Below are 55,613 nucleotides of genomic sequence, written 5' to 3' on the forward strand. Positions count from 1 at the left end.
GCCGTTGGAAGGAGAAGGATGCCAGACCAGCCAATGAATACGAAGCGGTCGCGCTTGAGCCAGTCATCGAGGACGTCGAACCATCCCCGCTGTGGCGCGCGTCCTACAGCGATCGTCATGAGAGGTGAACGGTGCGGAAAGCCGCAGGCTGTGGGATACGCCGCGACCTTAACAATCTTCAAGCGTCCTGCGGGGCTGAATTTACTGAGCTGAAACCCCTCGTATCGCTTTGTTTCTTAGGGATTTTTTCCTATTTCGACGCATGGGCCTTTCTGCGGTCACAATGGCGCTTCGTTCTGGCTGGGTCATGTCCGCAGCAGTGCTCGAGCAAACCGTGCTCGGCTCCCGTCGTCTCTCGAATTATCTGGTGGCATCTGCCGTCACCATTGGCGGAGTGGGCTTCCTTCTGGCTTCGCTGTCGAGTTATCTCGGTCGTGATCTCCTGCCTCTGGGCCATCCGGCTGCTTTGGTGTTCGTGCCGCAGGGGCTGGTCATGGGGTTGTACAGCCTCGCTGCGGCGTTGCTGGCCACCTATCTCTGGTACGTCATCGGTGTGAATGTCGGCGGCGGCAGTAACCGGTTCGACAAGGACGCCGGTGTGGTGACTATTAGCCGTCGCGGTTTCCGCAAGCCCGTTCTGGTGGAGATCCCTCTTAAGGACGTGAAGGCCGTGAAAGTCGAGGTGCGTGATGGCTTTAATGCTCGACGTCGTGTTGCCCTGAGAATTCAGGGAAGACGTGACATGCCACTTACCCGTGTCGGCGAACCGCTGCCTCTGGCGCAGTTGGAGCAGGACGGTGCTGAGCTGGCCCGCTTCCTTGGCGTCAATCTCGAGGGGCTCTGATCCGATGCGTCGTTTTCGTTTGTGGACGCTGCTGTTTCTCATCCCTCTGCTGGTGAGTTGCAGTCCCTCTCCGCGTGCCTCCGTCGTGACGGGCTGCGCTGATGCTCAGGCGGCCTGCCTGCAGGGGCTGGCCACCATCACCATGCAGACGAGCCAGGGCGAGTTCACGATTGAAGTGAACGGAGATGCTGCACCGCTCACCTCCGGAAATTTTGTTGATCTGGTGAGGCGCGGCACCTACGACGGAACGATGTTTCATCGTGTTGTGCGCGAGCCTGTTCCCTTTGTTGTGCAAGGGGGGGATCCGCAATCCAGCGATCGATCCGTTCCCTTGGGGCAGCTCGGAACGGGCAGCTTTGTTGACCCCGCCAATGGTCAAGCTCGGATGATCCCCCTCGAAATCAAGTTTCGATCGGAGACGCAGCCCCGATACAGCAGGGTCAGCACCAATCCCGCTGACCTGGATGGTCTGGAGCTGAACCATGAACGGGGGGCCGTGGCCATGGCCCGTTCCCAGGCGCCGGATTCCGCTAGTGCACAGTTTTATGTGGCTTTGCGCCCCTTGCCGGAACTGGATGGTCGTTACGCCGTCTTCGGCCGTGTCGTGGACGGCATGGATGTGGTGGATGCGATTCAGCAGGGAGATCGCATTACCAAGGCAGCGCTAAAGGAGTGAACTCAGGCCGGGACCCGGCTCTGGCTTGGGGACACCTTCAGCATTTCTGTGTTCACCCCTGAAGCCCGCTCGAGCGCCACCTTGCCGGTGCGGGCAATTTCGAGAATTCCGAAGGGAGCCATTAACCGTTCCAGGGCTACCAGTTTCCCGGGATCTCCCACCACTTCCAAGGTCATGGCTTCATCGGCCACATCCACGACCTTGGCCCTGAAGACCTGAACGAGTTCGAAAACAGCGCTCCGGGATACTGCCGGTGCTGAGACTTTCAGCAGCATCAACTCCCGTTCCACAGCGGGTCGCTGGGTGAGGTCCAACACCTGAAGCACATTCACCAGTTTGTCCAGCTGTTTGGTCATCTGCTGGAGCGTCTGGTCATCGCCTTCAACAACCATGGTCAGTCGAGACTGCCCTTCCGCCTCCGCCGGACCGACTGCCAGGCTGTCGATATTGAAACCGCGTCGGGCGAAGAGTCCTGCGATCCGGCTGAGTGCTCCGGATTCGTCCTCAACCACCACCGAGAGGGTGTGTTTCATCGCCGCTGGTCGTCCCCTGCCGGTCTGGTCCTCCCAAGTTACGGTCCAGCCAGGGCAACAACACAGAAAGGAAGCGATCGGGCGCTTCGTCATGGGGGCAGTGACCGCAGCGATCCAGCACGCGCAGTACGAGTTGTGGATGCGTGGCTGCCAGGGATTCCCCGATAGCCAGGGGCACAAATCGATCCTGACGTCCCCAGATCAGAAGCATGGGGGATTGGAGCTGCTCGAGCAGTGCGGGGGCAGTGGCTCCTCTGGGGCGCTTCGACATGCCCAGGCTCATGCCCCGCAGGGCCTGAGCGGCCGTGGGCCTTCGGGCAGGACGGGCAACCAGCTGAAGCAGTTCTTGATCGGATTGGATCGAACTCCAGTAGGCCCCCTGTAGCCCGGCTTTGAGCAAACCTGTGCGCGCGATCAAGGGCACCACAAGCTCAAGAGGCAGAAGGTGCAGAACCAGCCAAAGCAGGCGCCGCTGCCAGCGCCGTCGCCAGGGCGAGCGACGTTTCGGTAGCGGTTGGATCAGGGCGGGGTCCGGTAGCGGAGCTGCAACTACCGCCTGCACCCTGTCGGGCCGCAGCACCGCTGCGGTGAGCGCAGTCAGGCCCCCCAAGGAGTTGCCGATCACCACCGCTGGTCCTTGAACCACTTGATCGAGGAACGCGCAGACCTGCTGCGCCCAGAGCCGGTTGTCCATTGGCCGCGCCGGCTGGGCGGATTGGCCGAAACCCAGCAGATCCAGGCTGTAGACCCGCCAGCCATGTTCAGCCAATCGCGGCGCAAAGTGGCGCCAGTGTCCGCTGGCGGCGCCGAAGCCGTGCAACAGCAGCAGAGCGGGTCCTGCTTCAGGGCCGCTGACGCGCCAGTGGCAGGGCCAGCCTCTCCAGCACCAGGTGCTTGGAACGCCCCACTCGGCAGTCTGGATGGCAGCAGACGGCACCCTTCTGACCTCAACCGATCATCACTATCGCGAAGGTCTGGCTGAGTTCAGCCTTGGCCCAGGGTTTTTCAGGCCTGAGTCACGCCCGGCCCGCGATCTGTCGGTGTTGCTGGCCCGCCACCAGAAGGCAAGCGCAACGCAACCACTCCGTTGGCTTGATCTGATGGCCGGTTGCGGGATCAGGGCGCTGCGCTGGGGCCTGGAGGCGTTGGGCAGCGATCCCGCTGAGACAGAGCTCTGGATCAACGATGGTGATCCGGATCGGCTGCCGCTGATCCAGTCCAATGTGCAGGCATTGGGGTGTTCAACGCGGCTCAGCGCGGAGGCGGCAGATTTGTTGCTTTATCGGTCGATCCTTCAGCGTCAGCGGTTCGATTTCATCGACCTCGATGCCTTTGGGGCTTCGGGGAGCTTGATTCAGCCGGTCCTTCAGGCTTTGCGCTTCGACGGCCTGTTGTTTCTGGCATCGACGGATGGCCGTTCCCCCACCGGTCATGACCGTGTTGGTGCGATTCGAAGCCTTGGTGCCGCAGCCCGCGTGCATCCCGCTAGCTGGGAAATGGCCCTGCGGCAGCAGATCGGCCTGGTGGCCCGGCAGGCCTGGCTTCTGGGCCGTGGTGTGCAGCCCCTGTTCAGCTTTAGTGAAGGGCGCACCTTTCGCCTCGCCCTCCGCTTGCTGCGTCAGATCCCAGCGGGCGATGAGAAGAAGCTTGGGCTGGTGGCGCGTTGTGAACGATGCGGTGCTCAACGGGTGCAGCCTCTGCTGAAGCTCAGCGGCTGGCCTGCTTGTCATTGCGTGGACGGTCAGGGGAGGTGGAGCATCAGTGGCCCTTTGTGGATTGGTCCTCTGCAGGAAGAGCCTCTTTTGCAGCAGCTCATTGCCGATGCCCAAGACCTTGGCCTTCAGCAGATCAGCCCTGTCACCCTGCGCTTGTTACGGCGCCTGCAGGCGGATCCGGGGGATTGCCCCACGGTCTGGCCTACAGATGAGCTGGCCTCGCGATTGGGAGGTGGTGGGCCGCCAGCCCTCGCTCGACTGGTGCAGGCGCTCCATGCCGAGGGCTACCGCGCAAGTGCCAGTGGAGTCATGCCAGCACAGGTCCGAACCGATGCGGAATTGCCGCAGCTGTTACAGATCTGCACCAGCCTGCGGGGGGAAGGGATTTAAATGGGCGTGCGATCGCTTTGCCCAGACCATGGCTGCTGAGATTTTTGGAACTGCTGCGATCTTCTGGGTGTTGATTCCCATCGGCCTCGCTGGTGGTGCTCTGCTGCTGAAACTGCAGGGCGACGACTGAAGCAGTCGCTTTGAAGCGGGGGCCATTAGGCTCCCCTCTTCGCGAGGAAGGCGCCGATGCAAGTGCTTGTGGTGGGTGGCACGGGCACCCTGGGACGACAGATCGCCCGTCGTGCCATCGATGCCGGCCACCAGGTGCGTTGCATGGTGCGGGCGCCCCGCAAGGCTGCTTTTCTTCAGGAATGGGGTTGTGAGTTGACCCGTGGCGACCTGCTCGAACCAGACAGCCTGGATTACGCACTTGAAGGCGTCGATGCCGTTATCGATGCGTCCACAAGCCGGCCCAACGATCCACGCAGCATCTACGAGACGGATTGGGACGGAAAGCTCAATCTGCTTCGTGCTTGCGAAAGGGCTGATGTCAAGCGTTTTGTCTTTCTCTCCTTGCTGGGAGCCCATCAGCATCGCGATGTTCCATTGATGGACATCAAGGCCTGCACGGAGAAGCTGCTGGAGTCATCGGATCTGGATTACACGATCCTGCAGGGTGCTGCGTTCATGCAGGGGGTGATCAGCCAGTTCGCCATCCCTGTTTTGGAGAGCCAAACCGTTTGGGTCAGTGGCAGCCCTACGGCCATTGCCTACATGAACACCCAGGACATGGCTCGATTCGCTGTTGCGGCTCTCGAGCGGCCGGAGACCGTTCGCAGTACGTACCCGGTCGTCGGGCCTAAGCCCTGGAACACCGGTGAACTGGTGCAGCTGTGCGAACGCTGCAGTGGCAAGACGGCCAGGGTGTTTCGGGTTCAGCCCTTCTTGATCAACCTGATGCAGGGTGTGGCCTCCTTCTTTGAGCCTGCCGTCAACGTGGCGGAGCGGCTTGCATTTGCAGAGGTCACCGGTAGCGGTCAGACCCTCGACGCTCCGATGCAAACCAGCTACGCAGCGTTTGGTCTCGACGAATCCGAAACCACCGAGATGGAGAGTTACATCAGTGAGTACTACGACACGATCTTGAAGCGTTTGCGTGAGATGGAAGCGGATCTCGACAAGGACGCGAAGAAAAAGCTCCCCTTCTGAACCTTGATGCCCCTTGGTTCTTTTGTACTATCGCCTTAATTGATCCTTTTCTAATGGCTGTCGCTCAGCTCAAAAATCTGCAGCGGCGTCTGCAGTTGTTGTCGGATGAAGCAGAACAGGGCCTCAACCGTGTTTGCGGTCATGAGTTGTGGAAGTCGGTGGGGCCCGATGCGGTTGATGGTGTGGCGGATCCGGACCGTCGTGCCGAGGCCAACTACTGGTACGGCCAGTGGAATGTGGTGCGTGAGCTGCAGGAGGCCATCGGCTGATGGCTGAGTCGTGTTGCCCTCCCTCTCAGCCCCAGTCTCTGGATCAAACACAGGCTGTTGAAGCCCGTTACGGAGCTGCTGCACACGAGCAGGAAGCCTGCTTGTGCACCCCGGTTGGCTTCGACCCTTCCCTGCTGCGAGTGATCCCCGATGCTGTTGTCGAGCGTGATTACGGCTGCGGTGATCCCACCCGATGGGTGAAGCAGGGTGATCGTGTGCTCGACCTTGGCAGCGGCAGCGGTAAAAACGCCTTCATCTGCAGCCAAATTGTCGGAAAGTCCGGCAGCGTCACCGGTGTGGATCGCAACGACGACATGCTTGTCCTGTCGCGGTCGGCGATCCCGGTCGTGGCGTCAGCAGTGGGGTTCGACAACGTCCGTTTTGTTGATGGAGCCATCGAAGCCCTTGATGCGCCTGCTGCCGGGGGAGAGCCCCTGATTGCCGATGCCTCGATGGATGTTGTGCTGAGCAACTGTGTGCTCAATCTGGTGAATCCATCCTCCCGCGACAGGCTTCTGGCCAACATTCGCCGGGTTCTTGCTCCCGGCGGACGGGTTGCCATTAGCGACATCGTCTGCGATCAGGTTGTGCCCCTGCGTTTGCAGCAGGACCCTGATCTTTGGAGTGGCTGTATCAGTGGCGCCTGGCAGGAGCAGGATTTTTTGGAAGCCTTCGAGGCCCTTGGCTTTGAGCAGGTTCGCTATGCAGAGCGCAGCGAAAAGCCCTGGCGCGAGGTGGAGGGCATTGCGTTTCGCGCGGTCACCCTCGTCGGTTCCCTCCCCGACGAGGGCCAGAAGAGATCGGCTTGCTGCTGATGAGCTTGTTTAGCCGCTCCTGTTCAGCACCTGTCACTGCACGCCAGTCTCCGGCTTGAAGTTCTTTCAGGTCCAGCGGTGGTCCATTGTCCATCAAGTCAATGCAGCAGCGCACCAAACGCAATGTCGGTAGTCCGACGGCCGCAGTCATGCGTCGCACTTGCCGGTTGCGTCCTTCGGTAAGTGACAGCTGAAGCCAGCTGGTGGGGATTGCGGCGCGGTAACGAATGGGAGGCCTTCTATCGGGGAGTTGCGGTTGGTCGTGCCCTTGAAGCCACTGTGCTTTGGCCGGCAGGGTGCGACGGCCTTGAATGACAACACCATCCCGAAGCTGTTGCAGCTGTTCGATGGTGGGCGTGCCTTCGACTTGCGCCCAGTAGCTGCGCCAATGGCCAAAGCGTGGGTTGGTGAGGCGCTGTTGCAGGCGACCGTTGCTGGTGAGGATCAGCAGCCCCTCGCTGTCGGCGTCAAGACGCCCAGCGGCGTAGACCTGGGGCACGTCAACAAAGTCGCTCAAGCACCCCCAACGGCTCCCTTCCTCCGGCGTGAATTGACTCAAGACCCCAAAGGGTTTGTTCAGCAGCAGCGTCGTCAAGTCAGCTCGCGTTCTCTCGCATCCTCCACAGGTTGACCACGCCGACGGAGATCAGCAGCAGACCGAGATCCATGCTCAACGGGGGAAGAATCACGGCAGGGGGAGAGGGGTCGGCGTTGGAGCCTAAGGGCTCTGTTCTCTCGGCGGGGCGCAAGTGGCCTTCTAAACTGATACCAGCAAGACAGAATTGGCTACCGACGCATGATCGAAACCTCGGGCGTGATCGAGAAGGAACAGGGCAACGGGTTCTATCTGGTCACCCTCGAGCAGCCTGCAGGTCACCAATGCCTTTGCAGAGCGGCTGGAAAGCTCACCAAGTTTCGAATCAAATTGCTCGCCGGTGACAAGGTTCTGGTGGAAATCAGCCCCTATGACCTCACCCGTGGCCGCATCACTTATCGGGAACGCAATGCGGGTGCTCCTGGTGGTCGTCCCGGTGGAAACCGCCCCGGTGGACCTCGCCGTCGTTGATGTCCGCTGCCCTCAGGCGGCAGCCTGAAGGCAGGATTCAATCGCAGCCTTGAATTCGCTGCGCTGCTTGACGCCGCGCCATTGCTTCACCATCGCTTTCTGGTGGAACAGCTGAACTGTGGGTGTGCCATTGACCCCTGCCTGTTCAGCGATCTGCTGATCAGCTTCGATGTCGATGACAACAGCCTGGGCAGATCCATTCAGCTCTTCAATCACCCGTCGCAGCTGAGGCTTCAGCACGTGGCAAGGGCCGCAGCTTGGTGAGGTATAGATCACAAGCAGAGGCTTCGTGCTGTCGTGATAAAGCTTGCGCAGGGCAAAGCTTCCCTTCTGCCATAGACCTTGAGGGTCGTAGGTCGCTTCTGTGGTGACCTCCACGTTGACCGGACGTTCCGCCACCGCTGGCTCCACGTCTTGGCGTTGCACCCGGGTTGCCAGGTTGTGATGGCTTAGCCAGCGCTCTGCTGCCAAGGCTGCTTTGCAGCCACTTCCGGCTGCGGTGATGCCCTGACGCCATTCAGCATCAGCCACATCGCCGGCAGCGAAGACGCCCTCCAAGGACGTTTCCGGACGCCCCACTTCCGTTTTCAGATAACCCTTCTCATCGAGATCAAGTTGCCCCTGAAGCAGATCAGTGTTGGGGGTGTGGCCAATGGCATAGAAGAGCCCTTTGACAGCAAGGCTCTGAGAACTGCCTTCATTGCGATCCCGCAGGGTCATCGACTGCATCCAGTCATCTCCGCTGATGTCAACGATCTCGCTGTTCCAGTGCACGGTGATGGCGTCATTGGCCAAGACCCGATCAGCCATGGCTGCGCTGGCACGGAGTTTGTCCGAGCGCACCACCAAATGGACGTGGCTTCCGTATTTGGTGAGGTACACCGCTTCCTCGCAGGCGGAATCTCCGCCGCCGACCACGGCAAGCTCCTCGTTGCGGAACTGCGGCGTGGCCCCGTCACAGATCGCGCAGGCGCTGATGCCCTTGCTCCAAAAGGCACTCTCTGACGGAAGTTTGAGACGGTTTGCACTGGCTCCGGTGGCGATCACCAGGGCATGGGTGTGGATGGTCTGACCGTCGACTTCAATGCGATAGGGCTTCGACGTCAGATCAATGCTGTCGGCATCGGCTTCCAGCAGGTGGGTGCCCCAACGAACAGCCTGGGACTTCATCAGATCCATCAGGTCAGGACCGAGAACACCATCCGGAAAACCGGGAAAATTCTCGACATGAGTCGTGGTCATCAACTGTCCGCCGGGGATACCCCCGCGTTGAAAGCCGGTGATCAGCAGCGGTTGCAGGTTGGCGCGTGCTGCATAGATGGCCGCCGTGTAACCGGCTGGGCCTGAACCGACGACAACCAGATTTTCGATGTGATCCGAACCGCCTTGAACCACCGCTAAAGCGAACTGACTATGAGTTAAATCTAAAGCCCTGCTTGAGCCAGTGGTGGGTTGTAACCCGAAAAAAGATGTATCAGGCTTGGGGGAATTTAAGGTTGTTTTTAGATTTCAACCTGGGAATCGTTGGACGTTGGGTCGTGAATCGGCCGACGCTTGCTTGGATTGCGCGGAACGGCCAAAACATTGGCCTCAAGCATCTCTATGTTTTCTCCTATGCAAGTGATCCACTCGCAGAATTCTTGGGTGATGGCATAACTGTCTTCATAGCGCTCTTCCTTGTCCAGGACAGCGATGCGCGTGGATGCCCAGCCGCTTGCAACGATGACCCGGCGTTCCATTGCGGCATCCATAACTGACTCCTCGATGTTGATCAGGTTGACGGATCGGGGGTCCCATTCGGCCCATCCATTCGCACAAGTTCGCATTTTTCTCTGACCAAAGCTGTGTTCAGCGCTGCAAAAAAGTGGGCAATTCGGGTGTTTTCAGGCGGATCACCGCACCGGCTCCATCTTCAACCGCTTCGAGGGGAAGGCTGGGGCCGCGCCATGGCCCAACACCCTGCAGGTCATCCTGGGAGTCCTGGCCCTGAGGGCGCAGAACGTAAGGCTCTGCCACCGACCATGACCGTGCGTAGTCCATGAGCAGTGGGTCTGCCGGAGCGAAGATGAAGGAGGCTTCTCGGGGGATGGCTTCGCAGGCGGCTAGCTCTGGTGTCATCCGCACGGCCCGGGTGATGCCCTGCACAAAACGGCTGCGGGTCACAACGGTGGTCAGATAGGCAACCACCCTTAGGCGTGGTGCATCAAAGCCTTCCGCGCACATGTCAATGCTCACAAGCCAATCGGCACTCCCGCTTTGGAAGGCGTTCAAGCGTTCCGTCGCTTGGGGGCTCTGGGAATGAATCAGCTCCACCCGGTTGCCGTCTTCAATCAACACCCGGCTGATGGCCTCGGCGTGATTGATGTCGCGGGCGATGACAAGGCCAGCTGACTGTGGCTGACGCTCCTGAAGTTGATTCAGTTTCTGCTGCGCTCTCAGCAGCACCTGCTGGCCAATGCTGCTGCTGTCGGCTAGGCGTATGGCGCGACGCAGGTTGCGAGCACGCCAGCTTTCCCGCTGTTCGGACGAAAGGGGGGAAACGTCGCGATCGGGTAGTCCCTCGCGGCTGTGTTCTACCCAGCCGTCTTGAAAGCGGAACTCCAGGGGGCGGACATCCCCTGCCGCGATCAGGTCCCTTGGTTCCACGCAGAGATCCGGACGGATCTGCTCGACCCAGCCACCGTCGTCCAGTTGAACCCGGATTCGACGGGCGGCGCAGAACCCCAGGTTGTCGGCACGAAAGGGGGTTCCTGTGAGTCCCAGACGCAGGCTGACGGTGTTGGTCAGCTCCAGAAAGGTCTGCCCCCAGGCTGTTGCGTCCGGTTCGTCGGGATTGACGCCGAGATGGTGTGCCTCATCGGCGATCGCCATGCAGGCGCTTGTGCCCCATTCCTCAAGACGTGCTCGCAGCGCGTCGCGTTGACGACCCGCACCCTGATACGTCACCAAAAGACCGTCTGCTCTAAGGCTCTGTTCCGGCGTGCAGGGCCACTCCTCCAGCCGCAAGCCGAGACGAGCAGCGGCTGATTTCCATTGATTCAGGATTGAGGTGCGGTGGCAGAAGACCACGAAATGGTTCAGCCGGCCTAGATCCCGCATCGCGCGGAATCCCAGCAGGGCACCCAGTGTTTTCCCCGCTCCTGGGCCTGCAAACACAAGAAGGTCGCGGCTGCTGCCCTGAAGCTCAAGCCTGCGTCGCAGGAGTTGGATCAGCTGTTGCTGCCATTGTCTTGGTTGGACAGGTACTGGGTCCTGATCGGTGTTGACCTTGGACGGGAGGTTGAAGCTGACGGCTGAGATATCGCCCACCCGGGAAGATGAGTCTTTTTAACCATTCTTTTGCGCCGTGGCATCTCTACCGTCCGGCCATCAGCTCCATCGGGATCGGGTCCCGCCCATCGCCATGGCCCAACGCTCCTTCTTCAGCAGCCCTCTCGATCAGCATCGCGATCAACTGGATGGCTGTTGGGAACTCGATTGCGACATCGACCCATTGATTCTTCGAGCGCGCGTTCTGCATCGCCGCGGAGAGCTGAGCTGGGCCCTTGGACTTGAACAGGAAGTGCTGCCGATCGTTTGATTCGGCAGCACGTTTTGGCGCCAGAGCCTTGCTTCAGAGCGCTTCAGCGTGGTTAACCACCAAGTGTTCCACTTCCATTAAGGCCTCTTCTGAGGCGGAGCGAGCGGCCTTGAAATCCCCCTTCGCTGAGTTCAGCATCTGCTCAGCAAGCCGATCCAGCAGCTCTTCCCGGCGTTCCTCAAGCATCGCCACGATTTCGGTTTCCACAAGCGTGCGGACCGCCTGGATGCGCAGGTCATCGTTCTCCGCTTCTGCAAATGTGCCCTGCACGAGTTCCTGGATGAACAGGCGGTGCACTTCGCTGCTGCGCAGAAAGCTTTCCGTGGCGTTGATCATCCCGTCAACCAGGGTTCGATCGGGCTCGCATTCGCCGTCATTCAACTTGAATTCCCAGTCGAGGTGCCGCCGCTGCCAGCCGGCCGTGTGCAGGCTGGGCATCACGCTTTGGGAGAAGGTGTCGACGGAGATTTCATAGATCCGCTCCGCCAGCCGTTCACACCAGTCCTTGCCGTGCAACTGGAGGGTGGACTGCATGGTTTCCCGTTCAACGGCGTGGCCGCCGTGGTGGCTGTGACAGAGGCCGTCGGGACACTCGATTGCGCTGAGACCCATGAGGAGCACAGAGGATGCACTTCACGTAGCAAGAGCAACAGAAGAGGGGGGCTTTCTTCAGGAAGCTTCCTGATGGCGAGAGGGTGACCCCGTAAGTAACCTCACTTGGGTCGGTGGTTGTGTTCCCCTTGCCCAGACTTCTGATACCGGTGGAGTCGACACCGGAAGAAACCCGGGTTGCGGCAACGCCCGACACGGTCAAAAAATTCATTTCGTTGGGCTGCAATGTGGCAGTCGAACGCGGAGCCGGTACAGCCTCCGGCTACCTCGATGAGGCTTATGCCCAGCAGGGTGCGGATTTGATCCATGCCGGAGATGCATCGGCCTGGAGTCAGGCGGATGTTCTGCTCTGTGTTCAATCGCCGAGCGAAGCCGGCCTAGCCCGCCTTCGCCAGGGAGCGTTGGTGGTTGGTCTGCTCTCCCCCTACGCCAACGAAGACCTAACGGCAGGCCTTCAGCGCGGCGGTCTCTCTGCCATGGCGCTCGAACTGCTGCCGCGGATCAGCCGGGCTCAGTCTGCGGATGCTTTGTCCTCCCAGGCCAACATCGCTGGCTACAAGTCGGTGTTGCTGGCTTCCGCTGCTCTGGATCGTTACTTCCCGATGCTGATGACGGCAGCGGGCACCGTTCAACCTGCAAAGGTTGTGATTCTTGGAGCTGGTGTGGCGGGCCTTCAAGCGGTCGCCACAGCCCGCCGCCTCGGTGCAGTCGTTTACGTCAGTGACATCAGGCCGGCGGTCAAAGAGCAGGTTGAATCGCTCGGCGCCCGTTTCATTGAGCCACCTGAGTTGGAAGACAAGCCGTCTGAATCCGGCGGTTATGCCAAACAGGCCTCCGATGCATTCCTGGCTGCTCAGCGACAGCAGCTGTCTGATCAACTGGCTGAGGCCGATGTGGCCATCTGTACCGCCCAGGTGCCCGGTCGCCGTGCTCCGCGCCTGATCAGTGAAGACATGCTCGATCGGATGCGTCCAGGCGCTGTGGTGGTTGACCTGGCGGTGGCCCAGGGCGGTAACTGCGCCGACACCGTGCCTGGTCAGACCGTGGACCGTAAGGGTGTGAAGCTGATTGGCGGCAATGATCTGCCCTGCAGCGTTCCCAATCACGCCAGTGCGCTCTACGCCCGGAATCTCGTGGCTCTGTTGGAGCCCACCATGAAGGACGGTGTCCTCAACCTCGATCCCGAGGATGAACTGATCGCCGGCTGTTTGATCGCCCAGGACGGCACCATCCGTCGTGGCGACGTCCTTACCCCAGGTGCCAACTGATGTTTGTTGAATTCCTTTGGGTTCTCCTGCTTGGCAGCCTGCTTGGGCTGGAGCTGATCGGCAAGGTCCCCCCCACCCTTCACACTCCGTTGATGAGTGGTGCTAATGCCATCTCGGGCATCACCGTTCTGGCAGCGCTCACCGCGATCATCAAGGCGGGCGATAACACCGTGGTGTTGCTGCTCGGCTCCGTCTCGCTGGGCTTTGCCCTGTTCAACGTGATCGGGGGCTTCCTCGTGACCGACCGCATGCTGGCCATGTTCAGCCGCAAGCCTGCTCGCAAGGAGAACCGCTGATGTCTGACCTTCTGAAATACGCGATTGAGCTGGTTGCGGTTCTTTTGCTGGCCCTCGGCATCAAGGGGCTCTCTAAGGTGCGTTCAGCCCGGGGTGCCAATCAGCTGGCGGCTGTGGCCATGGGCCTAGCGGTGCTTGGTCTGCTGATCAACTATCTCGGCACCACCGGCATCAGCAGCGCGGCCTGGGTCTGGATCATTGCCGGCACTCTGGTGGGTGGTGTGCTCGGAGCCATCACCGCCCAGCGGGTGCCGATGACCTCGATGCCAGAGACGGTCGCCCTCTTCAACGGCTGCGGAGGCATGTCCTCGTTGCTGGTGGCATTGGCTGCTGCGCTCTATCCGGTGGCCCTTGATGCGGCGGGCCCTGTGGCCGTGGTGTCCATCGTTGTGTCTGTCTTCGTGGGTGCGATCACCTTCACAGGCTCCATCGTGGCCATGGCCAAGCTGCAGGGCTGGCTTTCCACGCCTGCTTGGATGCAAAGCAAGGGCCGTCATGTCGTCAACATCGCGCTGGCGGTGGCATCCCTCGTGGGTGCCATTGAGATGCTGCGCAACGCTGATTCAGGTACGGGCCTCTGGCTTCTGATGGCGGCCTCCGGCCTGCTGGGGATCGGAGTGACGCTGCCCATCGGCGGGGCTGATATGCCCGTGGTGATTTCGCTGCTGAACAGCTATTCGGGTGTGGCTGCGGCCGCCGCCGGTTTCGTGGTGGGAAGCCAGTTGCTGATCGTGGCGGGTGCCATGGTCGGCGCCGCCGGCCTGATCCTCACCCAGGTCATGTGCAACGGCATGAACCGTTCTCTGGTGTCTGTTCTGTTTGGTGGAGCTCTTGGTGCGACCACTGCCACAGGTGGTGGTGGCGAATACACCAACATCACCAGCTGCAGCGTTGAGGAATGCGCCCTCACCCTGGAGGCTGCTGAACGGGTGGTGATAGTTCCTGGTTATGGCTTGGCTGTGGCCCAGGCGCAGCACACGCTGCGGGAAGTGACCCGCGTGCTGGAGAGCGCCGGCATTGATGTGGCCTATGCCATCCACCCTGTGGCTGGTCGCATGCCCGGCCACATGAACGTGCTCCTGGCTGAGGCGGATGTGCCTTACGAGCAGCTCCAGGAGATGGACCAGATCAATCCCGAGTTCCCTGCTACTGATGTGGTGCTCGTGCTGGGGGCGAATGACGTGGTCAATCCCCAGGCCAAGAGTGATCCCAATTCGCCGCTATATGGCATGCCCGTGCTGGATGTGCAGGATGCACGCACGGTGTTCGTGGTGAAACGGGGCATGAGTGCCGGCTACTCCGGCATCAAGAACGATCTGTTCGAGCTCGCTAACACCTCGATGTTGTTTGGGGATGCGAAAAAGGTTCTTGGCGACCTCTTGGTGGAACTCAAAGATCTGGGTCTGGGCAAGAAGTGATGGGCCGCGGCGTGGATAACCCCCAGCTGCGTGAGCGGCTGGGGGTTGCCTCGTTTCAACAGCGCTGGCCTTGGATTGGTGGCGATCTGCAAACCCTGCGAGACACCCTGCGCGAGGTGGATCTTCCCCACGATCAAGGGGTTCCGATTCCAATCCCTGTGCCTGCCTTGCCCAGTGGAGCTGCCGCTGCTGGGGCCTTGTTGGCGCTGCTTGATCAGCCTGAAGGGGAAGCCAGAGGCCTGGTGTTGCTTCTGCACGGGCTGGGGGGATCCAGCTCTCGTGAAGGCCTAAGGCGGATGGGTGTGGCTTTGCAGGCTGCAGGTTTTGCAGTGCTGCGGCTGAATCTGCGCGGTGCTGATCCCGGCCGGCATCTGGCGGGTGGTACCTACGCAGCGCGCTGCAACAGTGATCTGCTGCCGGTGATTGCGCGGGCACGAGCGTTGGCGGCGGGACGCCCGCTGCTGGGGGCAGGCATCTCCTTGGGCGGCACGATGCTTCTCAATGCCTGTCTGGCATCGCCCGGTGTGCTCGATGGCCTTTTTTGTGCAAGCAGTCCGCTTGATCTGGCGGCCTGCAGTGCCTCGATCGAACGGCCGCGCAATCGGATCTATCAACGCTGGCTGCTCAAGCGGTTGGTGCGACAAACCTTGGCAGATCCCTTTGGGGTGAGCAGCCAGGAGGAGTCCACGCTGCTGACGACGCCACCACGTTCAATCCGTGCCTTCGACAGCGCCGTGACAGCTCCACGTTGGGGATTCTCGGATGTGGAGGCGTACTACCGCGAGGCCTCACCCCTTCAGCATCTGCTGTCGCACTGTGATGTGATGCCGCCCACGCTGCTGCTGCAGGCACTCGACGACCCCTGGGTTCCCGCTTCAGCTGCCATGGATCTGGCTGAGGGTTTGCCTCCCGAGGCTGGTATGAGGACATTGTTCACCCGAAAGGGGGGGCACAACGGATTTCACGGGCATGGCGGCTGCTGGGGGGATCAGTTGGCGGCAGCCTGGCTTGGCATGGTTGCTCGAGGTATTTGACCATCTGTTTTGTGGCTTGGTCCTGCGTCGAAATCGCTAAGGAGATGTCGGCTTAGATGCTATTAATCCTGAGCGACATATCGGTTATATCTGCAAAACTTACTTGCTTTTGAGTGCTTTGATGTATAAGGATAAGGGTGGAAATTAAAAATATATGTGTTCTTGCTTCCGCTTCAGAACCCAGCCTCGAATTAAATGAAATGGATCTAGATTTTCTGGTTTTCTGTGGGTTTGCGAGAATATTTCTAAATTAAGGTAAACCCACCTAGAAGTAAAACGCTTTGTCAGAGGGGTTTTGATAGACAGCTCCACCGCATCTTGTCGCAATCCTCCAAAGAGCTTTATGGATTGGGGTGGGGTCGTATCGCACCAGCTCGGGAAATCTTTGCCTCAACAGATTTGTTCCGTGCCAAGCGTTGTAGTGGGGAATCGATGAGTTGACGTGATGACAAACGTGAGTGGATCCGATCCCGTGGTGCAGAAGATTCAGGATGGGTCCGTAAGGGCGGTCAACCGTCTGAAGGGCTCCCTTCGGCCAAGACCATGTTTCATTTGAAAAATGAGGAATATCGCTATTCGTGTGTTGTAGCCAGGTGTATGTTGTCAGCCACATGTTGATTACCATGTATGGCAATCCATACAGACAGAGCACTCGAAGTGGGGAATATTGTATCGACGCTGCAATCAAGAAAGAAACCATGGCCAGCAAGCCAAGATTGGAACGGATCATCCATTTTTTGAATGTTTCAGGAAACAAGCGGCGCTTTCCGTTGGTGATTCGCTTGCCATTCCAAAAATGAGATGTAGGTGAGTCGTAGTCTTCCCCGCCAGTTGCTCCAAAAAATAGATAGAGCTGCCAGCCGATAACGAGATGGTTGAAGAGAGAGATAATCCCGAAGATGACTGGATGCAGGTTTTGCTTCAGCTGTTCTGTGGTTTTTCCTAATGGTGACGTTGCCCTTGGCGGTACGTGGGTTTCTCCTTTCTCAAGGTGATTGCAGTGGGCGTGATGTACGGCATGGCTATGGGCCCAGCTGTAGTAAGGCACAAGGAGAATGCTATGGAGAGCAAACCCCACGCCCCCTTCGATCCGACGATTGGGGTGAAAGGCGTGATGGCCGCACTCATGGGCAATGACCCAGCAGCCCATCGCAATGGTGCCGGTAACAGCTCCATAGAGAAGCCACAAAGGTGTGGCTGCGGCAGAAAGTGGGATGAGCGTTCCAACGCCAACTGCCAAGGACGAAAGTCCGACTGACATCACCAAACTCATCCACGCCTTGAAAGGGCTCAACTTGGAGAGCTCTGGTGGCAAGGTTTTCAGCAACTCCGCTTTTGTCGGATAGGCGGCTGATTTGTGAGTGCATTCAGAGGCCGTTTTTGTTGGTCTGATCGTTGCTGCAAATGCCAATCGAGAGCCTCAGGACAAGCGAGAAGTGATCAACGCTTAAGGTTTTCATCATAGTTGTTCGTCTCGCCAGCTGTGGGTGCTGTCGAGTGATAGGTGCTGGTTACTGCTCTGGAGGTCCCCTCACTCAGTTGCCAGGCAAAAACTGGAGTATTTGATCAATTCTTCTTGCGCTTTCTTGTTTCTGGCAGGAGCTATGGTGACACTTGTTAGCGTATAGAATTATATGTGCTAAGTTGATATTTGCTCTGCGAAGGAAGAATGTGTAGGGCCTAATGGTGTTTTTTTTAGGATCCATTCTTCGACGGGTTGTTGGTCGATAATGTGTTTTTGAATAATTTTTTTTATCCTGCTGGGCGACACTTCTGCGTACCAAATTCCGTCTGGCCAAACAACAAGAATGGGTCCACGCTCACACACCCTGAGGCAATCAACTTTGCTCCTTAGGACAATCCCTTCAGGGCGTTGCGTGTTTTCTAAGTCCAGCTCACGAACAACGCTTTTCAGTTCATTCCAGGTTTGTGAACCCAGGGCAGGATCGCAGCATTTGGCCTTGTTGGCGGTAGCGCAGAGCAGAAGGTGGTGACTGACCCGTTGCATGCTTAAGCGGCGAGAGCTCCCACGGGCAAGCGGGTCACACCCCGATCCACCTGTTCACGCACCGCGGTTCGGGCCCACTGATCCACCCGCAGCACATCGTCCAGTTGCGGCTGGGTCATCAAGTCGGCTTTATGCCGCTCACAGGCTGCCTCGATCACCGTTGGGATATCCAAGAAGTGAATTCTCTCCTCAAGGAACTGCGCCACGGCTTCTTCGTTGGCGGCATTCATCACCGCAGGCATCGTGCCACCGGCGCGACCGGCGGCATAGGCCAGTTCCATGCAGGGGTACTTGGCGGGGTCAGGTGCGCGGAAGGTGAGCTGGCCGATTTCGGTGAGATCCAGCCGGCGCCATGGCGTCTCCAGGCGAGACGGCCAGCTCAGGCAGTAGAGGATCGGCAGCTTCATGTCGGGCCAACCCAGCTGGGCCAGGACTGACGAATCCGCCAGCTCGATCATGGAATGGATGATGCTCTGGGGATGGATCACGATCTCAATGTGGTCGTAATCCAGGCCGAACAAATAGTGGGCTTCGATCACCTCCAGGCCTTTGTTCATCAGGGAGGCTGAATCCACGGTGATCTTGCGGCCCATGCTCCAGTTGGGATGACTGGTGGCATCGGCCACGGTTGCCTTCTCCAGGTCAGCTGCCTTCCAGTCGCGGAAGGCGCCGCCGGATGCCGTTAGCTGAATCCGGCGCAGCCCCGGTGTGGGCACTCCTGTAGAAAGCCGTGCGTTTTCAGCCCAGGGGGTTCCCTGCAGGCACTGGAAAATGGCCGAGTGTTCCGAATCAGCTGGCAGCAGCCTGCTGCCGCTCTTCTTCAACTCCGGCAACACCACGGGTCCGGCAGCAATCAGCGTCTCCTTGTTGGCCAGGGCCAGGTCTTTGCCTGCTCGCACCGCCGCCAGGGTCGGTAACAATCCGGCGCAACCAACAATGCCCGTCACCACGAGGTCAGCGCTGTCCCATGCGGCAGCGACATTGAGGCCGTCAGCGCCCCCAACCAGCTTCGGCGTATGGCTGGCTGCAACGCCCGCATCCTTAAGCCGCTCCTGCAGATCCGGCAGCAGATCGGCATCGGCCAGGGCCACCACTTCAGGGCGATGCCTCTGGATTTGTTGAACCAGAAGATTCAGGTTGCGGCCGGCCGTGAGTGCCACAACCCGGAACTGATCGGGGAATTCCTCAGCGATCTGAAGGGTCTGGGTGCCGATGGAGCCCGTGGATCCCAGCACGCTGATGGCTTTCACGCTGATCCGGCAGTTGCGACAAGTCTCCCACCAGGACTGTTAATCGCTGGCAAGCTGGCGGACAGCTTGTTTAGAGCGCATGGCGAAGGAACAGTGGCGATCGGGACTGGGCTTTGTCTTGGCGGCTGCGGGTAGTGCCGTTGGGCTGGGCAACCTCTGGGGCTTTGCCTACCGCGCATCTCAGGGGGGTGGCGGCGCCTTTCTGTTCCTGTATGTAGTGATTGTGCTCTTGGTCTGCCTGCCGGTGCTGGTGGCAGAAATGGTGCTGGGTCGCAGCACCGGCCAGAGCCCTCTTCTTGCGCCGGTGACGGCGGCTGGTCGTCGCTGGCAGCCCATGGGCTGGCTGTTCGTGCTGGCTGCCAGTGGAATTCTTGCCTTCTACGCAGTGCTGATGGGCTGGACCGGGGCGACACTTGTACAGACCCTGACGCAGGGACTTCCTGCGGATATCGCCTCAGCTGAAGCATTTTTCGCGGGTCTCAGTGGCGGACGTTCCGCCTTGATCGGCCAGCTTCTGAGTCTGGTGGCGACTGCCGGCGTGGTGGCTGCCGGCGTGCGCGGAGGAATCGAGCGTTTGTCCCGCTGGGGCCTGCCACTGCTGTTCGTTCTGCTGATCGGCCTTGCGGTTTGGGCCGCTGGCCTTGAGGGCGCCTCGGAGGGCTACCGGACCTTCCTGCTGCGCTGGGATAACAGTCAGTTGCGTGACCCCACCACGATTCGTAATGCCTTCACGCAGGCCTTCTTCTCGATTGGGACGGGAATCGGTTGCATCCTTGCCTACTCGGCCTATCTGAGCAGGCGTGCCCACCTGCCGCGGGAAGCCGTGGCGGTGGTTGGGATGGACACCGCTGTGGGATTGCTGGCCGGAATGGTCACCTTCCCCGTGGTGATGAGTTTTGGCCTTCAGGATGTGATCAGCGGCTCGACCCTGGGCACGATCTTTATCGCTTTGCCCACTGGCCTGGGGTCGCTTGGCTCCACAGGCCAGGTGGTGGCTGTGCTCTTTTTCGCCTTGGCCCTCATTGCTGCGATCACCTCAGCTGTGTCCCTACTGGAGGTGCCGGTGGCATGTCTGATCGATCGACTGGGTTGGAGTCGAGCTCGGGCCGTCTGGGTGTCAACGGCCTTGATCTTTGTGGCCGGGCTTCCGGCGGCCACCTCCATGGAGGTTCTGGGCTGGATGGACTCCGTGTTTGGGGGGTTATTGCTGATTCTTGGTGGGTTGCTGCTGGCGTTGTTGCTGGGCTGGGTGCTTCCGGAGCGCTTTCAGGAGGAGCTCACCCATTCAGGCAGCCCACTCTGGTTGAAGCGCTTTCTGCTGGTGATGCTGCGTTGGATTTCGCCGCCCGTGATTGCCTTCGGTCTGGTGATAAGCGTGATCGACCTGATGTCTAGTTGAAGGATTCGCTGGGCCCGAAGCTGGCCTCCAACTGCTTTGAGGCGAGCGTGATCTCGCGCAGAAAGCAGATCGCTGCTGAGGTGAGCATCAGCATGGCGGCCACGAACAGCGGTGCCACAACCATCGAAAGGTTGATCTGCAGGGCAACCGTCAGAAAAATCACGGCAACAACCGTTGAAATCAACAGGGTTGACAGGGTGAGAAGCCCAATGGCACGCACCACTAACCGCATGCGCTGACGAATCACCCTGAATTCAGCCTGCTCGTCGCAGTCCAGCTCCTGGCAGCGACGTTTCAGCTCTCTGGCTCGATCCACGCTGCGGCTCAACCGTCCAGACAGCACATTCATCATCGCCCCGATACCAGCTAGGAGAAACACCGGCGAAACCGAGAGCTGAATGGCTTTCAGCAGTGTCTCCGCTGGTGCCGCGCTCATGGCTCACCAGGGGGATTGAGCATGGATTCCATTTTGCGAATCCTCAGCAGCATCTTGTCCCATACCTCCGCTTTCCAGGCTTGCTCCGCATCGCCACTGGATTCAGCCAATTGCCGCTGAGTTGCGAGCTTGGCGTCGAGGTCTTCGCCCGCATCCAGGGCTTTCATCAGCTCCATTTCCAGCTTGGCGGTTTCCATGAAATTCAGCTTTTTCAGCCAGAGCATGGGGAGAGAGGACGGTGTGCTTTTCAGTCTGCCGGGATCAGGAGCGGATCCACTCCGTCACAGCGCCGGGTTTGTCGATCAGCTCCACACCCTTGGCAGCGAGCTCATCCCGGATCCTGTCGGCTTCTGCGTAGTTCTTCGCGGCTTTGGCAGCCTTTCTGTCTGCGATGGCCGCATCAATCGCGCTGTCATCGAGGTTCGAGGCCGCCTCTGCTTCTGTGCGCAGTCCCAACACCGCCGCCAGTTGGCGTAGGAGCTGCCAGCGACCCTGGAGGGCGTTCAACTCCGGCTCAGGCAGTGCGGCGTCCTCGCCCCGTTCCAGCCGGTTGGCAAGGGCCCGGAGGGGCTTGGCCAGATCGAACAGAACAGCCAGTCCCCCCGAGCTGTTGAGGTCATCATCCATGGCGCTGATGAAGCGTTGCTCAAGCTCAATCAGAACGGTGTCGGTGGGACCGCCATCGGCATTCACGGCTCCCTCCTGCAAGGGTGCGGCGGAGCTCCAGCCGAGGCTGTCGCCATGGCGATCGCTAAGACCCAGTGCCGCGTTGAGCCCCTTCCAGCCGGTGGCCGCGGCATCCAAGGCATCCGCGGTGAAATCAAGCGGCTTGCGGTAGTGCGCTTGAAGTACAAACAGGCGCAGGGTCATCGCCGAGACCCCGCTCTCCAGCAGCGCGCGGATGGTGGTGAAGTTGCCGAGGGATTTGCTCATCTTCTGCCCGCCGACATTGACCATGCCGTTGTGCATCCAGATCCGGGCCAGGTCTTGGCCTGTAGCTGCTTCGGATTGGGCTATCTCGTTCTCGTGGTGCGGGAACACCAGGTCGGCGCCACCGAGGTGGATGTCGATTGTGTCTCCGAGCTCCGCCCGCACCATGGCTGAGCATTCGATGTGCCAGCCAGGGCGTCCCTCACCCCAGGGGGAGGGGAAGCTGGGTTCTCCGGGTTTGGCCCCTTTCCATAGCGCGAAATCGAAGGGGTGTTTCTTGCGGGCCTCTTCGGCATCGGCAACGCGACCAGCTGCATTGTCCTGTTGTTCGCCCAAATCGCGGCCGCTGAGCTTGCCGTAACCGGCATGCTTCATCACTGCGAAGTACACATCCCCTTCAGCGCTGTAGGCCGCACCTTTGGCTTCCAGTTCGCCGATGAGATTGCGGATCCCATCCAGGCACTGAGTGGCGCGGGGCATGCGGTCAGGCCGCAGGATTCCAAGAGCATCCATGTCCTGATGGAAGGACTCGATGTTCCGCTCGCTGACGGCCGTCATCGTGGAGTTCTCCTCATCGGCGCGTTTGAGGATCTTGTCGTCGATGTCGGTGAAGTTCTGAACGAAGGTCACCTCGATGCCCCGCCAGATCAGATACCGCCGCAGCACATCCCAGTTGATGTAGCTGCGGGCATGGCCCAGGTGGCAGAGGTCATAGACCGTCACGCCGCAGCAGTAGATGCTCGCTTTGCCCGGTGTCAGCGGTGTGAACGGCTCGGTGCGGCGGGTGAGGGTGTTGGTGAGCCGCAAGGACACAGCCGTTCAGAAGCTGCGGCTGAGGCTACGGCCTGTTCGGTTGCGTTTATTTCGCTTCCATCCAGTTCGCGCCGACGCCGGTCTCCACCACCAAGGGCACAGTCAGCTCGACGGCCTGTTCCATGGTCTTCACCACCAGCTCTCGGAGGGCCTTCAAGGCATCCGGTGCGACTTCGAGCACCAGTTCGTCGTGCACCTGCAGCAGCAGTTGGGCCGGCAGCCCCTGACGCTGCAGGGCTGCTTGCAGCTGCACCATCGCCACTTTGATGATGTCGGCACTCGATCCCTGAATCGGAGCATTGGCCGCGGCCCGGAGTTGTTGAGCCTCCATGCCTCCGCGGCGGGCTACATCCAGATCGATCTCCAAGGGGTCCTTGCCCAGCAGTCTGCCCAAACCATTGCGGTCAAAATGGAACGGGCGCCGGCGGCCAAGGATGGTTTCCACGTAGCCGCGGCTCAGGGCAAGACGTTCCTGCAGCTCCAGGAAGGCGAACACCTTCGGGTAGCGCTGCTTGTATTTGGCCAGAAAATCCTTGGCTTCGCTCTGGTTGACGCCGGTTTCCCGTGCAAAGCGCTGGGCCCCCATGCCATAGATCACGCCGAAGTTAATGGTCTTGCCGAGGCGGCGTTCATCCGGGCTGACCTCGTCTTTATCCAACAGCAGCCTGGCGGTCAGCTCGTGCACGTCATCGCCGTTGCGGTAGGCCTCCTGCAGCACCTCTTCGCCCGAGAGGTGCGTGAGAATGCGCAGCTCGATCTGGGAGTAGTCAGCACTGAGCAGGGTCCAACCTTCCTGAGGCAGGAAGGCCTTGCGGATGCGCCGGCTGTACTCGGTGCGCACTGGGATGTTCTGCAGGTTGGGGTTGCTGCTGCTCAGCCGGCCCGTCGCCGTCACCGCCTGGTTGAAATCGGTATGGACACGCCCTGTTTCCGCCTCCACCAATTGGGGCAGGGCATCGATGTACGTGCTCTTGAGCTTGCTGAGCACCCGGTGCTCCAGCACCAGCGGCACCACGGGGTGGTCATTGCCGAGTTTCTCCAGCACGGTGGCATCGGTGCTGAAGCCGGTCTTGGTTCGGCGGGATTTCTTGCGATCCAGCCCCAGGGTGTCGAACAGCAGTTCCCCCAGCTGCTTGGGTGAGGCCAGGTTGAACTCAACGCCGGCGGCTTCTTTGGCTTCGGATTCCAACCGCTGCAGGGTGGTTCCCATTTCCTCCGAGAGGCCCTGGAGGTAGGGCACATCGATCCGGATTCCGGTGGACTCCATGAGGGCCAGCACCGGTTCCAGGGGCTGCTCCACCTGTTCGAGCAGCGGCAGCAGCTGGGGACCCATTCCCTCCAGCTGACTGTGAAGCAGCAGTGCCAGACGGCGGGTGACGTGAACGTCCATGCCGCAGTACAGGCTGGCGGGCTCCAGCGGGACATCGGCGAAGGTTTGTTTTTTGCCCACCAGATCCGTGAAGGAGGTGGGCTGGAAGCCAAATTCCCGCTCCGCCATCAGCTCCAGGCCATGTTTGGCTGCTGCATCCCGTAAGTAATCCGCCAGCAGCGTGTCGATCACAACACCCTCCAGGGCAACGCCGTGTCGCAGCAGGATCAAGCGGTCGTATTTGGCGTTTTGAAGGGTTTTGGGGTGGGTGTTGCTGGCCAGCCAAGGAGCGAGGGCGGTGAGTACGGTTTCCAACGCCAGCTGCTCAGGGCTGCTGTCTTCGGTGCTCTTGTGCCCCAGCGGGATGTAGGCCAGCGCGTCCAGGGCCTCGTCCCAGCAAATGCCGATGCCCACCAGCTCAGCCCGAAAGGGGTTGAGGTCGGTGGTCTCCGTGTCGAGGGCGACAGGCTGGGTGCTGTCGGTGCAGGCCATCAGCCTCTGCACCAGTGCATCCAGGGCTGCTTCGGTTTGGATCAGCTGGGGTTTCAGGGCGGGCAGCCCCACCTCCTCGTCTGTCGCCTGGTTGGCCGCGGCATCGGCACTCGGCTGTTCTGAGGGGGCTGGGCGGGTGGTCTTGGCAGCAGCGGCCTCCGCGTTGGCCCTGTAACCACCTTCTGAAAAGGCCGCCACAAAGCTCCCCACCTGGCGCAGCAGGCTGTTGAGCTCGAGGTCTTCCAGGCAACTCCTCAGGCCGTCGGCATCCACCGAAGACAACGGCAAGCTTGGTTCCTTGGGGAGGGGAACATCCACAAGAATCTCGGCCAGCTTGCGCGAGAGATAGGCGTTGTCATGGTCTGAGCGCAGTTTTCCCTTGAGTGCTCCCTTGATGGCTCCCCGACTGGCTTTCGGCCCTTCCGCTTCCACTTGCTCGAGGGTGGCGTAGACCGCGTCGAGATCGCTGTTCTCCTTGAGCAGGTTGATCGCCGTTTTCGGGCCCACACCGCGCACGCCGGGGATGTTGTCGGAGCTGTCACCGGTCAGGGCCTTGAGATCCACCACCTTGTCGGGCATCACGCCGAGCTTGCCGAGCACCCCCTCTTCACGAATCAGCATTGGGCCACTGCTTTTGGCGTAGGGGCCTCCGCCCATGTACAGCACCGCGATGTCGCGGCTGTCATCCACAAGCTGAAACAGGTCGCGGTCCCCAGACAGGATCCGAACGCCCCAGCCCGTTTCGGCTGCTCGGTTTGCCAGGGTTCCCAGAACATCGTCAGCTTCGAAGCCCGGTGCGATGCAGAGGGGGAGCTGCAGGTGCGTTTCCAGGATCTGCTGCAACTGCTCAAGGTCCTGGAAGAACACCTCAGGTGCCACATCCCGATGGGCCTTGTAGTTGGCGTCGGCCTTGTGGCGAAAGGTGGGCTCGGCCGTATCGAAGGCGATCGCGACGCCTTCAGGCTTCAGGGATTTGCTGTTGTCTAAAAGGGCTTTGAGAAAGCCATAGGTCACGCTGGTCGGCCTGCCGTCTTTGGTCGCTAGGCCACCCTCACCCCCCTTGCTGAAGGCATAAAAGCTGCGGAATGCCAGGGAGTGGCCATCCACAAGCAGCAGAAGGGGCTTGGCGGTGGCCTCAGGCATGACGGTGTTGAAAAGTTGGTGGATTAATCGCGGCGATCAGCCCAGGGAGGCAGATCGATGAACACGCGTGTTCCTGACTCAAGACCGTTCAGGATCGCAGTCTGGTCGCCGCTGCTGTTGCCCAGTTCCACCGGCTGGAAACGTGGTTTCTGGTTTTCATCCACCAGCAAAACGCCCGGTTTGCCCTCCTCCGTCACGATTGCCACGGTGGGCACAAGGAGTTTCGGTGCACTGCGCCCTGTTTGAAAGTTGATGTCGGCAGTCATGCCGATCAGCAGTTTTTTGGGCGGATTGACGAAGTTCAGCTTCACTTCGAAGGAGGTGACGTTGTCTTCTTTCTCAGCGCGGGGGGCAACTTCACTCACACGTGCGGAAAAGCGTTCATCGGGGAAGGCGTCAACGCGGATCTCGGCGTTCTGGCCAGTCAAGATGCGTCCGATGTCGCTTTCCGGAACGCGGGCGCTGACTTCCAATCCCTGCGACAGCTCAACAATCGATGCGCTGGTGGCACCTGCAGTTGCCGAGGCGGCGGTGGTGGGGGTTACAAACGATCCAGGTTCTGTGTAGCGCGCAGTGATGGTGCCGGCGAAGGGTGCGCGGATTCTCTGATCACGGCTCTCCTGTTCCAATTGCTCTAGACGTTCTCGAGCTGCAGCCAGGCCCGCCTGTCGGGCCAGCATCTCGAAGCGCACGTCGCTGAAGTCGTCAGCGCTGATCACGCCACTGGCATAGAGCTGGCTTCGACGATCGAAATCCTCTTTTTTGGTCTGGAAGTTGGCCTCCGCCTGGCGCAGCAGAGCCTGCCTCTCTTGCAACCGATCCTCGAGATCCGCTTGATCCATCACCGCCAGCACCTGGCCTTTCTCCACCGCATCGCCTTCATCCACAAGCAGTTCATCGAGCACCCCCTGCTTGCGCGGACTCACGTTCACCTTCTGCTGGGCCTGCAGTTCGCCGCTGGCGGTAATGACCCCTGAGAGAACGCCCCGCTCGGCAGTGGTGGTGAACGGCGTCAAGTCCCGCTGACGGTTGCTCCAGGGACCGAACCGCAGCAGGACTCCCCCACCGCAGAGGGCCAGCACCAGCAGCCCAACCATCACTGCTTTGGGCCGCTTGGATCTTCCTTTCGCCATTGATGCAAGCTCGGCCTCAGGAGATTGGGACGCAGGGGAGCGCAAGGACTGCAGCATGGGCCCACAAAACTTCACAACAGTCTCGCCGTTGGCCGGTAGATTCCGCCGATGCTCAAAGCCGGAATTGTCGGATTGCCCAATGTGGGCAAGTCCACCTTGTTCAACGCATTGGTGGCCAATGCCCAGGCGCAGGCTGCCAATTTTCCGTTCTGCACGATCGAGCCCAATGTGGGCAGCGTGGCAGTCCCTGATGAGCGGCTGGATCGGCTAACCGAACTCAGCAAGAGTCAGAACACCATCCCGACCCGAATGGAGTTCGTGGATATCGCTGGATTGGTGAAAGGTGCCAGCCAGGGCGAAGGTCTGGGCAACAAGTTTTTGGCCAACATTCGTGAGGTGGACGCGATCGTTCACGTGATCCGTTGTTTCGAGGACGATGACGTCATTCACGTCTCGGGGTCCGTTGGTCCGTCCCGAGATGCGGAGGTGATCAACCTGGAGCTGGGTCTGTCTGACCTGGCCCAGATCGAAAAGCGACGGGAGCGTCTGAAGAAGCAGATGCGTACCAGCAAGGAAGCACAGCTGGAGGATGCTGCGTTGGAGCGGATTCAGGCTGTGCTTGAGAACGGTGGCGCGGCCCGCAGTGTCGAGCTGGCAGATGAGGAGGCTGCCTTGATCAAGCCCTTGGGGCTGTTAACGGCCAAGCCAATTATCTACGCCACCAATGTGAGCGAGGAGGATCTTGCCGATGGCAATGCCTTCTGCACCGAGGTGAATGAGCTAGCGGCCAACGAAGGGGCCGAAACGGTGCGGATTTCAGCCCAGGTGGAAGCTGAGCTGGTCGAACTGGGTGACGACGAGCGCGCCGACTACCTCGAAGGTTTGGGGGTGACTGAAGGGGGTCTGCAAAGTCTGATCCGCGCCACCTATCGCTTGCTGGGTCTGCGCACCTACTTCACCACCGGTGAAAAGGAAACCCGGGCCTGGACGTTCAAGGCTGGGATGACCGCACCGCAAACCGCTGGGGTCATCCACACCGACTTTGAGCGAGGCTTCATCCGAGCTCAGACGATCGGTTGGGAGAAGCTCTTGGAAGCTGGATCACTGGCAGAAGCACGCAATAAGGGTTGGCTGCGCAGTGAAGGAAAGGAGTATGTGGTGGACGAAGGTGATGTAATGGAATTTTTGTTCAATGTTTAGGGATTGGGTTATGCCTCGTTAATGGGGTCTTTCGGATTGAGATAGTTCTCATTGCCTGAAGATGTTGCAGCGATATTCTTCCGGTTTCTTCTCGTGTTCGGGCAGATCTCGAGATCTTTAATATAATTATCTCAAGCTTTGTTTGGAGTTATGCCCTTTGAATTGCTTGCGGCTACTCCATTGCTGGCGGCAGTTGCCCTGAGCGGCTCCTCGAATGAGGCCTCTGTTCTTGTGGCGCAGTCGGTTCTTGTTGCACAGTCTGTGAATCAAGAGGTTCACAATCGATGCCTGGAGGCAAAGGACTACGCGGGCTGTGTGCAATCCAACGGCGGACAATCTCCTGCTGGAATGGGAGGTTCAGATGGAAAAAAGGATTCAGGGCTGAAGGAGAACTGTTTTGCTGACAATGTCTGTGTTGCAAAGCCAGGAACAGATCAGCTTGGTTTTCCCAAAGTGGTTGGCTGGACTTACAAGTATTGGACGTCCAACAATGTGGTGCAGTATTGGAAGATGCCGCCGATGCGAGTGCCTCACAAGGGTCAGCCGGATCGATATGTTGCCTTGAATTATGTTGAGCATTATTATCAACAGCCTGTTGCTGCTACTGCTGGATATTACGTTGAAACATCGCCAAAAAAGAAGACTTGTCTTCCTACTTTTGGGGGTGGAACTTGGGTTAATGGTCAATGGAAGCCCAGCCCTGCTGGAAAAACATGCACGACTACAGAAGCCCGGAAATCATGGGTTCCTGGTACTCCGGCTGTGGAGGGAGGTCCGCGTTCAAGATCGTGGGTTCAGGTCTTTGATTGTAAAGACAAGACGAAAGCTCAGTATGTGAATGGAAGATTGAGGGGTAATTGGCCATCAATGAATGGTGGCGACAATCATTTTTGCTTGGATAGGTCTGAGTTGAAGGCCTTGGATATGAAGCTCTGAAAAAATAATTTTGGCTGTGTCAACTACCCTGGCGCGACTTGATTCTAACCAAGTCTAAATATGTGTTAAAGATGATTTTTTATGTTACCTGGGGTTGATTTATATGTTTTCCTGTCAATCCTTCTTCGGATTTGTTTGAGCAGCTTGTGGGCTATTCCATGCATGTATATTTCGTTTTCAATCGATCCTGGGGTGTAGGCCGACCGCCTGCGTTGCGCTGTTTGATTGGTTGTGGAGAACGCCTCCTCCCAATCGCAGTTCCATGCTGCTTTTGCAAATTTTTCATTGTTGGCCTCGAAGTATTTGGTGACTTTCTTTGAGAGTTGGCGTGAATATCCCCAGAAGGATGGATCGCGCCAGAACCTTCGTTGCTCTTCTCTAAGAATGATCTGAGAGGAATTTTCGATCGTTTTTGGGGAAATCTTGTTCTCTTTGAGAAGTTGGCTGAGCAATCGGGCAAGCCAAACACCTCGGATTCCTGGGCTACGGTTGTAGTGGCGCTGGGGGCATTGTTTCCAGGACAGAGCTGTCGATAGGTTGATGGCAAGAATGAACTGCTCGAAAGGATCGAGACCCCCTTGGCGGAACGGAAGAAAGCTCACCTTCAGGCCTTTGTCTCTCGCTTTGAGTAAAGGCTGGAAATAACTCCAGAAATCAAAGACATCCTGACGACGTTCGATTTTGCCTCGCTTGGTTTTCTCATTCTGGAGTCTTCCCTTTAAGGCTTCGTCAACAAACTGCTCAAAGGTTTGGTGGTGGTAAAACCGCCGCAGTGAATAGATGTATCGCGAGTTGATGTAGTCGAGCTGGCTGCGGATGAAAATCACAATGTGAAGCTCATAGCCTGCTTCATCCGCCATCGCCTCAAGTTGCCGGATGCAGTCGGGATCGGTGAGCGGTACGGCGAATTGCTCCGCACTGAGAAGCCGATGCGATCCCTCCGGTTGTTGCTTGAAGAAAGCCTTCCAGCGCCTGCTCCTCTGTTTGCACAGCTCAGCCGCGAGTTTTTTCGGTTTGGGCTTGCAGTCCTCTGGGTTCTGCAGGTTCACGCCTTGGCTCTTTAGGAGATCACGATTGCGGTGCAGCCGTTCTTGGATGTACGTCGAGGCTGTTTTGTGTGTGCCGGCATGCACGATCAGCTGAGGCCGTTGGATCCCTCGGGGCTGGTTGCCTTCGCCTGATGTTTTTTCCGTCATGGCTGATCTCAATCCTTCGATTGCCCGATGGGTGGCCTGCGACCTTCGCTTGCGTTCATTCTCGCCTCGCTAATGCACGATCAGAGGCGGTGGCCTTCGCTACCGAAGATTGCCTGGACTGCCTGCCACGGCATCAATGCGCTGTTGCTTTTTCCCAGGGAGGTGCCCATCGGCATTGATTGCTGTCGCTCGATACCGCGGTTTCAGGCTGCGAAGGGTCGGTACCACGACAATGCAGGCTCCTCCCATCAACAACCAGAGCACGAGGCCGTTGCCCTGAAGATCCAATAAGGCTCCTCCAGCGAGGGGCGCCACGATGGCGCTTATGGCGAAGCACTGGGAAAACAGTGCCATGGCCAAACCCCGGTGCTCCGGTGGAGTCTCTTCAATGACCGCTTCTGTGGCGGTGGGAAGGAACGCTGCCTGGGCGAACGCCATCGGCAGCAGAGCTGCCAGCACGAGTGCTGTTCCGCTTTCAAAAAGGGACGAAAGAGCGACCAAACCGCAGCCAACACTGAATCCTGCAAGGCTCAGGCCTAGGCCGAAGGCAACGCTGCGCTCCGACAGCCAACGACCCACCGGCCACTGCAGGCTCACCAGCAGGGTCAACTGCAGAGCGATGAGGGCACTGCTATGGCTTTCGCTCAGGGCCGGTCTCAAGAGCCCCCCGCGCACTAAATCCAGGGGAAGTGCACTCTGCTGAAGGGCAAGGATTCCTGTGGCCACCACACTGATTACCAGCACTGGCAACAGGGGAAGCAACCAGGGCAGACGGGAGGTTGGCAGTTGATCTCCAGGTTCTGGGCTGTTACGGCTGAGGTCGCGATACGGCGGACCGTCTTGGAGCGGATGAAGGCTGATCAGCACTAAGACGGCTCCCATGCACACCGCCTCAACGCTGTATACCGTTCGCAGGGTGCCCAGGGTTGCGGCAGCGGTTCCGATCAACGTTCCGATGCCGATGCCGAGAGCATCGGCGCTGCGCACCAGGGCGTACCCCCTGCCTGAAGGCAAGCTTCCGCAACTCAAGGGAACGGCCAATTCGATCGCAGGCCAATACAACCCAGCTGCACAACCGAGAAGAAGTTGTCCAACGAGGTAGCTGTTGTAGTTGTCGGCCTGCAGCAAGATCAGATCCGCAGCAATCGCCAACAGCGTTGTGCCCCTGACTGGCCACGAGCAACGGATGCCTCGATCGAGCAGTGCACCGCTCAGAAGACGCACCACTGTGCCAATCAGGGCTGAGACGGCCAGCCCACTGCCAACCTCACGCGCAGAGAAATCGATCGCATGAAAGATCAGTGGTGTCATAAACATCACTCCGCCTGCACCGATGGAGGCCAGGAACCTCAGTCGGGTGACATTTCTCAGAGGTGATGGAAACTGGTTCCACCACCGCAGAGGGTCAGGCGTTGCTGCGCGGACGCTTAACAGGACGATGCATCGCGATGGGCTTGGTGGGCAGTCTGCTGCTCAGCACGGGCGGATCGTGGCCTGTTCGCTCCACAGAACACGTGGAGGTCAAGATCGATGGCGTGGTTTTACCTGTTTCCGTTGAGGAACTCGGTGCCTTTGTGCGGTCACCAGAGGGTGATCCATCGCAGTTCTCCCGATCGGAGCTGTCCACCTGGATGCGTCTTCTCGCTCCCGAAAGCAAAGAAGGGCTGATTCGTCTGCTGAAGGCTCCGGTTCTCTCCCGGCGCAGCCTCGGCCGTCAGATGCTCAGCAGCTGGGGAGCCGGTCCCCTTCTGGATGCGCTGGGGGAATTGATTCGGGTGGAAGACGGAGGGCGTATTAACAGTGCGTTGGTTCTTTCCACGCTCGAACTGCTGCTTGAACAGCAGGAGACCGTTTCGACATTGGATGTGCTGGAGGCTTTGCCAACCCAGCAGCTGCGTCTGGATCTCGATGCGCTCGTGGGTGCCGCCAATCGCTGGAAGCTGGAACTAAAGCGACATCACAGGCTGATGAACTCGCTTGGCCTGGAAGAAGCGCGTTTGCAGCCTCTCCCCCCAGGTGAGCGTTCGCCCTCGCCAGACGGGTCCCGTCCGTCAACGCTGTCCGTCGGCCATCGTCAGCGTCCATTGCAACTGGAACGCTGGATCCCCCAGTCGCCCCGTGACGATCGGACCTGGGTCTTAATCATGCCCGGCCTTGGCGGGGATCCCAATCACTTCCACTGGCTCGCTCGCTCGCTGATGAAGGCGGGCTGGCCTGTGGTGTTGCTTGAACATCCCGGCAGTGATGCCACTGCCGTTCAGGCATTGCTCGAGGGCCGTCAGTCGTTTGATGGCGCTGAGGTGCTCCAGCAGCGGCTGGCTGATCTTGAGGCGGTGCTGGATGCGCAACGACAGGGCGATTTGAACATCCCCGGAGAGGAGGTCGTACTGATAGGGCACTCCCTGGGAGCCCTAACAGGGCTGCTGGCCAGTGGGGCGGCAGTGGTGCCTGGGATGGATCAGCGCTGTGAAGGGGCGTTGGCTGGCTTGCCCCTCACCAACCTCTCGGAATTGCTCCAGTGTGAACTCGCTGCAGGGCGTGTGCTCGAAGGCAATGCGATGCTTCCGCTCCCTCGGGCGGTGGTGGGGCTCAACAGCTTTGGTGGTTTGATCTGGCCCCACCGCTCCAGCCAGGCGTTGTCACTTCCCATGCTCCTGGTCGGCGGCACGCTCGATCTAATTACCCCTGCTTTGGATGAGCAGGTGGCTCTTATGGTCGGACTGTCGCAGCATCCCGCCAGCAGGGTGGTTGTTGTTGAGGGGGCCAGTCACTTCTCGCCGATTCGTGTGGATGGCCAGGAGTCGGCCTCGCAAGGTGACGATCTCTTTCGACTAGGTGAGGAGCTGGTGGGGGTGAATCCCCTCAGCGTGCAACGGGTGATTGCCTTTGAAGTCATCGGCTTCCTCAATTCCCTCAGCGCCGGACCTTCCCGCCAGGATTCCCTCCACCTCAAGGATTCGACGTCAATGACGCGGTGGCATCGCTTGGAGCGTCGGCGGGCTTTGGAACTGATGGGTCAGTAACGCACGCGCGGATCGAGGGCTGCCACCAGCAGGTCAACGGCAACACTCACCAGCACCACCAAGGCGGCGATCACCACCACGATCCCTTGAACGACGGGGTAGTCCCTTTGGTTAATGGCTTCCTGCAGGCGTAGGGCGATGCCAGGCCAGGAAAAGGTGACTTCAATCAGCAGGGCTCCACCGATCAACGATGCCACGGTGATGCCGGCGATGGTTAGCACTGGTAGCAAGGCATTTGGGAGCCCGTGGCGCAGGATGACCTGACGCTCACTCAGGCCACGGCTGCGCGCCGCTTCCACGTAGTCGCCGCGCAGGTTGCGTCGCAGGTTCAGACGCAATGCTGTTGTGAAGGTTCCGCTGAGAAGCAGTGCCAGGGTTCCTGCGGGCAGGATCAAGTGACGCACGGTGCCCCGGAAGGCTGACCAGTTGCTCTGCAGCGCGCTGTCAAGCAGGAAAAAGCCGCTTCCATCAGGGGGAAGAAGACTGGGTGGGAATCGCCCGCCCACCGGCAGCCACCCCAAGCTGACGGCGAACACCAATTGCACCAGCATGGCGACCCAAAAGGGCGGCAGTGCATAGGTGCCCAGTCCGTAAAGGCGGCCGCCAAGATCAAGGGTTCCTTCCGGTCTGGCGATGCCGCTGAAGCCAACGCTCAGCCCGACCACAGCGGCCATCACCAGTGCGATGACGCTCAGCTCCAGGCTGGCGGGCAAAGTTTTGCCGATGATCGTCCGCACTGGCTCCTGGTTGATCAGGGCCTGTCCCAGGTCTCCATGGAGTAAACCGTTGAGATAGGTGAGGTACTGATCCAGCAACGACTGATCCAGTCCCAGCCGAGCTCTCATGGCAGCTTTGGCGGCAGCAGGTGCCCGGCTGCCGAGGACCGCATCCACCGGATCCCCAGGGGCGACGCGCAGCAGCAGGAACACCAGGCTGGCGATCAGCCACAACATCAGAGGCGCCAGAGCGAGGCGGGTGGCGCTGTAGCGGGCTAGGTCTCGGGCACGTCCCATTAGTTGTTTGTCGTTCCTTCGAATCGGCGCTCCAGTTCAGAGAGCATTAACTGACCACTGCCATCAAATTTTGGAGGGCTGAGGTTCAGTTGGGCCCAGGCTCGAGGTGAATCCAGCCAGACGGGGATGTAGGCGGCACCGTTGGCCGAGAGATGTTCCACGCGATCCAGGGCGTTCCGACGTGCGTCACCAACCAGCGTGTCGGTTTCTAGAAGAGTGGTCTGCAGACCCGGTGCACTCCAGAAGCTGCCGCTGATCGCCGCTTCACCATCGACACAGTTGTCGCCCTGCACCGATGTGCAGCTCAATAGCGGCGTCAGATACGCCTCAGGGTCGGGGTAGCTGCCACGCCAATCCAGCATCACGGCTTTGAAGGCACCCTCCCCCAGTTGGCGGTAGATGGTTGTGGACTCAACGCCATCAAGCTCCAACACCAGGCAGTCGGGGAGGTCACGTTGCACCTGGGCCTGCCAGGTGAGGGCTAGCAGTTTGTCGGCGGGCACATTGGAGCGGAAGGTGAGCGGAAAGCGCAGGGGGCGGCCGTTGCAGTAGCCAGCAGCCCGGAGCAGTTCGCGGGCCTGGTTGGGGTTGTGTTTCGGCCATGAGGCCAGGGCTCCGCCGGGAAGGCTGGGGGGCACGAGCGCCCGAAGCGGACGGCGGAGGCCGTAGCTCACCCGCTCACTGATCTCAGTTCGGTTGAGACTGACGGCCAGGGCACGTCTCAGGTTGGGGTCCTGGAATGGATCCTGATTGCTCAGCAAGGTGATGTAGCCGATCTCCATCGCCGGGCCAACAGACTCGTGCAGGTCTCCTGCGATGGCCTGTTGATGCAGGGTATGGCGTTGGTCTTCGTCGATGGAGGCGGAGAGCAGCAGATCCACCTCGCCACTGCGCAGAGCCCCATACAGCGCCGTGGAGTTGCTCAGCGTGATCAGATCCAGCCCGTTGTTGCGTGGTGCCTCCCCCCAGTACTGGGCAAAGGGTTCCAGCCTTTGCTGATGTTCGCTGAAGCGGGTCAGCTTGTAGGGGCCTGTTCCAACAAAGCGATCGTGCAGAAACCGGTCCTGGTGACTGCTGTAGGCCTTCGGTGAAATGGGGGTGAGGTTGATGGACGTCAGTAACCCACGCAGTGAAGTGGATGGGCGATTGAGGCGTAGACGCAAGGTATGAGCGTCCGCTTCCTCTACCGATGCGATGCGATCGCCCACCACGTAGCTGAGGGTTCCAATGTTGAGGAAGCGCCGCAGGCTGAAGGCCATGGCTGCGGCGTTAAACGGCGTTCCATCGTGGAAGCGCACATCGGTGCGCAGTGGAATGGTGACGGTGCGTCCGCCATCACTCAGGACTGGAGCCGATGCCGCCAGGCGTGGCTCCAGGGATCCATCACTCTTTAGGCGGTAGAGCGAATCCCCCAGGGCGCTGATCAGTTGCGTTGCACTGAGGGTGCTGGCTTGAGCTGGATCGAGAGAACTGATTCGTCCTGCTGATGCCACCGTGATGCGGGTGCTCGGGGGTGGTGCTTGACAGCCCATCTGAGCGAGGGCCAGAACGAGCCCTATGAGCACCCCACCGCACGTCCGTGTCGTGGGGCGATCGGTGCGCTTCAAAGGGCCTCGGGCATCAACTGGTCGGCCTATTCAACAGCGAGTTAGCCGACCTGGCGAATCCGCTCCATGGAGATTTCGAACACCGGTGAACCCTCGCTTCTTTGAAGAGGCCAGCGACGGACCCAGCAGCGATCGTGATCGCCATCGACGCCGATGACCTGATACGTGTTGTCATCACTGTCCAGGTTGACGCAATCCCCTTGATGCACAGTCATCGGGTTGATCCCCTCCTGCAGAGAGCAGCCTTGACCCGGGACCGAACAGATGAGGTTCTGCATGAACCGTTTCGTGCACAAATCCGTGGATCCGGACCTGGGCTGTGAAAGTTCTTGACATTCTGACGTATGCCCGGACCCATCCGCCAGTTCTGTTGGTCTCCCTAGAGGCAGCCGAGGTGAGCGGCCAGGCCTAAAACCTCAGGGAGGGCCTGGATCGCTTCGAGAGCCTCATCCATCTGGCGTTGACTCACTTCATGGGTGATCACAACGATCTCGGCTCCGGCGTCACTCGCATTGAATTGCACGATCGACTGGATGGAGACTTTGCGTTGGCCGAAGCAGCCGCCGACATTGCCGATGACTCCCGGGGCATCTTTTGTCTTAAAACGCACGTAATGGCGTTGGCGAATGTCGCCTGACTCGACCAGGGCGCAGGGCCGCCAGCTCCCCGCGGCCAGTAAGGGGTCCACCTTGCCGGGGCCGTCGCTGGCCTGGCGAATTCCGGCGATGTTGAGAATGTCGGCAACCACCGCGGAAGCCGTCGGGCCGGCCCCCGCTCCAGGGCCGTAGAACATCACCCGGCCGATCGGATCACCTTCCACAAGGATGGCGTTGTTCACACCGTTGACGCCCGCTAGAGGGTGGTCCTTGGGAACGAGTGTCGGCTGCACGCGCAGAGAGAGCGGCAGCGGATCGCCACTTGCCGCCATCCGCTCAGCCACAGCCAGCAGCTTCACGCCATAGCCCAGCTGGTTGGCGTAATCCACATCCACACCCTGAAGGCCACTGATTCCTTCGGTGGGAACCGCGGCGCGCTCCACACTGCCGCCGAACGCAAGGGTGGCCAGGATCGCGATCTTGTCGGCTGCATCGAGGCCATCCACATCCGCTGCCGGGTCGGCTTCGGCATACCCGAGGTCTTGGGCATCCTTGAGCACCGCGTCGTAGGCGGCTCCCTCCTCAGCCATCCGGGTGAGGATGTAGTTGGTGGTGCCATTGATGATGCCGCTGACGCGGTTGATGCGGTTGCCACCAAGGGACTGCTTCAGCGGCTCAATGATGGGAATCCCCCCACCGACAGCGGCTTCGATCAGCACGTACACCCCGGCGGCTGCAGCGGCTTCAGCGATTTCCTGGCCGTGGCGTGCGATTACGGCCTTGTTGGCGGTCACCACGGATTTGCCTGCTGCGATTGCCTGAAGGATCAGGCTGCGGGCTGGTTCCAGGCCACCGATCACCTCCACCACAACGTCCACCGCCGGGTCCTGAATCACCGCCGATGGATCGGTGGTGAGCAGGCTCTCGTCCAAGACCACGGGGCGGGGCCGGCTCAGATCGCGGACGGCAATCCGGATCAGCTCAAGTTCATTGACCAGCGGGTGGCGTTCTCCTGGACTCTGGAGGATCGAAGCCACTCCACCGCCAACCGTGCCCAGCCCCAGGAGACCCACGCCGACCTTTGCTGCCATTCCCTGATCCGTGTTGCAACGATTTTGAGCGACTCTATGTATTGGCGTGATTTCGCCTCAGTTCTCCAACTGCCTGGCCTGTTCCTGCATGGCCAGAAGGATGTTGAGGAAGCCATTGGCGCGCGAAGGCGTCAGGCTCGCTTGTAAGCCTGTTGCAGCAATAAAGGCTGGGTCCACCGCCTGCACCTCGGCCGGGGTCAGCCCATCCAGACCCTGGATCAACAAGGCCAGAAGCCCCTTGGTGATCAGAGCATCGGAGTCTCCCCGCCAGCGCATCACCCCGTCATCCAGGGCGCCCCGTACAAAAACCTGAGACACACACCCCTTCACTTTGATCTCTTCGGTTTGCTCTTCTGCCGGCAGAGGAGCAAGCTTTTTTGCCAGCCAGAGCACGTATTCGTAGCGGCGTTTGGGATCAGCAGTGCCGCCCAATCGCTCCACCATCCGGTCGAGGGCATCACTGCCAGTGCTAGTGGCCATGGCGGGCTTAGTCGTTTCGACGTCGCACGCTAACCAGCAGCCCCACTAACACCAAGCTGAAGGGGAACACGACCACCTCGTTCAGATTCACGGCGCCATCGTGAACCGGGAGCTCCAGGTAGTCGCGGTGGCCTGGACCACCGTCCACCTGAAGATCGACGGTGCCGTTGACCACCGTGCTGAGATCGAGGCTGAGGCGTCCGTCTGCATCGGTGCGGCCCAGTTCTTGCCCCGGGGTGCCATCGGCATTGAGCAATCGCACAACGGCTCCTTGGGTGGGTTCCCCGTTGGAAAAGTTGCTGCTCAGTTGCAGATCACCATCGAGATAGTTCAGAGCGCTTTCGATCTGATGGGCTTTGGCGGGAGCCAGAACCGTGCCTTGAAGAACCGCGCTGAGTAGGACCAGTGGAGTCAGCAGACGCAGCATGGAAGGGCGATCAATGGAGCCCATGATGCGGTGAGTCAGGTCGGCCGACCAGCACCCTGCTCCGTGATCCATCCTGTAAAAGGAAGATCCCAGGGATCGCGGGGCAGCAGCTCGGTCGCCATGCAGGCCGAGGGCAGCACCACCCAGGCTGGTGTGGTGGCCCAGGCGGGATCCGCCCTGAGACGGTCGTAGTAACCACCGCCGTAGCCCAGGCGGATTCCATCACGGTCAATCGCTAGCGCCGGCACCAGCAGCAGCGCCAATTGATCGGGCCGAAGAGCCTCTCCCTCGGCGGGCGCAGGAATGCCGCAGCCATCCGGCTGAAGAGGTTCTTGGGTCCAGCTCCGATAGATGAGTCCTCCTTCGCCATCGGCGACCGGCAAGGCCAGCGGCGGATGGAGAACATCACGCAACGGACGTAAATCCGCCTCACCCGGTAGGGGCCAGTAGATCCCCACATATCCGTTGCCGCAGATTGACCTGCCGACCAGGTTCACCACCGCTTCCTGGATGGCGCGGGTGGCAACCTCTCCCAATTGGCGCTGCTCTCTGAAGTGATGGCGCAGCATCTGCTTTGCGCTCATCGCTGCAGCCACGCTGTCAGAGCGACCGCCAAGGCATCGGCCGCATCATCCGGCCTTGGTGGTTCATTCAGATTCAACTCCCGCATCACCGCCTCCAGGACTTCGTCTTTCTCGGCATGCCCAAAACCCGCCACGGCGAGTTTGATCTGCATGGGAGGGAATTCCACCATCGGGATCTTGAAGCGAGCCAGCGTCATGACCACGACTCCGCGTGCCTGAACCACGTTGATGGTGTTGCTCGATCGGTAGAAGAAAAACTTCTCCACGGCGGCCAGATCCGGTCGCCAGATCCGGATGAGTTGGCGTAGGTCACCAGCGATTTCAACCATTCGGTCACCATCCGAGCGACCCGGGTCGGTCTGGATGATGCCGCAGTCGAGCATGCGCTGGCATCCGTCGTCGATGTCGATCACCCCGTAGCCCACCCGGGCCAGGCCCGGGTCGATGCCGAGGATGCGCATGGACTGATTGTGGTGGGATCAGGCGGCGAGGGCCAGTTCGAAATCAGCGCGATCGCTGCTCTCACTTCGTTCAAACACCTTGCAGAACACCTTGACCACACGGTTACCGGAATCCACCTGTTCGAGGGGGTCTTTACGCAGACGGTGCCGCAGGCAGCAGGAGGCGACGCGGGCGACATCTTCTTCACTGACTTCGGTGCGCCCCTCAAAGGCGGCCAGGGCCCGGGCGGCTCGGTTGGTGACGATGTCACCCCGCAGGCCATCCACATCCAGCTCACCGCAGACGGCGGAAATGCGCAGGCGCAGATCGTCGTCGATGGTTACCTGGCCCAGGCGCTGCTGAGCTTCCACCACGCGTTGCTGAAGGGCATTCTGATTTCCCTCCACAGCTGTGCTGAAGCCATCGGGATCACCGTCAAAGGCGGTGCGTTGGTCCACCACCTGAACCCGCAGCTCTGGATCGCGCACGGTGCGCACCTCAACGCTCATCCCGAAGCGATCGAGCAGTTGGGGACGTAGCTCGCCTTCCTCCGGGTTGCCGGAGCCGATCAAGACAAAACGAGCGGGGTGGCGTACGGACACCCCTTCCCGTTCCACGGTGTTCCAGCCGGAGGCGGCCGAATCGAGCAGCACGTCGACAAGGTGATCGTCGAGCAGGTTCACCTCATCCACGTAGAGGAGGCCACGGTTGGCCTTGGCCAGCAAACCAGGCTCAAAGGCGCGAACACCTTCGCTCAGGGCTTTTTCGATGTCGATGGTGCCGCAAAGACGGTCTTCCGTCGCACCCAGAGGGAGGTCCACCATTGGCACCTGCCGCGGCTCGGTGCTCAGGGTTTCCCCCTGTTGCATTCGCTCGCTCACCTCACTGCTCTGGAGGTCGGGATCGGTGGACGAACTGTTGTAGGGGTCACCAGCCACCACCTCGATGTCGGGCAGCAGATCCGCTAAAGCTCGGATCGTGGTGGATTTACCGGTGCCGCGGTCCCCCATGATCATTACGCCACCGATGCGTGGGTCGATCACGTTGAGAAGCAGGGCCAGCTTCATCTCCTCCTGACCGATCACTGCAGTGAAGGGGAAGACCCTGCGCTTCCGGGGTGCAGTCACGAGCAAATCTGTTGGCGTGCTCAGGATTGTTTCACAGGCTGCACGGTGAGGACCTGCGGCGGTGTGGCATCAGCGGGATAGATCAAGCGAACGCGCACTTGCTTGCCTTCCCCTGGTTTGAGCATCACCTGTCCCAGGGACGATCCCTGCTGACCCTGGCGCAACACAAGATGCTGCGTCTGACGTCCCTGGGGAACACCCTCTGGATCCTCTAGACCCGTGGTCTGGATGGGCCCCCGGAACATGACCGGTCCGTTGAGGTCATCGCGGAAGCGCAGGAAGGAGGTTTGGCTGTTGCCTTTGAGGGGTGAATCCAGAGACAGTTGCAGCTTCACAGGGGCTGAACCGGTGTTCTTCAGGGGCAGGGTGAGGTCGTATTCCACCCCGTAGTTCCCATGGGCGGCCCAGGCTGTTCCGGGATAAAACCTCTCGAGCTCAGCGGTTTGAACCTGTTTGGTGGCGAGGGTTCCGCGTTCCAAACTGCTGATCGGCCATGAAATGGGTGCCTTAGGTGCGGCCAGAACATTGCTCCCTGGGTCGGTTAAGCGCGCCCGCCAGCTGCTGCCGATCTGAACACCGCTCACCCGTGAATAGATGATCTTGCCTTTGCTGCCCCGTGGGGTTGGTTGATGCTCCTTGCTGCTCAAGCGTCGGCTTTTCAGCAGCTGAAGCCAGTGCTGATCGTTCGGAGCCTGTCCATCGTTTCCATGGGCAGCCAGGGTGGCTATCGCCACGGGGGCGGAGCTGTGGAACCGCAGTTGCAGATTGCGACCATTCAGCAGTGGGTCGAGACCTGCGACTGGAATGGGCAACAGCATCAGCCGTGTGGGTGAGCCTGGAGGAAGGGTCCAGCGACGGCTGGAGAGTTCCGGTGCGCTTCGACTTGCCAACAGATCTCCGGCGACGCGGCTGCCAGGTCCAGCGGCCACAACCTCGGTGGTCTCCTGCATCAGGCTCGGCAAAGGGAGGAAGGGAGCTTGGGTTTGGCCTGGTTCCGTCGCTTGAGATAGTGAGGTGCTTCCCGAGAGCAGCTGCAGGGTCACCGGAGCGTCTTCCAGGGGAGCCGCCAGAACCGCCAGCCATAGAGTCGACGTTGGACTGCCTTCCGCATCACCGGCATAGACGTGGTGGCTGAACAGGTCAAAGCGGCCGTTGAGCACAACGGGAACGGACGCTGCATCCCCATCTGGAAATGTTGAAATCAGGATGCCGTCGTTCTGAATGAGTTCGGGGTTGTTGTCGTTCACCATCAACACGCTGTCGAGGGCTCCCGGTAAGGGGCGAACGCTCTGCTGACGCTCAATCACCTCTGCAGAGACGGGCATCGCCGCAACACTCACCCAAGCGGCGGAGAACAGAGCGGCGAGCTTCATGGTTTTGGAGGGGCAGGGTTGGGTTTCAGATGCGATGCCATGGCGGCGGATAGCTGACGAATCAGTTCCGTGGATCTGGGGTCGTTGAAGGGGCCTTTCACCAGAAATCCCGCCACAGCGCGTCTGCCGTCCGGCAGTTCAATCAGACCGGCATCGGCGTAGGCAAGTCCGATGTCACCGGTTTTGTTGTAGACGCGGTATCCCTTGCGGGCCAGGCTGTCGTCGGGTGCACCCTGAGCACCACCCAGGCCGCGCATCAAGCCCGTGGGTAGAAGGGTGTTGGTGACTGACGTCCCCATCACCTCGCGAAATAGATCCCGGCTTCGGGGACCTAGGACCTCGCCGCTATCCACCAAAGCGATGGCACGGCTTAGATCCCGTGCACTTGTGGTGTTGGTTCCATCGAGATCCGGCAGCCAGTTGTTTACAACGGTTGCTGGGAGGTCCAGCGCCTGAAAGCGGGCATTGATCTGCTCCATTCCCCCTGCCCTGGCAATCATCAGATTGGTGGCGGAGTTGTCGCTGACCCGGATCATTTCTGTGGCGACCTCATAGGTGGGGAAGCGGCTGCCCAGCGGTCGGGAGGCCATCCATCCGGCGCCTCCACCCACCAGCTCTTGGGTCAGCGTGAGGGGCTCGTTCCACTGAAGCGTTCCTTGGTCCAGCAGTTCCAGCACTGCCAGAAGGATCGGTGTCTTGATCGAACTGGCGGCTGGCATGGGGCGCTCCGCCTGCATGGCTGCAAAGCGACCGTCGTCCAGGACGAGCATGTAGGCGCTGGCCTGCAGATCGGTCTGTTGGTTGGCCAGTTCCACCCAGCGCTGGGACAAGGCCTTGATTTCCTGCTTTGGGGCAAATCGTGCCTGCTTAAGGACCTTCGCTGCTGCCGGCGCAAGCTTCTTGTCTTTCGAGGCCTCCTCAATGGTTTGGGGCTCCACGGCTTCACCGAGCAGCGTTGTGATCACCGCTTGATCGGCCAGCCAGCTGGGCAGTGGAATCTCCTGCTGCTGCACGCGCGGTGCCAGGAGTCTGAGGCCCGTGCCTGTGAGCAGTCCCAGGCCGACTCCCATCAACACAAGACGCAGGATGAGCCGAGCCGGCCCTCCCCAGCTTGCGGAGCGACGTGAAGAACGACTGTTGGTCAACCTTTCAGCCGTGACTATGCGGCAGAGATTAGGGGCGCTCGGTGCGGATGGCCCAGCGCAGTTGGCGCACCATGCCCCGCAGGAGAGCCACTTCCTCGGCGCGCACCGTCGCGCGTTGCAGCAGATCCTGCACTTTGGCCATGCGCGCTGAGGCGGTGTGCTCCAACAGAAAACCCGCCTCCAGCAGGAGGTCTGTTGCATCGTCCAGCAACGCTGACAGCGCTTTTGCGGCTGCCGGGTCAGGTGATGGGGGGGCGATGCTGCGAGCTTCTGTCTCCGCACTGTTGAGTCGGGCTAACTCATGCAGAACCACAGCCACGGCATGGGACAGATTCAGGGAGGGATAGGCCTCACCGCTCTGTAAACACAGAACTTTCTGGCAGAGCCTCAGCTCACTGTTGCTAAGGCCGCGGTCCTCCCTCCCGAACACGAGGGCCACGGGCGCCTTTGCGCTGGATGCGCTGCCATCGCTGGCCAACAGCCATCCAAGCGCCTGTTCAGGATCTTGTAGAGGAATTTCGCCGTGGTCCAGACGTCCGCAACTGCCTACGGCGCGTCGGCAGTCGTTGATGGCTGTGAGTAAGTCAGGAAACACCGCTGCGGCGTCAAGCAGCGATTGCCCGTGAACAGCCATTTGCACGGCCTGCTCGCAGAGATGGTCACAGCGGGGGGCAACGAGCCGCAGTTCGCTCACACCGAAATTGGCGCAGAGCCTGGCCACGCTTCCAATGTTCAGAGGGCCGGCAGGCTCGACCAGCACAACGACGGCGTTCAAGGCACCGGCTCAGCTGAGTGTGTGTAGGTAGGCCAGTAGGTCGGCCATCGATTGCGGCTCCATCTCAAAACTCGGCATGGGTGGTGTGTCGCCGCTGATGATCTGGTGAACCAAGGCTGGGTCCTTCACGTTGTTGCTGACGCCCTGCAGAGAAGGTCCGACCAGTCCTTGGCCGGCAAGACCGTGACAGCCCGCGCAGTTGATGCGGAACAGCTGGCCGCCGTGGTCAACGGCACCTTGCAGTTCAAGGCTGGCCTTGATGTAGGGATCTCGCTGGGCACTCCCAAGAACCCAGAGCACCAGTACGACGCAAGCGGTCGCGGCCGAGACCACAAGAGCGGCGATCAGGCCGCGCCCTCGATCGGCCGAATCAGCTGATGCTGATTCGGCCGCAATTCGTGACGGCTGGACCACAGACCTTGAGTTCCAATGAGAGAATTCTGCTCAATTCTGATTGCTGACGCGACACCATGATCGAACCTCTGCTCTGCGGCATCGTTCTTGGTTTGATTCCCGTCACCCTGATGGGTCTGTTTGTGGCGGCTTGGAACCAGTACCGCCGCGGTGGCAGCGCTCTGGGGGGCTGAGCAGCAGCACGCCGCTGATGCCGTAGCGGCGCTGATCAAGAACAGACCAGCCTGAGCCCGGTACGGGATTCAGGTTTGATCTGTGTTCGCAAACCACTAGAGAGTCCTGGTGAAGCCAATTCCCTTGGGCGATCGCATCAAGGCCCGGTTCATAGAGGCCTTGGTCGTAGGGAGGGTCGAAGTAGACGATGTCGAAGGGGTCTTTGCTCCATCCTCTGCGCAGCCATCCGATCAGTTCTCGACGTTCTGTGAGCACTTCGGGCGTCGGTGAACAACCAGCTGCAACCGTGCTGAGGTTGGCGCGAGTGATTCGGATGCACTGCGGGTCTTGGTCGACGGCCACCACGCAGCGTGCACCCCGTTGCAGCGCCTCGCAGCCCATCACCCCACTGCCGCTGCATAGATCCAGCCAGCGGCAATCTTGCAAGCGCGGCGCGAGGATGTTCATCACCGCCTCACGGACTCGGGAGGTGGTGGGTCTTGTGGCGCGTCCTCCAGGGCTTTGCAGACGTCGACCGCCGCTGAGCCGAAGTTGCCCGCCACCGCTCATCGGATGGGCTCGGCCCCGCGCTGCAGCCAGGTCAACCAGCGTCGCAGCATTTGTTCTCCGGCATCTGACGACTTCTCCGGATGGAACTGACAGGCTCCCAACCGGCCTTTCCAGACAACAGCAGTGACCTCCTGATCGCCGAAGGCGGCCGTGGCTTTCAAGTCATTCCGATCGGTGGGAACTGCGGCGTAGCTATGGACGAAATACACCCATTCAGAGGGGATTTCGCTGTTGAGCAGTGGGCAATTGCCGTGATGCCTTAACGGGGCCCAGCCCATGTGGGGGATCCGTTCGCCGCTGCCACGGGGGAGACGTTTCACCCTTCCGGCCAGGAGACCGAGGCCGGGATCGCTTCCTTCGTCGCTGTGTTCGAACAGCAGCTGCAGGCCGAGACAGATCCCAAGCAAGGGGCGATTGTCATGACCCCAGCGCAGCAAGTGGGGCACTAGCCCTGTGGCCCTGAGGTTGGCCATGGCGGGATCAAAAGCCCCTACCCCAGGAAGGATCAGAGCATCAATGCCATCGAGCTGGTCAGCGTCTTTGATCAGCCTGCAGCTTTCACCAAGACGCTCTAGGCACTTCTCCACTGAGTGGAGATTGCCCATGCCGTAATCGATCAACCCGAGGTTCAGACTCAACCGATCTCTCCGATCTGGAGACAGATTCAGAGGTATTTGGAGATGGTGCCCGACAGGGTTGCCTTGGGAACAGCGCCCACAACCGTGTCGACCTTCTGGCCGCCCTTAAACACCATCAAGGTTGGAATGCTGCGGATTCCGTACTGGCTGGCGACGTTGGGATTTTCGTCAGTGTTGAGCTTGAAGACTTTGATCTGTCCGTCAAATTCTTTGGCAATTTCCTCGACGATCGGAGCCACCATCCGGCAGGGTCCACACCAGGGCGCCCAGAAGTCGACAAGAACCGGCACGTCGCTCTGGAGTACGTCCTGCTCGAAGGAAGCATCGGTAACGGCAGCGGCGCTAGACATATGAGCAGGAAGATTTAGGGAGAATTTAGCAACCGTTTCGAGCGAAAACACGCCCCTTCCCTGTCAAGAAGGGAACTTGTGACAGTCGCTCTCCATAAAGAGTAAAAGCCCGATCGCGCCGGGCTGGGGGGTGTGAGGAGTGTGTGGGCCTAAGCCCGCACACGCTTCAGCCTAGCTCTGCTCTATTTGCCCATCCCGAGGTGCTGGGCCTTTTGGTAAACCTTCCCTTCCGTCAGCAATGAAGGCGCAACGACCACCTCGACCTGCTGCATTTCTTCGATGGTCCGGGCGCCAAGGGTTCCCATGGATGTTTTGAGACACCCCAACAAGTTGTGGGTTCCGTCGTCCAACTTGGCAGGGCCGCGGAGAATGCGTTCGATGCTTCCTGTGCTCCCAACATTGATGCGGGTGCCACGAGGCAGCACTGGGCTTGGCGTTGCCATCCCCCAGTGGAAGCCCCGGCCGGGGGCTTCGTCCGCACGGGCAATGGGCGATCCAATCATCACCGCGTCGGCCCCGCAGGCGATGCATTTGCAGATGTCACCACCGGTCACGATGCCACCGTCAGCAACGATCGGTACATAGCGACCGCTCTCCTTTTCGTAGTCGGCCCTGGCGGCCGCGCAGTCTGAAACCGCTGTTGCCTGTGGAATTCCGACACCGAGAACGCCGCGGGAGGTGCAGGCGGCACCCGGTCCGATTCCCACCATCACGCCCGCCGCACCAGCACGCATCAGTTGCAGGGCTACGTCATAGGTGACGCAGTTGCCGATCACCACGGGGACGCCCATGTCGCGACAGAGGGCTTTTAGATCAAGGGTCTCCTGGCCTTCAGGACCGATGTGATCCGTCGAAACCACGGTGGCCTGCACAAAGAACAGATCGGCTCCTGCTTCGGCGATGGCCTTGCCGAAACGCAGAGCAGCTACCGGGGTTCCGCTCACGGCGGCAATGCCTCCTTGGGCCTTGATGTCTTGGATGCGTTTGCGGATCAGTACTTCTTGAACCGGTTGGCTGTAGATCTCCTGCATCAGTGGGACGAATTCGTCCTTCCCGACGGCTGCGATGCGATCCAGAACCTGGTTGGGGTCTTCATATCGGGTTTGCACCCCCTCCAGATTGAGAACGCCAAGGGAGCCGAGCTGGGACAGACGGACGGCCATGTCCACATCCACCACGCCGTCCATGGCGCTGGCGATGATGGGGATCTCCCGCTCGATGCCCCCGAGTTTCCAACGGGTGTTTGTGACCTCGGGGTCAACCGTGCGACCCCCAGGCACCAGAGCGATTTCATCGATTCCGTAGGCCCGGCGAACGGTCTTTGAGCGTCCGAGCTGAATGTCCACCGCGCGACTTAATGAAGTCTGATCAAGCTACCAATCGGGATGATCGCTTCAGCTCGAGCGGCCCGTGATACGGCTCCAGGTTGACCGGGTGGCCGTGATGAATTTGTCCCGGTCGCTGTTCCTGATCAAGTTGCGAAGAGCAAAATTCATCAACCAGATCAGGCCGGCGAGCTCAAGAAGGCCTGGAGCCAGAGGAAGGCTGTCAATGGTGTTGAGCACACCGGAGTACACCTTCGCCACCAGGGCGAAGGCAATCAACCCTCCAATCACCCGCAGCGGCAACTGGGCTTTGGTCCAGAGCTGAGCAAGATCGTTCTGCTCCACCCAGGCTTTGGCCTTGCCCACCAGCAGCTCCCATTCACCTCCGTCTTGATCTGAGCCGTCCTGATCTGAAGCGTCCTGCGCAGGGATGGAGACGGTGGACGCGATCACAGGGTCCGGCGTAGGCGCGGGGGTTGGTGCCGGTGCTGGCGTGGGCTCAGGTGTTGGTGCTGGCTCCGGACTATTGACGGGAGTAGGAGCAGGAGTTGGCGTGGGGTCGCTGCCTGGGGTTTCGGCTTCAGGGCGAGGCTCGTCGACAGGACCCATCACGTCAGTGCAAAGCGGTTGGGATTTTATCCGGAGTTTTCCTGTTGCTTCCACTGTCCGAGATAGACTGTTAAAGGACGTCTGATGCACGTATGACGGATTCTGTGGGGCCTGTCGGCGGCGGTCCTGGCGGTTCCGACGATCGGATTATTCAGACGGACCTACGCAACGAGATGTCGCGCTCCTATTTGGAGTATGCGATGAGTGTGATCGTGGGCCGGGCGCTGCCCGATGCCCGCGATGGTCTCAAGCCCGTGCATCGACGGATCCTTTACGCGATGTATGAGCTGGGCCTCACCAGCGACAGGCCATATCGCAAATGCGCCCGTGTGGTGGGCGAGGTGCTCGGTAAATATCACCCCCACGGCGACACCGCTGTGTACGACGCCCTGGTGCGGATGGCCCAGGACTTCTCCATGTCGATGCCCCTCATCGATGGGCATGGCAATTTCGGCTCTGTGGACAACGATCCACCGGCCGCCATGCGGTACACCGAATCGCGGTTGCGGGCGCTGACCACCGACAGCCTGCTGGAGGACATCGAGGCTGAGACGGTTGATTTCGCCGACAATTTCGACGGTTCCCAGCAGGAGCCAACCGTGCTTCCCGCCCGGATCCCGCAACTGCTGCTGAATGGTTCGGCGGGCATCGCCGTGGGCATGGCGACGAACATTCCGCCCCACAACCTCAATGAGCTGATTGATGGCTTGCTCGCGTTGATCGCGAACCCGGAGATCACCGATCAGGAGTTAATCCAGCTGATCCCTGGCCCCGATTTCCCCACCGGCGGTCAAATCCTCGGTCGTGATGGCATCCGCGACACCTATCTGGGTGGCCGCGGCTCGGTGACGATGCGCGGCGTGGCAAACATTGAAACGCTTGAGGTGCCGGGGCGCCCCGATCGCGATGCCGTGATCATCACGGAACTTCCGTACCAAACCAACAAAGCGGCACTGATTGAGCGCATCGCCGAGCTGGTTAACGACAAAAAGCTCGAAGGGATTTCCGACATCCGCGATGAAAGCGACCGCGATGGCATGCGGATCGTGGTGGAACTGCGCCGTGACGCCTACCCGCAGGTGGTGCTGAACAACCTGTTCAAGCTCACCCCTCTGCAAGCCAACTTCAGTGCCTACATGCTGGCGCTGGTGAACGGCGAGCCGATCCTGCTCACCCTGCGAAAGATGCTCGAGGTGTTCCTCGACTTCCGGGTCGAGACGATTGAGCGCCGCACCCGCTACCTGCTGCGCAAGGCCGAAGAGCGCGACCACATCCTGCTGGGCCTGCTGCTTGCCCTCGATCAGCTGGACCCGATCATTGCCTTGATCCGGGCCGCTCCCGATACGGCAACTGCACGCCAACAGCTGCAGGAACGCCATGGCCTCTCGGACATCCAAGCCGACGCGATTTTGCAGATGCAGCTGCGTCGTCTCACCGCCCTTGAAGCCGACAAGATCCGTCTTGAACACGAGGATCTGGTCACCAAGATCGCCGACTACAAGGACATCCTTAGCCGGCGTGAGCGGGTGTTCGGCATCATCCAGGACGAGCTCGGTCAGCTGCAGGAGCGCTACCCCATCCCTCGTCGCACGGAGATCCTTGACCTCGGCGGTGGGCTCTCCGACATCGATCTGATCGCCAATGAGCGTTCGGTGGTGCTGCTCACTGAGACCGGTTACCTCAAGCGGATGCCGGTGAGCGAATTTGAGGCCACCAGCCGCGGCACCCGCGGCAAGGCCGGAACCCGCAGCCAGGGTGAGGATGCGGTGAAGCTGTTCATCAGCTGCAACGACCACGACACCTTGGTGCTGTTCAGCGACCGCGGTGTGTCGTACGCGCTTCCCGCCTACCGCGTGCCCCAGTGCAGCCGCACGGCAAAGGGCACCCCGGTGGTGCAGCTGTTGCCGATTCCCCGGGAAGAGGCGATCACCACGTTGATTCCGGTGTCGGAGTTCAGCGACGACACCGATCTGCTGATGCTTACGCGAGGTGGCTTCATCAAACGCACCCGCCTTTCGGCCTTCAGCAGCATCCGCTCCAATGGTCTGATCGCCATCAACCTGGAGGAAGGCGATGCCCTCACCTGGGTGCGCCTGGCGGTGCCCGGCGACAGCGTCTTGATCGGCTCCAAAGCCGGGATGACCATCCACTTCCGCCTCAGTGATGAGGAGTTGCGGCCCCTGGGCCGTACGGCCCGCGGCGTGCGGTCGATGAACCTGCGCGATGGCGATGCCCTGGTGAGCATGGATGTGCTTCCGGTGGAACTCGCCGATCAGGTGGCCGCCAGCGCAGAGGAAGAAGAGGATGCCGCCACCGAGGGGCCCTGGGTGCTCGTGGCATCGGCTTCGGGTCTGGGCAAGCGGGTGCCGGTGACGCAATTCCGCTTGCAGAAGCGGGCCGGCATGGGCCTGCGGGCGATGAAGTTCCGCACCGAGGCCGATCAGCTAGTGGGCCTGAGCGTGCTCGGTGCCGGTGAGGAATTGCTCCTCGTCAGCGAGAAGGGGGTGATCGTGCGCACCAGCGCCGATGCCATTCCCCAGCAGTCGCGGGCTGCCACGGGTGTTCGTCTACAGAAGCTGGACAAAGGTGACCGGCTGCTCAAGGTGGTGCTGGTGCCGCCAGAAGCTGAAGACGAATCTGCTGACGACGACACCACTGCATCGGAAGACACCGGATCAGACGCGCAGGACAGCTGACCTTGGCTGAGCCGGTGGATGTGCTGGTGCTGGGGGGCGGTCCTGCCGCCCTTTGCATCGCTTCTGAACTGAATCAACGGGGAGTGGCTGTTGCCGGCATCGCTCCCGAACCGGTCGACGCTCCTTGGCCAAACACCTACGGCATCTGGGCCGATGAACTCAAAGCGGTGGGGCTCGAGCAGCTGCTGGAGCACCGCTGGAAAGACACCGTCAGTTATTTCGGCGCAGGCGGCACAACGGCTCAGGATCAGAGCTATGGCCATGGAATTGACTACGGATTATTCGATCGGGCTGCCTTACAGCACTACTGGCTGGCGCGGGCTCAAGGGGTGACATGGCGTCAGGACAGCGCAGAACGTGTGGAGGTGAGTGGACCAACAACCAGCGTCAGCTGTGCATCGGGAACCACGTTGACGGCGCGCTTGGTGATCGATGCCTCCGGCTCCCGCACACCCCACATTCGCCGCCCCGATCAGGGGCCGGTGGCGGGCCAGGCGGCCTACGGCGTGGTGGGGCGCTTCTCTAAACCGCCGATCGAGCCAGGTCGCTTTGTGTTGATGGACTACCGCTGCAATCACCTCAGCGAAGCGCAGCGCCGTGAACCGCCCACCTTTCTCTATGCGATGGATTTTGGTGATGGGGTGTTCTTCGTGGAAGAAACCTCACTCGCTTTGGCACCGGGTGTTCCCTACGAGGTGCTCAAGCAACGGCTGCAGCAGCGCTTGGATCAGCGGGGCGTGGAGATCACCGAGGTGATCCATGAAGAGTTCTGCCTCTTCCCGATGAACCTGCCGTTGCCCGATCGCAGTCAGCCGGTGCTGGCTTTCGGTGGAGCGGCGAGCATGGTGCATCCGGCTTCGGGCTACATGGTGGGATCGCTGCTGCGGCGGGGCCCTGATCTGGCCCAGGCGATTGCCGAAGCCCTTGCCAATCCCGCCCTGGGATCAGCGGCCTTGGCGCAACGGGGATGGCAGGCGCTCTGGCCATTGGAACTGGTGCTACGCCATCAGCTCTATCAGTTCGGGCTGGGCCGGTTGATGGGATTCAACGAAGCGTTGTTGCGCACCCACTTCGCCACCTTCTTTTCCTTGCCGCGGGACGACTGGTTTGGTTTCCTCACCAACACCCTGCCGCTGCCGCGCTTGATGGGAGTGATGCTGCGCTTGTTTGCCCTTTCGCCCTGGGAATTGCGGCGGGGGTTGGTGTTGGGGGCGGCCCCAGCTCAATCGCCGACCTGGGTTCGAACAAATCATTAGCTCATTTTGTGGATGCAAATATTTTTGATGCATGTCAATTCATTTATCTTCTTAATCAATAGAGCTGAGACCTTTCTCGGCTGATATATTTTCTTTAGAATAGGTAATTTGTTTTTGGCAAAGATCTCTGCCGAAATTCATTCATTGTCGTGGCCGGATAGCGAACCTAGGCTGGCCTTGTGTCAAGATCGAGTTTTTGAGAAATTTAGATTTCCACTGATACGGCATTCTCTCCGTGCAGATCATTCTCAATGGATGGATGGGGTTCTTAGAGATACAAAAGCGGATGTTATATTATTTGTTGATAATGATTGTTTTCCTTTAAAGCGCGAAGCTGTAAGGAGTGCAATTGGCTTTGCTGCGAATCGCCGATCTTTTCTTGGTCTTGCACAGGCATCCAACCATATCAATCACGGTCAACATATTTTTGCTGCTCCAGCGTTTCTTGCTATTAGCCGAGTTGGATGGATCAGCATGGGTCGACCCAGTTGCTCTCCGACAGTGCGAGGTGACGTGGCTGAGGAATTAAGCTGGCGTGCTGAAGAAATTGGGTTGCGGTATAGGGCTTGGTATCCAAGATTTTTTCATCATTATTCGTCTGAAGGGGAGTGGAGCCTCGGAAATTACGGTTATTTTGGTATAGGTACTATTTATCAAGACTTGGTTTTCCATTTATTTCAAGGTCGTTTAAATGAAAACGTAGCTCTATTTGAAAAAGTATCCAATGCGGTGGTGAATAATGATTTATCTCTTAAAGACTTTCGAAGTTGTGTTGTCTGAAGTCAAAAATTAGTGAGGGGAGGATTGTTCGTTTCTTGGTTCGCCGGCTAATCTTGTGTCTACTGTGTATCGATACTTGTTGTTTCTTTCGAAGAAGGGTATAAGGATTTCTTCAATCCAGTCGTCTATTTCGTTCGTAGTCATAAATGCATTTAAAACATACTGTAGAGCCTTGAGGTCTTGTGGTCTGCTAAGGACGCTCAGCCTGCGGCGGAGGAAGCATTCGAATAGACGTGTTGCTAAAATTGATTCAGTGCTGGAGTCCTGAATAGAGCTTTTATATTGATCTTTGAGGCAAATGCTGGTCAAAAATGGTAGCGATATTTTTACCCGTATCTGTCCTTTGTATATAAGACTGCGAATGAAATTGTCGATTGGGATTCTTGCTCTGGAGGCTTCTTGGAATCCATGCTTTAGAAGCGATCTTACATGGGGTATATGGTCTTTATGGATGAGCCATGAAGAGGTGCAGCCGCTATAGCCCTTATCCTTGACTAAGAATATTTTGTTAGATTTTTTAGCCTCAGTTGAAATTGATTTGAGCTGGCTAAAATTCTGTTTGCCGACCCACATGTCTGTGAAATAAATATGCGCGGTTCCGGCTTTGACGGGTAGATTCTCTGCCCATCGAAAGAATTGATCGCTAATTACAGCATCGTCTTCTAGTAAATGAATATAGTTGCCCTTGATGTTTTTGGTGTCATCTAAAATGCTCAAAACAGATTGCCAGAGACCATGTTCTCCTTTGCTGAGTCCTCGCCTCTCGAGTTTTCTGTCTGATCCGCGGATAGCTGTGAAGAATTGGTAATTATGAAATTGTTTTAAACTTTTTAGGTTATTGTAAATATTCTGTTGCCGCGACTTTGCCTCAATGAGGCTGATTATTCGACCTTCAATTGATGCCATCTTTTCCTTGGTTGTTGGCCTTCATTTTCCAGAAATAATAGTGCTTTGTTGGATGAGTTTGTGCGCGATAATTAAGTCTGAGATTAAAGCTTGGGTTCTATTGCTAATGAAATTTTAATTAGCGATTTTGGCCCAGTCTAATGGCTGAATAAGCGGGAACAGGCGGTCATCCATCTGCACCTCTTCGAGCCAGCCCTCTGCCAGTTCGATGCTGCCGTCGATCGCCTGCATCAGCTGCCAGAAGCGACCCAGGTGTCGCTGAACCCGGTCTCTGGCCAGTTCGGTGGTGGTGCCGGCCCGGAGGATGAAGCTCCAGTCGGAGGACTGCGCCAGCAACAGTTCTCGCGCGGCCTGCTGCAGCCACTGCATGGCCTGCTCGCTGCCCACCCCGCGGCTGCAGCGCTGCACCATTGCTGCGCTGGCCCGTTCCCACTCCGGGATGATCCAGGCGTTGCTGTCGTTCAGCCAGTAGTCGTGATAGCCCCCTTGTCCCCAGCTTGAGGGGGAGGGGTCACAGAGCTGGAGCTGGCCAACGCTGTTCAACACGTCGCGCAGCCGGGTGAAGCTCACCCCCTGCTGAGGAGCCTGCTGAAACAGCTGGCTCAGAAATGCTGGCCCTTCAAACCACCAGTGGCCGAAGAGTTCGGCATCGAAGGGGGCCACCAGCAGTGGGGACACATCCATGGCACGGTCGAGCTGATCCAGCTGCCGCCGGCGGCCCTGGAGGTAATCGGCTGCATGCTCTTTCACCCGTTCAGCCGCCACCCCCGGTTCATAGGGCTGTTTCCGGTCCAACGGTGCACTGTGATCGGTCACCCGATGCAGCTTCATGCCGAGCGGGCGCGGTTGGTCGAGGCCCAGTGGCTTCAGCTCTTCGATGGGCAGGTCCCAGCCCAGATCGCGATGGAACTCCCGGTAGTGGGGATCGCCGGGGTAACCGTCCTTGGCGGACCAAACCGGCAGGGTTGCATCACTGTCACGCCCGAAGAAGGCCACCCCATTACGGCTGCAGATCGGGGCGTACACCCCGTAGCGGGGCCGGGGCCGGCCATGCAGCAGCCCATGGCCGTCCAGCACGGCATAGCGGAGCCCGGCATCGCGCATCCAGCGATCCAGCCCTTCGTAATAGGCGCATTCAGGCAACCAGACCCCCAGAGGCGATTCCCCGACGAGGCGCTGGTGTTCCCGCACCGCGGTGCGCAGTTGACCGCGCACCGCTTCCGGGTGATGGCGCAGCAGGGGGAGGTAGCCATGGGTTGCGCCGCAGGTGAGTAGATCGACCACCTCCTGGCGCTGAAGGGCTGCGAAACGCTGGATCAAGTCACCATCGCAGTCCTGCCATGCCGCTTTGTGTCGCTTGATGGCCGCCGCCAGATGCTCGGCGCCATCGCGGAGCGCAGGATCCGCCTTCGGCAGCAGCGCGAGCCTCTCGTTCAGCCACTGGGGAAAGCGCTGCTTGAGGTCTTGATCACTCAGCAGCGATAGCAGCGTCGGCGATAAGCCGATGGTGAGTTTGGGGTGTTGCTCTGGGTCTGCGCTGGCCTGTTCCAGCGCTTCGAGCAGGGGCAGGTAACACTCAATCAGTGCCTGGAAAAACCAGTCCTCTTCCAGAGAGCCTGGTTTTGCCGATCGCACGTAGGGCAGATGGGCATGCAACACCAGGGCGACAGCGCCTTTGGTCACGAACAAGCCCAAACGGTGGCTGAATTTAATCCGATTCCATCTCCATGCCTGAACTAAGATGAGTTAACTCATAGTCATTCCGACTAAGACCTCCGCTGGAGCCCCTTCCATGGCCAAGGACCCCGGTCGCGTCCTGATTTTTGATACCACCCTGCGGGATGGTGAGCAGTCTCCGGGGGCGAGCCTCAACCTTGAGGAGAAGCTGGCCATCGCCCAGCAGCTGGCTCGGCTCGGCGTGGATGTGATCGAGGCTGGATTCCCTTTCGCCAGTCCCGGTGATTTTGCCGCTGTGCAGCGGATCGCCCAGCAGGTCGGTGGGGACAACGGTCCGATTATTTGCGGTCTGGCCCGGGCATCGAGGGCAGACATCAAGGCCTGCGCCGATGCGGTTGCACCGGCGCCGCGTCGCCGCATTCATACCTTTATTGCCACCAGCGACATTCACCTCGAGCACAAACTGCGCAAAAGCCGTGCCGATGTGCTGGGCATCGTTCCCGAGATGGTGAGCTATGCCCGCTCGCTTGTGGAAGACGTTGAATTCTCCTGTGAAGACGCAGGGCGAAGTGATCCGGAGTTCCTCT

The 55,613-nt window shown here is 59.7% G+C and carries 57 protein-coding genes and 2 pseudogenes (1 of these 59 running past the window's edge); 22 read left to right on the forward strand and 37 right to left on the reverse strand.

Annotated features, from left to right (window positions below):
* A pseudogene (locus tag NCN06_RS10170) lies at window positions 1-119 on the reverse strand (photosystem II D2 protein (photosystem q(a) protein)); the annotation flags it as partial.
* A 188-nt stretch (window positions 120-307) separates the two neighbouring features.
* Between NCN06_RS10170 and NCN06_RS10175 the strand changes: the two are divergent.
* Window positions 308-844: a photosystem I assembly protein Ycf4 gene (locus NCN06_RS10175; RefSeq protein ID WP_115025401.1), complete on the forward strand. Its 537-nt coding sequence runs from the start codon at window positions 308-310 to the stop codon at window positions 842-844.
* Between the two features lie 4 nt (window positions 845-848).
* A complete protein-coding gene (locus NCN06_RS10180; RefSeq protein ID WP_115025350.1) occupies window positions 849-1,520 on the forward strand; it encodes a peptidylprolyl isomerase in 672 nt (223 codons plus the stop codon).
* A gap of 2 nt (window positions 1,521-1,522) precedes the next feature.
* On the opposite strand, the gene ilvN is transcribed toward NCN06_RS10180, so the two are convergent.
* Window positions 1,523-2,053, reverse strand: a complete 531-nt coding sequence (ilvN, locus tag NCN06_RS10185; RefSeq protein WP_226398891.1) for an acetolactate synthase small subunit — start codon at window positions 2,051-2,053, stop codon at window positions 1,523-1,525.
* Window positions 2,025-2,990, reverse strand: a complete 966-nt coding sequence (locus tag NCN06_RS10190) for an alpha/beta fold hydrolase (protein WP_226398890.1) — start codon at window positions 2,988-2,990, stop codon at window positions 2,025-2,027. Before NCN06_RS10190 ends, ilvN begins: the two co-directional genes overlap by 29 nt.
* Here NCN06_RS10190 and NCN06_RS10195 point away from each other — a divergent pair.
* Genes NCN06_RS10195 through NCN06_RS10215 form a run of 5 tightly spaced genes read left to right on the forward strand, consistent with a single transcriptional unit; the run spans window position 2,974 to window position 6,391 of the window.
* The gene (locus tag NCN06_RS10195) at window positions 2,974-4,158 is read left to right on the forward strand and encodes a N2,N2-dimethylguanosine tRNA methyltransferase (RefSeq protein ID WP_226398889.1); all 1,185 of its coding nucleotides are present in this window, start codon (window positions 2,974-2,976) and stop codon (window positions 4,156-4,158) included. The two genes, NCN06_RS10190 and NCN06_RS10195, sit on opposite strands and share 17 nt — an antisense overlap.
* Before the next feature lie 28 nt (window positions 4,159-4,186).
* Complete coding sequence (gene petM, locus NCN06_RS10200; protein ID WP_038553686.1) at window positions 4,187-4,288, forward strand: cytochrome b6-f complex subunit PetM; 102 nt, start codon at window positions 4,187-4,189, stop codon at window positions 4,286-4,288.
* Between the two features lie 56 nt (window positions 4,289-4,344).
* Complete coding sequence (locus tag NCN06_RS10205; protein ID WP_226398888.1) at window positions 4,345-5,307, forward strand: NAD(P)H-binding protein; 963 nt, start codon at window positions 4,345-4,347, stop codon at window positions 5,305-5,307.
* A 53-nt stretch (window positions 5,308-5,360) separates the two neighbouring features.
* A complete protein-coding gene (locus tag NCN06_RS10210) occupies window positions 5,361-5,576 on the forward strand; it encodes a DUF8669 family protein (protein ID WP_006851288.1) in 216 nt (71 codons plus the stop codon).
* On the forward strand, window positions 5,576-6,391 hold the full coding sequence (locus NCN06_RS10215) for a methyltransferase domain-containing protein (RefSeq protein WP_226398887.1): 816 nt from the start codon (window positions 5,576-5,578) through the stop codon (window positions 6,389-6,391). Before NCN06_RS10210 ends, NCN06_RS10215 begins: the two co-directional genes overlap by 1 nt.
* Here the strand turns inward: NCN06_RS10215 and NCN06_RS10220 are convergent.
* Complete coding sequence (locus NCN06_RS10220; RefSeq protein ID WP_226398886.1) at window positions 6,336-6,986, reverse strand: pseudouridine synthase; 651 nt, start codon at window positions 6,984-6,986, stop codon at window positions 6,336-6,338. The two genes, NCN06_RS10215 and NCN06_RS10220, sit on opposite strands and share 56 nt — an antisense overlap.
* Window positions 6,987-7,187: 201 nt before the next feature.
* Between NCN06_RS10220 and infA the strand changes: the two genes are divergently transcribed.
* On the forward strand, window positions 7,188-7,457 hold the full coding sequence (gene infA / locus NCN06_RS10225; protein ID WP_006041809.1) for a translation initiation factor IF-1: 270 nt from the start codon (window positions 7,188-7,190) through the stop codon (window positions 7,455-7,457).
* 12 nt (window positions 7,458-7,469) lie between these two features.
* Here infA and trxB read toward each other — a convergent pair whose 3' ends face one another.
* From trxB to NCN06_RS10240, 3 genes are all read right to left on the reverse strand, one after another.
* On the reverse strand, window positions 7,470-8,852 hold the full coding sequence (trxB, locus tag NCN06_RS10230; RefSeq protein WP_250398901.1) for a thioredoxin-disulfide reductase: 1,383 nt from the start codon (window positions 8,850-8,852) through the stop codon (window positions 7,470-7,472).
* Window positions 8,853-8,959: 107 nt separating this feature from the next.
* A complete protein-coding gene (locus NCN06_RS10235) occupies window positions 8,960-9,208 on the reverse strand; it encodes a DUF8673 family protein (RefSeq protein WP_115095344.1) in 249 nt (82 codons plus the stop codon).
* A gap of 97 nt (window positions 9,209-9,305) precedes the next feature.
* Window positions 9,306-10,766 carry a DEAD/DEAH box helicase gene (locus NCN06_RS10240; RefSeq protein WP_502988837.1) on the reverse strand — a complete coding sequence of 487 codons (1,461 nt, stop codon included), beginning with the start codon at window positions 10,764-10,766 and terminating at the stop codon, window positions 9,306-9,308.
* Between the two features lie 37 nt (window positions 10,767-10,803).
* On the opposite strand from NCN06_RS10240, the gene NCN06_RS10245 reads away from it, so the two are divergent.
* Window positions 10,804-11,037 (forward strand): hypothetical protein, encoded by a 234-nt coding sequence (locus NCN06_RS10245; RefSeq protein WP_166016973.1) that lies wholly within the window; start codon window positions 10,804-10,806, stop codon window positions 11,035-11,037.
* 33 nt (window positions 11,038-11,070) lie between these two features.
* Here NCN06_RS10245 and NCN06_RS10250 read toward each other — a convergent pair whose 3' ends face one another.
* Entirely contained in the window at window positions 11,071-11,649 is a 579-nt protein-coding gene (locus NCN06_RS10250; protein ID WP_115025339.1) for an EF-1 guanine nucleotide exchange domain-containing protein, read from the reverse strand.
* Between the two features lie 128 nt (window positions 11,650-11,777).
* Between NCN06_RS10250 and NCN06_RS10255 the strand changes: the two genes are divergently transcribed.
* Genes NCN06_RS10255 through NCN06_RS10270 form a run of 4 tightly spaced genes read left to right on the forward strand, consistent with a single transcriptional unit; the run spans window position 11,778 to window position 15,665 of the window.
* Window positions 11,778-12,917 carry a Re/Si-specific NAD(P)(+) transhydrogenase subunit alpha gene (locus NCN06_RS10255; RefSeq protein ID WP_226398883.1) on the forward strand — a complete coding sequence of 380 codons (1,140 nt, stop codon included), beginning with the start codon at window positions 11,778-11,780 and terminating at the stop codon, window positions 12,915-12,917.
* Complete coding sequence (locus tag NCN06_RS10260; RefSeq protein ID WP_115025338.1) at window positions 12,917-13,213, forward strand: NAD(P) transhydrogenase subunit alpha part 2; 297 nt, start codon at window positions 12,917-12,919, stop codon at window positions 13,211-13,213. Before NCN06_RS10255 ends, NCN06_RS10260 begins: the two co-directional genes overlap by 1 nt.
* Window positions 13,213-14,631: an NAD(P)(+) transhydrogenase (Re/Si-specific) subunit beta gene (locus NCN06_RS10265; protein ID WP_226398882.1), complete on the forward strand. Its 1,419-nt coding sequence runs from the start codon at window positions 13,213-13,215 to the stop codon at window positions 14,629-14,631. Before NCN06_RS10260 ends, NCN06_RS10265 begins: the two co-directional genes overlap by 1 nt.
* Window positions 14,631-15,665, forward strand: a complete 1,035-nt coding sequence (locus NCN06_RS10270) for an alpha/beta fold hydrolase (RefSeq protein WP_250398902.1) — start codon at window positions 14,631-14,633, stop codon at window positions 15,663-15,665. Before NCN06_RS10265 ends, NCN06_RS10270 begins: the two co-directional genes overlap by 1 nt.
* 265 nt (window positions 15,666-15,930) lie before the next feature.
* Here NCN06_RS10270 and NCN06_RS10275 read toward each other — a convergent pair whose 3' ends face one another.
* Both NCN06_RS10275 and NCN06_RS10285 read right to left on the reverse strand, forming a co-directional pair.
* Entirely contained in the window at window positions 15,931-17,076 is a 1,146-nt protein-coding gene (locus NCN06_RS10275) for a fatty acid desaturase (protein ID WP_226398880.1), read from the reverse strand.
* Between the two features lie 599 nt (window positions 17,077-17,675).
* A complete protein-coding gene (locus NCN06_RS10285) occupies window positions 17,676-18,923 on the reverse strand; it encodes a 1-deoxy-D-xylulose-5-phosphate reductoisomerase (RefSeq protein ID WP_226422318.1) in 1,248 nt (415 codons plus the stop codon).
* A gap of 79 nt (window positions 18,924-19,002) precedes the next feature.
* On the opposite strand from NCN06_RS10285, the gene NCN06_RS10290 reads away from it, so the two are divergent.
* Window positions 19,003-20,322: a sodium-dependent transporter gene (locus NCN06_RS10290; protein ID WP_226398877.1), complete on the forward strand. Its 1,320-nt coding sequence runs from the start codon at window positions 19,003-19,005 to the stop codon at window positions 20,320-20,322.
* On the opposite strand, the gene NCN06_RS10295 is transcribed toward NCN06_RS10290, so the two are convergent.
* From NCN06_RS10295 to NCN06_RS10315, 5 genes are all read right to left on the reverse strand, one after another.
* Window positions 20,315-20,758 (reverse strand): DUF2721 domain-containing protein, encoded by a 444-nt coding sequence (locus NCN06_RS10295; protein ID WP_226398876.1) that lies wholly within the window; start codon window positions 20,756-20,758, stop codon window positions 20,315-20,317. The genes NCN06_RS10290 and NCN06_RS10295 overlap by 8 nt on opposite strands.
* Window positions 20,755-20,955, reverse strand: coding sequence for a hypothetical protein (locus tag NCN06_RS10300; protein WP_226398875.1), 201 nt, complete (start codon window positions 20,953-20,955; stop codon window positions 20,755-20,757). Before NCN06_RS10300 ends, NCN06_RS10295 begins: the two co-directional genes overlap by 4 nt.
* A 64-nt stretch (window positions 20,956-21,019) precedes the next feature.
* Window positions 21,020-22,501: a cysteine--tRNA ligase gene (gene cysS, locus NCN06_RS10305; RefSeq protein WP_250398903.1), complete on the reverse strand. Its 1,482-nt coding sequence runs from the start codon at window positions 22,499-22,501 to the stop codon at window positions 21,020-21,022.
* A 46-nt stretch (window positions 22,502-22,547) separates the two neighbouring features.
* Complete coding sequence (polA, locus tag NCN06_RS10310) at window positions 22,548-25,505, reverse strand: DNA polymerase I (RefSeq protein WP_226398873.1); 2,958 nt, start codon at window positions 25,503-25,505, stop codon at window positions 22,548-22,550.
* A gap of 23 nt (window positions 25,506-25,528) precedes the next feature.
* Window positions 25,529-26,638 (reverse strand): efflux RND transporter periplasmic adaptor subunit, encoded by a 1,110-nt coding sequence (locus NCN06_RS10315; RefSeq protein ID WP_226398872.1) that lies wholly within the window; start codon window positions 26,636-26,638, stop codon window positions 25,529-25,531.
* Between the two features lie 108 nt (window positions 26,639-26,746).
* On the opposite strand from NCN06_RS10315, the gene ychF reads away from it, so the two are divergent.
* Together ychF and NCN06_RS10325 are read left to right on the forward strand one after the other, a co-directional pair.
* Complete coding sequence (ychF, locus tag NCN06_RS10320) at window positions 26,747-27,838, forward strand: redox-regulated ATPase YchF (RefSeq protein ID WP_226422320.1); 1,092 nt, start codon at window positions 26,747-26,749, stop codon at window positions 27,836-27,838.
* A gap of 150 nt (window positions 27,839-27,988) precedes the next feature.
* The gene (locus tag NCN06_RS10325; protein ID WP_226422321.1) at window positions 27,989-28,774 is read left to right on the forward strand and encodes a hypothetical protein; all 786 of its coding nucleotides are present in this window, start codon (window positions 27,989-27,991) and stop codon (window positions 28,772-28,774) included.
* Between the two features lie 65 nt (window positions 28,775-28,839).
* On the opposite strand, the gene NCN06_RS10330 is transcribed toward NCN06_RS10325, so the two are convergent.
* A complete protein-coding gene (locus tag NCN06_RS10330) occupies window positions 28,840-29,970 on the reverse strand; it encodes a hypothetical protein (protein WP_250398904.1) in 1,131 nt (376 codons plus the stop codon).
* A gap of 99 nt (window positions 29,971-30,069) precedes the next feature.
* On the reverse strand, window positions 30,070-31,341 hold the full coding sequence (locus tag NCN06_RS10335; RefSeq protein ID WP_255613936.1) for an MFS transporter: 1,272 nt from the start codon (window positions 31,339-31,341) through the stop codon (window positions 30,070-30,072).
* Between the two features lie 77 nt (window positions 31,342-31,418).
* On the opposite strand from NCN06_RS10335, the gene NCN06_RS10340 reads away from it, so the two are divergent.
* Window positions 31,419-32,993 carry an alpha/beta fold hydrolase gene (locus NCN06_RS10340; protein WP_502988838.1) on the forward strand — a complete coding sequence of 525 codons (1,575 nt, stop codon included), beginning with the start codon at window positions 31,419-31,421 and terminating at the stop codon, window positions 32,991-32,993.
* On the opposite strand, the gene NCN06_RS10345 is transcribed toward NCN06_RS10340, so the two are convergent.
* From NCN06_RS10345 to NCN06_RS10405, 13 genes are all read right to left on the reverse strand, one after another.
* A complete protein-coding gene (locus NCN06_RS10345) occupies window positions 32,987-34,006 on the reverse strand; it encodes an ABC transporter permease (protein ID WP_226398867.1) in 1,020 nt (339 codons plus the stop codon). The genes NCN06_RS10340 and NCN06_RS10345 overlap by 7 nt on opposite strands.
* Window positions 34,006-35,538, reverse strand: coding sequence for an ABC transporter substrate-binding protein (locus tag NCN06_RS10350; protein WP_226398892.1), 1,533 nt, complete (start codon window positions 35,536-35,538; stop codon window positions 34,006-34,008). Before NCN06_RS10350 ends, NCN06_RS10345 begins: the two co-directional genes overlap by 1 nt.
* Before the next feature lie 116 nt (window positions 35,539-35,654).
* Complete coding sequence (locus tag NCN06_RS10355) at window positions 35,655-35,828, reverse strand: DUF8657 domain-containing function (RefSeq protein WP_370520009.1); 174 nt, start codon at window positions 35,826-35,828, stop codon at window positions 35,655-35,657.
* Window positions 35,829-35,992: 164 nt separating this feature from the next.
* Window positions 35,993-37,300: a homoserine dehydrogenase gene (locus NCN06_RS10360; protein WP_226398866.1), complete on the reverse strand. Its 1,308-nt coding sequence runs from the start codon at window positions 37,298-37,300 to the stop codon at window positions 35,993-35,995.
* Window positions 37,301-37,357: 57 nt separating this feature from the next.
* On the reverse strand, window positions 37,358-37,780 hold the full coding sequence (locus NCN06_RS10365; RefSeq protein ID WP_115095239.1) for a SufE family protein: 423 nt from the start codon (window positions 37,778-37,780) through the stop codon (window positions 37,358-37,360).
* A gap of 7 nt (window positions 37,781-37,787) precedes the next feature.
* Entirely contained in the window at window positions 37,788-38,207 is a 420-nt protein-coding gene (locus NCN06_RS10370; protein WP_226398865.1) for a hypothetical protein, read from the reverse strand.
* A gap of 35 nt (window positions 38,208-38,242) precedes the next feature.
* Window positions 38,243-38,791 carry a 5-formyltetrahydrofolate cyclo-ligase gene (locus NCN06_RS10375; protein ID WP_115095241.1) on the reverse strand — a complete coding sequence of 183 codons (549 nt, stop codon included), beginning with the start codon at window positions 38,789-38,791 and terminating at the stop codon, window positions 38,243-38,245.
* A complete protein-coding gene (gene ruvC, locus NCN06_RS10380) occupies window positions 38,788-39,252 on the reverse strand; it encodes a crossover junction endodeoxyribonuclease RuvC (protein ID WP_115025320.1) in 465 nt (154 codons plus the stop codon). The genes NCN06_RS10375 and ruvC overlap by 4 nt, the downstream gene beginning before the upstream one ends.
* 18 nt (window positions 39,253-39,270) lie before the next feature.
* Window positions 39,271-40,359: a magnesium chelatase ATPase subunit I gene (bchI, locus tag NCN06_RS10385; protein ID WP_250398906.1), complete on the reverse strand. Its 1,089-nt coding sequence runs from the start codon at window positions 40,357-40,359 to the stop codon at window positions 39,271-39,273.
* Between the two features lie 20 nt (window positions 40,360-40,379).
* Window positions 40,380-41,732, reverse strand: a complete 1,353-nt coding sequence (locus NCN06_RS10390; RefSeq protein ID WP_226398863.1) for a DUF3370 domain-containing protein — start codon at window positions 41,730-41,732, stop codon at window positions 40,380-40,382.
* On the reverse strand, window positions 41,729-42,877 hold the full coding sequence (locus NCN06_RS10395; RefSeq protein ID WP_250398907.1) for a serine hydrolase: 1,149 nt from the start codon (window positions 42,875-42,877) through the stop codon (window positions 41,729-41,731). Before NCN06_RS10395 ends, NCN06_RS10390 begins: the two co-directional genes overlap by 4 nt.
* A gap of 28 nt (window positions 42,878-42,905) precedes the next feature.
* Complete coding sequence (locus NCN06_RS10400) at window positions 42,906-43,652, reverse strand: RNA methyltransferase (RefSeq protein ID WP_226398861.1); 747 nt, start codon at window positions 43,650-43,652, stop codon at window positions 42,906-42,908.
* A 9-nt stretch (window positions 43,653-43,661) separates the two neighbouring features.
* Window positions 43,662-44,066, reverse strand: coding sequence for a c-type cytochrome (locus NCN06_RS10405; protein ID WP_226398860.1), 405 nt, complete (start codon window positions 44,064-44,066; stop codon window positions 43,662-43,664).
* Window positions 44,067-44,122: 56 nt separating this feature from the next.
* Between NCN06_RS10405 and petG the strand changes: the two genes are divergently transcribed.
* Window positions 44,123-44,239: a cytochrome b6-f complex subunit V gene (gene petG / locus NCN06_RS10410; RefSeq protein WP_071823076.1), complete on the forward strand. Its 117-nt coding sequence runs from the start codon at window positions 44,123-44,125 to the stop codon at window positions 44,237-44,239.
* A 16-nt stretch (window positions 44,240-44,255) separates the two neighbouring features.
* Here petG and rsmD read toward each other — a convergent pair.
* The 5 genes and pseudogenes from rsmD to NCN06_RS10435 form a co-directional block, all read right to left on the reverse strand.
* Window positions 44,256-44,789 (reverse strand): annotated as a pseudogene (gene rsmD, locus NCN06_RS10415) (16S rRNA (guanine(966)-N(2))-methyltransferase RsmD); the annotation flags it as partial.
* Window positions 44,786-45,427 carry an imidazole glycerol phosphate synthase subunit HisH gene (gene hisH, locus NCN06_RS10420; RefSeq protein WP_226398859.1) on the reverse strand — a complete coding sequence of 214 codons (642 nt, stop codon included), beginning with the start codon at window positions 45,425-45,427 and terminating at the stop codon, window positions 44,786-44,788. The pseudogene rsmD and the gene hisH, both read right to left, overlap by 4 nt.
* Window positions 45,428-45,453: 26 nt before the next feature.
* On the reverse strand, window positions 45,454-45,777 hold the full coding sequence (trxA, locus tag NCN06_RS10425) for a thioredoxin (RefSeq protein ID WP_006851354.1): 324 nt from the start codon (window positions 45,775-45,777) through the stop codon (window positions 45,454-45,456).
* Window positions 45,778-45,959: 182 nt separating this feature from the next.
* Window positions 45,960-47,123, reverse strand: a complete 1,164-nt coding sequence (locus tag NCN06_RS10430; RefSeq protein WP_226398858.1) for a GuaB3 family IMP dehydrogenase-related protein — start codon at window positions 47,121-47,123, stop codon at window positions 45,960-45,962.
* Window positions 47,124-47,171: 48 nt separating this feature from the next.
* Window positions 47,172-47,711, reverse strand: a complete 540-nt coding sequence (locus tag NCN06_RS10435) for a CAAD domain-containing protein (protein ID WP_226398857.1) — start codon at window positions 47,709-47,711, stop codon at window positions 47,172-47,174.
* 92 nt (window positions 47,712-47,803) lie between these two features.
* Between NCN06_RS10435 and gyrA the strand changes: the two genes are divergently transcribed.
* The 3 genes from gyrA to NCN06_RS10450 all read left to right on the forward strand — a co-directional run bounded on the left by gyrA (window position 47,804) and on the right by NCN06_RS10450 (window position 52,443).
* Window positions 47,804-50,407, forward strand: a complete 2,604-nt coding sequence (gene gyrA / locus NCN06_RS10440; protein WP_226398856.1) for a DNA gyrase subunit A — start codon at window positions 47,804-47,806, stop codon at window positions 50,405-50,407.
* A gap of 2 nt (window positions 50,408-50,409) precedes the next feature.
* A complete protein-coding gene (gene crtL / locus NCN06_RS10445; protein ID WP_250398908.1) occupies window positions 50,410-51,663 on the forward strand; it encodes a lycopene beta cyclase in 1,254 nt (417 codons plus the stop codon).
* Window positions 51,664-51,918: 255 nt separating this feature from the next.
* Window positions 51,919-52,443, forward strand: a complete 525-nt coding sequence (locus NCN06_RS10450) for a hypothetical protein (RefSeq protein ID WP_226398854.1) — start codon at window positions 51,919-51,921, stop codon at window positions 52,441-52,443.
* 9 nt (window positions 52,444-52,452) lie between these two features.
* On the opposite strand, the gene NCN06_RS10455 is transcribed toward NCN06_RS10450, so the two are convergent.
* Together NCN06_RS10455 and NCN06_RS10460 are read right to left on the reverse strand one after the other, a co-directional pair.
* The gene (locus tag NCN06_RS10455; RefSeq protein ID WP_250398909.1) at window positions 52,453-53,349 is read right to left on the reverse strand and encodes a glycosyltransferase family 25 protein; all 897 of its coding nucleotides are present in this window, start codon (window positions 53,347-53,349) and stop codon (window positions 52,453-52,455) included.
* A 114-nt stretch (window positions 53,350-53,463) separates the two neighbouring features.
* On the reverse strand, window positions 53,464-55,032 hold the full coding sequence (locus NCN06_RS10460; protein ID WP_226398852.1) for a glycoside hydrolase family 57 protein: 1,569 nt from the start codon (window positions 55,030-55,032) through the stop codon (window positions 53,464-53,466).
* Between the two features lie 109 nt (window positions 55,033-55,141).
* Between NCN06_RS10460 and NCN06_RS10465 the strand changes: the two genes are divergently transcribed.
* Window positions 55,142-55,613: the 5' end (the start) of a 2-isopropylmalate synthase gene (locus NCN06_RS10465; protein ID WP_226398851.1), read on the forward strand. It continues 1,151 nt past the right edge of the window; only the first 472 of its 1,623 coding nucleotides appear in the window; its start codon is at window positions 55,142-55,144; its stop codon lies beyond the right edge, outside the window.

The organism is Synechococcus sp. MU1648 (genome assembly GCF_023630615.1).
Classification (GTDB): domain Bacteria; phylum Cyanobacteriota; class Cyanobacteriia; order PCC-6307; family Cyanobiaceae; genus Parasynechococcus.

What these genes read in the sequence shown, in the direction of transcription:
- NCN06_RS10175 (WP_115025401.1), top strand. Translation starts at nt 308, where the DNA reads ATGTCCGCAGCAGTGCTCGAGCAAACCGTGCTCGGCTCCCGTCGTCTC.
- NCN06_RS10180 (WP_115025350.1), top strand. Translation starts at nt 849, where the DNA reads ATGCGTCGTTTTCGTTTGTGGACGCTGCTGTTTCTCATCCCTCTGCTG.
- ilvN (WP_226398891.1), bottom strand. Translation starts at nt 2,053, where the DNA reads ATGAAACACACCCTCTCGGTGGTGGTTGAGGACGAATCCGGAGCACTC.
- NCN06_RS10195 (WP_226398889.1), top strand. Translation starts at nt 2,974, where the DNA reads ATGGCAGCAGACGGCACCCTTCTGACCTCAACCGATCATCACTATCGC.
- petM (WP_038553686.1), top strand. Translation starts at nt 4,187, where the DNA reads ATGGCTGCTGAGATTTTTGGAACTGCTGCGATCTTCTGGGTGTTGATT.
- NCN06_RS10205 (WP_226398888.1), top strand. Translation starts at nt 4,345, where the DNA reads ATGCAAGTGCTTGTGGTGGGTGGCACGGGCACCCTGGGACGACAGATC.
- NCN06_RS10210 (WP_006851288.1), top strand. Translation starts at nt 5,361, where the DNA reads ATGGCTGTCGCTCAGCTCAAAAATCTGCAGCGGCGTCTGCAGTTGTTG.
- NCN06_RS10215 (WP_226398887.1), top strand. Translation starts at nt 5,576, where the DNA reads ATGGCTGAGTCGTGTTGCCCTCCCTCTCAGCCCCAGTCTCTGGATCAA.
- infA (WP_006041809.1), top strand. Translation starts at nt 7,188, where the DNA reads ATGATCGAAACCTCGGGCGTGATCGAGAAGGAACAGGGCAACGGGTTC.
- NCN06_RS10235 (WP_115095344.1), bottom strand. Translation starts at nt 9,208, where the DNA reads ATGGATGCCGCAATGGAACGCCGGGTCATCGTTGCAAGCGGCTGGGCA.
- NCN06_RS10250 (WP_115025339.1), bottom strand. Translation starts at nt 11,649, where the DNA reads ATGGGTCTCAGCGCAATCGAGTGTCCCGACGGCCTCTGTCACAGCCAC.
- NCN06_RS10260 (WP_115025338.1), top strand. Translation starts at nt 12,917, where the DNA reads ATGTTTGTTGAATTCCTTTGGGTTCTCCTGCTTGGCAGCCTGCTTGGG.
- NCN06_RS10265 (WP_226398882.1), top strand. Translation starts at nt 13,213, where the DNA reads ATGTCTGACCTTCTGAAATACGCGATTGAGCTGGTTGCGGTTCTTTTG.
- NCN06_RS10270 (WP_250398902.1), top strand. Translation starts at nt 14,631, where the DNA reads ATGGGCCGCGGCGTGGATAACCCCCAGCTGCGTGAGCGGCTGGGGGTT.
- NCN06_RS10290 (WP_226398877.1), top strand. Translation starts at nt 19,003, where the DNA reads ATGGCGAAGGAACAGTGGCGATCGGGACTGGGCTTTGTCTTGGCGGCT.
- NCN06_RS10295 (WP_226398876.1), bottom strand. Translation starts at nt 20,758, where the DNA reads ATGAGCGCGGCACCAGCGGAGACACTGCTGAAAGCCATTCAGCTCTCG.
- NCN06_RS10300 (WP_226398875.1), bottom strand. Translation starts at nt 20,955, where the DNA reads ATGGAAACCGCCAAGCTGGAAATGGAGCTGATGAAAGCCCTGGATGCG.
- polA (WP_226398873.1), bottom strand. Translation starts at nt 25,505, where the DNA reads ATGCCTGAGGCCACCGCCAAGCCCCTTCTGCTGCTTGTGGATGGCCAC.
- NCN06_RS10315 (WP_226398872.1), bottom strand. Translation starts at nt 26,638, where the DNA reads ATGGCGAAAGGAAGATCCAAGCGGCCCAAAGCAGTGATGGTTGGGCTG.
- ychF (WP_226422320.1), top strand. Translation starts at nt 26,747, where the DNA reads ATGCTCAAAGCCGGAATTGTCGGATTGCCCAATGTGGGCAAGTCCACC.
- NCN06_RS10325 (WP_226422321.1), top strand. Translation starts at nt 27,989, where the DNA reads ATGCCCTTTGAATTGCTTGCGGCTACTCCATTGCTGGCGGCAGTTGCC.
- NCN06_RS10330 (WP_250398904.1), bottom strand. Translation starts at nt 29,970, where the DNA reads ATGACGGAAAAAACATCAGGCGAAGGCAACCAGCCCCGAGGGATCCAA.
- NCN06_RS10340 (WP_502988838.1), top strand. Translation starts at nt 31,419, where the DNA reads ATGGGCTTGGTGGGCAGTCTGCTGCTCAGCACGGGCGGATCGTGGCCT.
- NCN06_RS10345 (WP_226398867.1), bottom strand. Translation starts at nt 34,006, where the DNA reads ATGGGACGTGCCCGAGACCTAGCCCGCTACAGCGCCACCCGCCTCGCT.
- NCN06_RS10350 (WP_226398892.1), bottom strand. Translation starts at nt 35,538, where the DNA reads ATGGGCTGTCAAGCACCACCCCCGAGCACCCGCATCACGGTGGCATCA.
- NCN06_RS10355 (WP_370520009.1), bottom strand. Translation starts at nt 35,828, where the DNA reads ATGACTGTGCATCAAGGGGATTGCGTCAACCTGGACAGTGATGACAAC.
- NCN06_RS10360 (WP_226398866.1), bottom strand. Translation starts at nt 37,300, where the DNA reads ATGGCAGCAAAGGTCGGCGTGGGTCTCCTGGGGCTGGGCACGGTTGGC.
- NCN06_RS10365 (WP_115095239.1), bottom strand. Translation starts at nt 37,780, where the DNA reads ATGGCCACTAGCACTGGCAGTGATGCCCTCGACCGGATGGTGGAGCGA.
- NCN06_RS10370 (WP_226398865.1), bottom strand. Translation starts at nt 38,207, where the DNA reads ATGCTGCGTCTGCTGACTCCACTGGTCCTACTCAGCGCGGTTCTTCAA.
- NCN06_RS10375 (WP_115095241.1), bottom strand. Translation starts at nt 38,791, where the DNA reads ATGAGCGCAAAGCAGATGCTGCGCCATCACTTCAGAGAGCAGCGCCAA.
- ruvC (WP_115025320.1), bottom strand. Translation starts at nt 39,252, where the DNA reads ATGCGCATCCTCGGCATCGACCCGGGCCTGGCCCGGGTGGGCTACGGG.
- NCN06_RS10390 (WP_226398863.1), bottom strand. Translation starts at nt 41,732, where the DNA reads ATGAAGCTCGCCGCTCTGTTCTCCGCCGCTTGGGTGAGTGTTGCGGCG.
- petG (WP_071823076.1), top strand. Translation starts at nt 44,123, where the DNA reads ATGATCGAACCTCTGCTCTGCGGCATCGTTCTTGGTTTGATTCCCGTC.
- trxA (WP_006851354.1), bottom strand. Translation starts at nt 45,777, where the DNA reads ATGTCTAGCGCCGCTGCCGTTACCGATGCTTCCTTCGAGCAGGACGTA.
- NCN06_RS10435 (WP_226398857.1), bottom strand. Translation starts at nt 47,711, where the DNA reads ATGGGTCCTGTCGACGAGCCTCGCCCTGAAGCCGAAACCCCAGGCAGC.
- gyrA (WP_226398856.1), top strand. Translation starts at nt 47,804, where the DNA reads ATGACGGATTCTGTGGGGCCTGTCGGCGGCGGTCCTGGCGGTTCCGAC.
- NCN06_RS10450 (WP_226398854.1), top strand. Translation starts at nt 51,919, where the DNA reads ATGGATGGGGTTCTTAGAGATACAAAAGCGGATGTTATATTATTTGTT.
- NCN06_RS10455 (WP_250398909.1), bottom strand. Translation starts at nt 53,349, where the DNA reads ATGGCATCAATTGAAGGTCGAATAATCAGCCTCATTGAGGCAAAGTCG.